Origin of the sequence: Pseudomonas sp. PS01297, assembly GCF_029959305.1 — a bacterium.
GTDB classification, from domain to species: domain Bacteria; phylum Pseudomonadota; class Gammaproteobacteria; order Pseudomonadales; family Pseudomonadaceae; genus Aquipseudomonas; species Aquipseudomonas helleri.
In genome coordinates this window covers 1-53,505 of record NZ_JASCPQ010000029.1, presented here as the reverse complement: position 1 = coordinate 53,505, position 53,505 = coordinate 1, and the positions used below count along the sequence as shown (strand labels likewise).

Genomic DNA, 53,505 nt, shown 5'->3' with positions numbered 1-53,505 from the left:
GTTTAAGAGATCGCGAGGCAAGCTCGCTCCTACAGTCTTTGCAGCTTTTACAACGCCAACGGCGCCCTTTCACAAATGGTATTCAGCGCCGCCGCCCACTCCGGGTTGTCATTGAGACACGACACCAGCACCAACTCCTCGCCCCCCGCCTCAATAAACTGCTCGCGTCCGCGATCGCCGATCTCTTCCAGGGTCTCGATGCAATCGGCGACAAACGCCGGGCACATCACCAGAATTTTCTTCACGCCGTCTTTGGCCAGCGCATCCAGACGCGCTTCGGTGTAGGGTTCGATCCACTTGGCCCGGCCCAGTCGCGACTGAAAGGCCACCGACCATTTGCCCTCCGGCAAGCCCATGCGCTCGGCAAACGATTGTGCGGTGCGCAAGCATTGCGCCCGGTAGCAGGTCGCCAGCACTTCGGTCGATGCATTCTGGCAGCAATCGGCATTTTTGAAGCAGTGATTGCCGGTCGGGTCCAGCTTGTGCAAATGCCGCTCAGGCAAGCCGTGAAAGCTCAGCAACAAGTGATCGTAGTCTTGCTCCAGGTGCGGCCGGGCGCTGGCCACCAAGGCGTCAAGGTATTCAGCCTGATCGTAAAACGGCTGCACGATCGAGAACTGCATCGACAGTTTTTTGGCCTTGACCACCCGCTTGGCTTCTTCAATCACCGTGGTCACGGTGCTGTCGGCGAACTGTGGATACAGTGGCGCCAGCGTCACCTGCTTGATGCCTTGCGCAGCCAGACGCGTGAGCACGGTTTCAATCGACGGCTCGCCATAGCGCATGGCCAGCTCGACCGGGCCTTTGGTCCATTCGCGGGTCATGGCCTGCTGCAAGCGGCGGCTCAACACCACCAGCGGTGAGCCCTCGTCCCACCAGATCGAGGCGTAGGCATGCGCCGACTGCTCGGGCCGCTTGATCAAAATCAAAGACACCAACAGTCGACGCACAGGCCACGGCAAGTCGATGACGTAAGGGTCCATCAAAAACTGGTTCAAGTAGCTGCGTACATCCGCTACCGAAGTAGACGCCGGCGAACCCAGGTTAACCAGCAACAGCGCGTGGTCGGTCATGCAACATCCTATTTCAGAGGCGGGCGGAAAGATCGTCTAGCGCCGCACGCAAATCGGTGAACTGAAAAGTGAAACCGGCAGCCAGCAAGCGGGCGGGCATTGCCCGCTGGCCACCCAACAATAACGTTGCCATCTCGCCCAATCCCACCTGCAAAACAAACGCCGGTGCTGGCATGAACGCCGGGCGGTGCAACACGCTGCCCAAGGTTTTGGCGAACTCAGCGTTGCGTACCGGGTGCGGGGCGCAGGCATTATAAGGACCCGAGGCGGCATTCTCATGCACAAGAAAATCAATCAGGGCAATTTGGTCTTTGATGTGAATCCACGACATCCATTGCCGACCGTTGCCCACCGGGCCGCCCAAGCCCATCTTGAACGGCAGCAACAGGCGCGACAAAAAGCCGCCCTCAGCCGCCAACACCAACCCCGTGCGCACCAGCACCACACGAATGCCCAAGGCTTGGGCACGCTGGGCAGTTTCTTCCCAGGCAATGCACAAGTGGGACGCGAAATCGTCGTTGACCGGCGGCGATTCTTCGGTCAGTTCACGCTCACCGCCGTCGCCATACCAGCCAACGGCCGACCCGGAGATCAGCACCGAAGGTTTGTGTTCGAGGCTTTCGAGCCAGACTAAAAGCGTTTCGGTGAGCGTGACCCGGCTGCTCCACAACTGCGCCTTGCGCTTGCGTGTCCAGCGGCCGCCGGCAATCGGCGCCCCGGCCAGATTGACCACGACGTCTACTGGCTCGTGGCTTAACTCAACCAGGTGCTCGATGCCCCGAACGCCCGCCCCGCACAGTGCTTGCACGCGTTCAGGCTGGCGGCTCCACACACTCAGGCGATGACCTTGCGCCAGCCAGTGACGACACAGTTGGCGGCCTATCAAGCCTGTACCGCCGGTCAGCAATATGTGCATGGGGTGAACCTCCCGAGGAGTTTTATGCAGAGCACTGGTCTATTTTTAAAATAAGGCCCATTAATGGGCCATTAGCCTTATAAAGAATAGGTCAGTCTGACTCGGCAGGCGCACTAAAACCTATACCAAAAAATAAATTTGTACAGGTATTATAGAAAACGAAGTCTGTGCAAACAGGGGAACGAGACCAATATGACTGTACCCATTGCGATCATCGGAGCCGGCATTGCCGGACTCTCAGCCGCCAACGCGCTGCACAAGGCCGGTTATGCGGTTCATCTTTTTGATAAAAGTCGAGGCAGCGGCGGGCGCATGTCGAGCAAGCGCAGCGATGCCGGCGCGCTGGATCTGGGTGCACAGTATTTCACTGCCCGTGACCGTCGATTTGTCGATGAAGTCCAGCAGTGGCAAGCCCATGGCTGGGCTGCCGAATGGTCCCCGCATTTGTACAACCACAAAAACGGCCAACTGACCCCCTCGCCCGACGAGCAAACCCGCTGGGTCGGCGCACCGCGCATGAGCGCAATCACACGCGGGATGCTTGGGCGCCTGACGGTGAACTTTTCGTGCCGAATTACCGATTTGATCCACGGCGAAAAACACTGGCATTTGCTCGACTCGGACGAATGCACCCATGGCCCTTTTAGCCATGTGATTGTTGCCACCCCTGCCCCGCAGGCAATCGCTCTGCTGGCCGCAGCACCTAAACTGGCCACCACCGTTGCCGGGGTCAAGATGGACCCTACCTGGGCCGTCGCTTTGGCTTTCGAAACACCGCTCGAGACCCCGATGGAGGGCTGCTTTGTACAAGACAGCCCGCTGGACTGGCTGGCCCGCAACCGCAGCAAGCCCGGCCGCGAAGACACCCCGGACACTTGGGTTTTGCACGCGACCAGCGCCTGGAGCAAACAGAACCTCGACCTGCCCAAAGATGCCGTGATCGAGCACTTGCACGGTGCCTTTGCCGAGCTGATCCACTGCACCATGCCGGCGCCGGTCTTCACCCTGGCCCACCGCTGGCTCTACGCCCGGCCGTCTTCTGCCCATGAATGGGGCGCCCTGGCCGATGCTGACCTGGGACTCTATGCCTGCGGCGACTGGTGCTTGTCTGGACGGGTCGAAGGGGCCTGGCTCAGCGGCCAGGAAGCCGCCCGCCGATTGATCGAGCACTTGTCATGAATCGCATTAATCCGCGCAAACTGCTGCTGTCCAAATGGACGGCAGCCCAGCCCAAACACCGCGAAAAACACTTTCTGGTCACCCAATTGTTCTGCGACGAAGAAGGCACCGTGCTGGAAGTCGAGCTTCAGGCCGTGCTCACCCAGCGCAACCAGCGCCTGCCATGGCAACACTTGCAAGCGGCGGATGAGTGGAAGCTGGGCTGGCTGTAACTGACCCGCCTGAACCTCAAATACCTGTACAAGATATTTGACTTGTACAAGCCTGCGCTTATGATGAAACCAAGTTGTACATCAATTAAAAGATGTACAAGTATTTCTTGGAGGTTCGTAACATGGGCAGCACTGCTTCTTGCCAGCACAAACCAAAAATTGCCATCAGTGCCTGCTTGCTGGGCGCCGAGGTTCGCTTCAATGGTGGGCACAAAGAATCGCGGCTGTGCAGTCAGACCCTGAGCGAGCATTTTGAATTTGTACCGCTATGCCCCGAGGTTGCCATTGGCCTGGGCACTCCCCGCCAGGCCATACGGCTGGTCGGCGACCCGGCGCAGCCTCAGGCTGTCGGCAGTGTCGATAACCAACTGAACGTTACCCGGCCGCTGCACGATTACGGCGTAGAAATGGCCGCGGCGCATACCGACATCTGTGGCTACATCTTTATGCAAAAGTCGCCATCGTGCGGGCTTGAACGGGTCAAGGTGTACCAGGACGGCGGTCGCCCTGCCGAATTGAGCGGCCGTGGCATTTATGCCCAGGCGTTTTGCGCGGCGCACCCGGATTTACCCGTGGAAGAAGACGGCCGCCTGAATGACCCGGTGCTGCGTGAAAACTTCCTGACCCGTGTGTACGCCTACAGCGACTGGCAAGCCTTGCTCAAGCAAGGCATCACGCGCCGCACTCTCACCGAATACCACGCCCGTTACAAATATCAGCTCATGGCCAACAGCCCGGTGCAATACAAGGCGCTGGGCAACCTGCTGGGCAACCTCGGCAAGCAAGACCCGCGAGACATCGCTCCGCACTATTTCAGCGAATTGATGAAAGCGCTGAAAAAATGCGCCACGCGTCGTACTCACACCAACGTGCTGCAACACCTGAGCGGCTACCTCAAGCGCTCCATCAGCGCCGAAGACAAGCAGGAAATGCAGCAACTGATCAGCCAGTACCTCAAGGGCATTGTGCCGCTGGTGGTGCCACTGACCCTGCTCAAGCATCACTTCCGCCAGCACCCGGACCTTTACATCTCGCGGCAGGTCTACCTGCAACCGCACCCTGAAAACCTCAGCCTGCGTAATGCTATCTGACAATGAATGATGACCTGATCATGTCCAACACACCCGACTCGGACTACAGCAAAGCCCTGGCTGAAGGCTGGATACCGATCCGCGAAGTCGCCCGCATGACCGGTGTCAACGCCGTCACGCTGCGTGCCTGGGAGCGCCGGTACGGCCTGATCGTGCCCTTTCGTACCGCCAAAGGGCACCGTCTGTTCTCCACCGACCATGTGCTGCGTATTCGGCGCATTCTGACCTGGCTCAACCGCGGGGTTTCGGTCAGCCAGATCAAACCGCTGCTCGATTCTGCCCCCTCTTACCATGAGCCTGCCGACAATGATTGGCACGCATGGCGCCAAGCGCTGACCCTGGCGATCCGCGAACTGGCGGAACGCCGCCTTGATGACAACTTCAATCAGGTCATGTCGCTGTACCCGGCCCAACCCTTGTGCGAGCACCTGTTGATGCCGCTGATCAGCGAGCTGGAACAACACTGGCACGGCCAATTTGGCGCGCAACTGGAACGCGTATTTTTTGAGTCCTGGCTGCGCAGCAAACTGGGCGCGCGGATTTACCACAACAACCGCTCCCTCAGCGGCCCGCCAGTGCTGCTGATCAACCAGTCAGACAGGCCATTCGAGCCCCATCTATGGCTTACCGCCCTGATGGTCAGCAGCAGCCATTGCCCGGTTGAAGTGTTTGACGCCCAGATACCCGGCAGTGAGCTGGCGGTGGCTGTCGAGCGGCTCAACGCCCGCGCGGTGGTGCTGTATTCGAGCAAACCGTTGAACCTGCAACACCTGCCAAAACTGTTAAGTGCGATCACTTGCCCGGTGTTGATTGCCGGGCCCTCGGTGTCCATCCACAACGACGAATTAGCGGTATCCAGCGCTGAAAGCGCGGCTTTGTCTTTGGCAAAGGACCCCATCGAAGCCCATCAACGCCTGAGCCAACTTCGCCTCTTTTAGTGCTTTCAAGGAACAGACATGCAACTTTTGTGGTTACGCAGCGATTTGCGCCAACATGACAACACCGCTCTGAGCGCCAGTGCCGAGCGCGGCCCGACCGTGGCCGTGTACCTGATCAGCCCTGAGCAATGGCTGGCGCACGACGACGCGCCCTGCAAAGTCGATTTCTGGTTGCGCAACTTGAGCATCTTGAGCGACAGCCTGAAACGGTTGAACATCCCGCTGCTTATCCGCACCGCCACCACCTGGGATCAGGCGCCCGCTGTGCTGCTTGAGTTATGCCAGCAACTGGGCATTGATGACGTGCACGTCAACGAGGAATACGGGATCCATGAAACCCGTCGCGACCACGCTGTTGCCGACGCACTTAAGGCCCAAGGCATCGGCTTTCACAGCTATCTGGACCAGTTGCTGTTTGCGCCCGGCAGCCTCCTGACGCAGTCCGGCTCGTATTTTAAGGTGTTCACCCAATTTCGCCGGCTCTGCTACAACCGCTTGCACATGGCCCTGCCGAAAACCATCACGGCGCCCAAAGCGCAAGCGGCCCTCCTGATCAAACGCGATAGCGTGCCGCAAGCCATCCCCGGCTTTGAAACACCGCCCCAGGCTCTGCGTGATCTCTGGCCCGCCGGTGAAGATGAAGCCCATGAGCGTTTGGCGCGCTTTACCAGTGAACAAATTCACTACTACCAGGACGAGCGCGATTTACCCGCCAAGCCGGGTACCAGCCAGCTGTCCACCTATCTGGCCGCAGGCGTTCTTTCGCCTCGCCAGTGCTTGCATGCGGCGCTGGGCAGCAACAACGGCGAGTTCGAAAGCGGCAGCCCTGGCGTCTTTACCTGGGTCAACGAGCTGCTCTGGCGCGAGTTCTACAAACATGTGCTGGTGGGCTTCCCGCGTGTCTCACGGCACCGCGCCTTCAAACCAGAAACCGAATATTTGCCTTGGCGTAACGCCCCGGCCGAACTGGCCGCCTGGCAAGAAGGCCGTACCGGCGTGCCGATTGTCGACGCGGCGATCCGCCAACTGCTGGCCACCGGCTGGATGCACAACCGCCTGCGCATGGTGGTGGCGATGTTCCTGACCAAAAACCTGTTGATCGACTGGCGCGAAGGCGAGCGTTTTTTCATGCGCCATTTGATTGATGGCGACCTCGCGGCCAACAACGGCGGCTGGCAGTGGAGCGCATCAACCGGTACAGACTCCGTTCCGTATTTCAGAATTTTCAACCCGTTAAGCCAGTCCGAGCGCTTCGATTCTGAAGGGCTATTCATCAAGCACTGGTTGCCCGAGCTCGCTGCACTGAATAAAAAAGAAGTGCACAACCCGGCCTCTGCTGGCGGCCTGTTTGGTGTAGCCAATTACCCTGCGCCTATTGTCGATCTGAAGAAAAGCCGCGAACGCGCCCTCAGCGCCTTCAAAAGCCTGCCTTCACGACAACTTCTCGAGGTGGAACATGATTGAAGGTCGTCGCATCTGGTTAACCGGCGCCAGCAGCGGTATTGGCGCGCACATGGCAAAAGAGCTGCTGCAACGTGGCGCCCACCTTGCCTTGACCGCCCGCACTCTGGGCCCGCTGGTGGCGTTGTCTGAACGCTTCCCCGGCCAGGTGTTGCTGGTGCCCGGCGACCTGACTGACCATCTGCAAGTGCGTGAAATCGGCATGACCATCGCGCAAAGCTGGGGTGCCCTGGACACGGTCATCCTGAGCGCTGGAACCTGTGAATATGTCGATGTCAGACAATTTGATGCCAGGGTGATCGAGCGCTCGGTGTGCACCAACTTGCTGGCCAGCAGTTATTGCATTGAAAGCGCGCTGCCCTTGCTGCGCGCCGGACGCACACCGCATTTGGTGGGCGTAGTCAGTGCGGTCACGACCTCGCCGCAGCGCCGGGCACAAGCTTTTGGTGCGGCAAAGTCGGGGCTGCGTTACTTACTTGAATCACTGCGGGTTGATCTGGCTGACGAAGGGATTGATGTGACCTTGGTCAGCCCAGGCTTTGTCGATACGTCGCGGGCAGAAAACCCTGAGCTGTCAATACAGGGCCGCTGGCCTGCCTCTAAAGCCGCTGCCTACATCTGCCAGCAGCTACAAAAACGCCCGCGGGAAGTCGTATTCCCGACACGCTTGCTAAAACTGCTCAACCTGCTGGCCACCCTGCCAAAACGCATGCAGGTTGCACTGGCCAAGCGCCTGTCACGCAGCCATGGCGAGACCTCGCTCTAAGCCTGTGAGGCTGCGGGTGATTGGTCAGCGGGTTTACACCTGAGCGCGGCTCTGCCTTACACTGCGCGCCTATGACCAACATCGCCCTGACCGACATTACTGAACCTGCCGTTACGTGTTCGACGTGCGCGGCCTGTTGCTGCCAACTGGAAGTGATGCTGATCACCCACACCGGTGTACCCGAGCGTTTTATCGACAACGATGACTGGGGCGGTGAGGTGATGCTCAGGCTGGACGATGGCTGGTGTGCTGCGCTGGATCGCAACACCATGATGTGCACGATTTATGAACAGCGCCCGCTGATTTGTCGAGAGTTCGAGATGGGCGACGTTGAATGCCTGAATGAACGTCAGGGGATTTCGACGGCGTACGTGTAGGAGCGAGCGTCTTTTAAGATCAAAAGATCGCGAGGCGAGCTCGCTCCTACAGGGGTTGTTACAGCGGGAAGGTGTAGTGCAGCGAGTAGCTTTCTACGCCGTCGTTGGTGCTGGACAACCCGGCATTGGAGTAGTGAGTCGCGCGAATGCCGACTTCATGCCCGCCCGCAAAGCGCAGGCCAAAGCCTAGGCGGTCTTCAAACTGGAATGCCGTGCCCAATTTGTTGCGCTCGACCTCGGTGTGGCCAAACACCGCCACGCCGATCCCGGCTTCCAGGTAAGGCTTGACCGTTTCGCCGGCAAATTCGTACACAAAGACAGGCGAGAACGACAGGCTGTTGTTCGCCGAAGACTTGTCGCCTTCCCAATAGGTGTAAGCGCCGCTCCAGTAACCGGTCAAACGACCGACGTCACTTTGCAGCCAGCTTTTGTCCCAATTTGAATTCAAGCCCAGACGATAGGTCATCGTTGACTCACTGGTGTGCCCCACACCGAATTCAATGCCGGCCGCTTGTGCCGTATAGCTATACCCCAGAGCGGCCGTTGCCAGCGCCACCAAGCCAATCAAACGTTTCATATGAAAATCCTATTTTCGTATGCCGATCTTAATTTTTATGTACCTCATCAAACCGATGAGTATGAATCTCCAGCCCCTGAGAAAGTTCAACGACTCAAATGCTCTTCATGTTTTCTTACAGATCGAAGCTTCGCACAAGACCAGATTTATTCCACAACACATGAAGGATATTTCTTAGAGATTCGGGGGACGCGCTGGTCCATAGCTGCGTTTCCCGCGCAGGGCCGGTCGCCAACAGGTCGCGCTCGTCCAATAAGCGTTGCAGTTGGCGGGCCACGGCGGCGCCGGTGTCGATCAAGACGATCGACGGTGGGAGCATTTGGCTGAGCAAAGGCTTGAGGAAGGGGTAATGCGTGCAGCCCAGAATAATGGTGTCGCAGCCGGCGGCCAGCAGCGGCTCGACATAGCCGCGCAGCATCGTGCGCAAGGCCTCGCTGCTCAGATCGCCGGTTTCGATCAATTCCACCAGGCCGGGGCACGGCTGGGTGATGACCTTTACGGAACTGGCGAAGCGGTCGAGCAAGGCGGCGAACTTGGCACTCTGCAAGGTGCCGGTGGTGGCGAGCACGCCGACCACGCCACTGCGGGTCGCTGCCGCAGCGGGTTTTACCGCAGGCTCCATACCGACCATGGGCCAGTCGGGGTAGCGCTGACGCAAATCTGCCACGGCCGCCACGGTCGCTGTGTTGCACGCCAGCACCAAGGCCTTGGCCCCTTCACGCTGGAAAAACTCAGCCATGATCGCGCAGCGCTCACGAATGAACTCGGGGCTTTTTTCGCCGTAGGGAATATGCCCGCAGTCGCCGACATAGAGCAGCGATTCGTTGGGCAACAATTGGTTGATCTCGCGTAACACCGACAAACCGCCGACGCCGGAATCGAACACACCAATCGGCGCTTCACTCATGGACAGCCCCGCACACGCTACAGGCCGGATCGCGCTTGACCCGCAACTCGCGAAAGCGCGTGGTCACGGCGTCAATCAATAACAGGCGCCCCACCAGTGGCTCGCCAAAACCGGCCAGCAACTTGAGTGCCTCCAGCGCTTGCAGGCTGCCGACCAGCCCCACCAGCGGACCGATGACGCCGGCTTCGCTGCACGTCAGCTCTTCGTCGCTGCCGTGCCCATATAGACAGTGGTAACACGGGCTCGCGGGCTGGCGCGGGTCAAAAACCGACAACTGCCCCTCAAGGCGAATCGCTGCACCGCTGACCAATGGCTTGCGCGCCGCGACACAGGCGCGGTTGACGGCCTCGCGGGTGCCAAAGTTGTCACAGCAATCGAGCACCACGTCCACCGCGGACACGGCCTCGGCCAGCGAGTCGGCATCCAGCGCCGAGCGATGGGCAACCAGTTTGATGTGCGGGTTCAGCAGACGAAGACGGCGCATGGCCGAGTCGACCTTGCTTTCGCCGACATTGGCGCTGTCGTGGATGATCTGGCGTTGCAGGTTGGTCACGTCGACGCTGTCGAAATCAGCCACGTGCAGCTCACCCACACCCGCTGCCGCCAGGTACAGCGCCACCGGCGAGCCCAGCCCGCCCAGACCGACAATCAGCGCACGGCTGTTTTTCAGCTTGAGCTGGCCGTCGATGTCGACCTGTTGCAACAGGATCTGTCGGCTATAGCGCAACAGCTCCTCATCGGTCAGCACGGCAGGCGGCCCAGGGTAATGCGTTCGTGGGCGCCCAGGTCTTTACGGCTTTCTACCTGTTCAAAGCCCGCGTCTTGCAGCAGCTCACGAACCGCAGCGGCCTGGTCGTAGCCGTGTTCAAGCATTAACCAGCCACCGGCATTTAGATGCAGCGGGGCTTGGGCAATGATGTGGCGAATGTCATCCAGACCGTCAGCACCGGCCACCAGCGCACTTTCAGGCTCGAAGCGCACGTCGCCTTCGGCCAGGTGCGAGTCACCTGCGGCGATGTAGGGCGGGTTGCTGATGATCAGGTCAAAGCGTTGATCTGCCAGAGCGCTGAACCAGTGGCTGTGCAGTACGCTGACGTTGGCCAGTTGCAAACGCTGGCGGTTGCGTTCGGCCAGCGCCACGGCTTCAGGCACGCGGTCGACCGCCGTCACCTGCCAGGCGCCACGCTCACTGGCCAACGCGAGGGCAATCGCCCCGCTGCCGGTGCCCAGGTCCAGCACTTTGGCCGGGGTCTGGGGCAGCAACGCCAATGCCGTTTCGACCAGCAGCTCGGTGTCCGGGCGCGGGATCAAGGTGTGCGGCGCGACTTCCAGGTCGAGCTTCCAAAACCCTTGCTGGCCCAAAATATAGGCCACCGGTTCACCTTGGCGACGGCGCTGCAAGAAGTCTGAAAAGGTCGACGCGGCTTCGCTGCTGACGATTTTTTCTGGCCACGTGTGCAGGTAACTGCGCGGTTTGCCCAGCGCGGCCGCCAGCAACAGCTCCGCATCAAGACGGGCGGTGGGCGAGTCGGGCAATTCAGCGGCACGTAACAAACTGGCAATAATGGTCATTTATTCACCCAGGGCTGTCAGTTGGTCAGCCTGATATTCCGCTAACAATGGCTCAATAACGGCATCAACACCGCCGGCCAATACTTCATCCAGTGAATACAAGGTCAAGTTGACGCGATGGTCTGTCACACGGCCTTGCGCGAAGTTGTAGGTGCGAATGCGCTCGGAACGGTCGCCCGAGCCCACCAGCAATTTACGCTCGCTGGCGATCGCGTTGGCCGCGGCGCTGGTTTGCTGGTCATTCAATTTAGCTGAAAGCCAGGACATCGCCCGTGCCCGGTTTTTATGCTGGGAACGCTCTTCCTGACACTCGACCACAATGCCGGTCGGCAAGTGCGTGATACGAATGGCCGAGTCGGTTTTGTTGACGTGCTGACCACCCGCCCCCGAAGAACGGTAGGTGTCGACGCGCAAGTCGGCCGGGTTGATCTCGATTGCTTCTTGCTCGTCAGGCTCAGGCAAAACGGCAACGGTACAGGCCGAGGTGTGGATACGGCCCTGAGATTCGGTGGCCGGTACACGCTGCACGCGGTGGGCGCCGGACTCGAACTTCAGCTTGCCGTACACATTCTCGCCTTCGACCCGGGCGATGACTTCTTTATAGCCGCCATGTTCGCCGATGCTTTCTGACAGGATCTCGACCCGCCAGCCACGACGCTCGGCGTAACGCGAGTACATGCGAAACAGGTCGCCGGCAAAAATAGCCGCTTCATCACCGCCGGTGCCCGCGCGAATTTCGAGGAAGACGTTGCGCCCGTCGTTCGGGTCTTTGGGCAAGAGCATGCGTTGCAGGTCTTTTTCCAGCCCGATGAGCTGCTCTTTGGCTTCGCGGACTTCTTCAACCGCCATTTCGCGCATGTCAGGGTCGTTGTCCTTGAGCAGCGCCTGGGCACCTTCGAGGTCTTCCTGCACCTTGAGCCACTTAACGTAGGCGGCAACAATGGGCTCAACCTCCGCGTACTCCTTGGAGTAGGCGCGGAACTTGGTTTGATCAGAAATGACCTCGCCATCGCCAAGCAAGGCGGTCAATTCTTCAAATCGATCCCGGAGGATGTCCAGCTTATTAAGCAGTGACGCTTTCATTACAGTTTTTTATCCGCAGAGCTATCCGATGAGCCCTCACCGAGGGCAAAAAGTTCTTGGGCCATGGCCAGCGCATCGAGGCGGCCTTCGGCGGAAAGCTTTTTAAGCTGCACGCTGGGGGCGTGAAGCAATTTATTGGTTAAACCACGTGCCAGTTGCACCAGCACGTCTTGCGGATTGCTGCCATTGGCCATCATCCGCAGGGCTTTTTGCAATTCTTCATCGCGCAGGCGCTCGCCTTGTTGGCGATAGGCTTTAAGCACATCAACCGCCGCCAGCTCACGCAAACGCACCATGAAGTCGTCGGCGCCGATGCTCACCAGCTCTTCAGCGGCCTGGGCAGCGCCCTGACGGCTCTTGAGGTTTTCTGCGACCACTTCGTGCAAGTCGTCGACGGTATAGAGGTAAACGTCGTCCAACTCGCCGACTTCTGGCTCGATATCCCGTGGAACGGCAATGTCGACCATGAAAATAGGCTTGTGCTTGCGCAGCTTCAAGGCACTTTCGACAGCGCCCTTGCCCAAAATCGGCAACTGGCTGGCGGTCGAGCTGATCACGATGTCGCTGTGCACCAGCTCTTGTGGAATGTCTGACAACAACACGGCATGAGCGCCGAACTGCTCGGCCAGGGTACTGGCCCGCTCTAAGGTACGGTTAGCCACCACGATGCGTTTAACCCCCAGATCATGCAGGTGCCGGGCGACCAGGGTGATGGTCTCGCCCGCCCCGATCAGCAGTGCCTGACTGCGCTGCAAGTCGCTGAAAATCTGCTTGGCCAGGCTCACTGCAGCAAACGCCACCGACACCGGGTTTTCACCAATCGCCGTGTCGGTGCGCACTTGCTTGGCCGAGTTGAACGTAGCCTGGAACAGACGCCCCAATAGCGGCCCGACAGTACCCGCCTCACGCGCCACGGCGTAGGCAGATTTCATCTGGCCGAGAATTTGCGGCTCGCCCAACACCAGCGAATCGAGCCCCGATGCCACGCGCATCATGTGACGAACGGCCGCATCATCTTCATGGATGTAGGCACACGCCCGCAGCTCTTCGTAGTTCAGATCGTGATATTCGGCCAGCCATTTCAGCACAGCTTCGGCGCCGAGTTGGTCTTGTTCGAGATAAAGCTCACTGCGATTGCAGGTCGAGAGGATCGCAGCTTCGCGACTGTCGGTGAGGCGGCAGAGTTGCTGCAAGGCTTCAACCAACTGCTCTGGAGTAAATGCCACGCGCTCGCGGACGTCTACTGAAGCAGTCTTGTGGTTAATACCGAGTGCGAGGAAGGCCATTCAATATCGCTGATGGTGACGAGAAGCCGACAATTGTCCTACTTCGTCTGATTCAGAACAACCATTGCTGACTATTGTCTCTATAGTTAACGTCTGTTGAACTCATCTTCCCTCGCATCATCAGAGCCTTATATCGCTTCTATCGATAGTCGCACCTGTTATGGTTTGCACCATCGCATGTGTCATGATGCCCAGACCGCAGGTAAGTCGCCTTTCTCTTATATGAATAGATCCTCCGCGTTGCTCCTTGCTCTCGTCGTTCTCAGTGGCTGCCAGTCTCTGGCCCCCACGTCCCCGGACGCTTCGTCCGCGGCAGAAGACGTTACCACCGTCCCGGAAAAGCCCACGGTCTATAGCTCGTTCAGTGAAGACACGCTGTACAGCTTGCTGAGCGCGGAGTTGGCCGGCCAACGCAATCGCCTGGATATCGCCCTCGATAACTACGTGACGCAGGCCATCAACACCCAGGATCCGGGCGTTGCCGAGCGCGCGTTTCGTATCGCTGAATACCTGGGCGCCGATCAGGCAGCCCTCGACACGGTGCTGATCTGGGCCAGAAACGCACCAGACGACCTGGACGCACAACGAGCGGCGGCCATTCAACTGGCACGCAGCGGGCGCTACGACGATTCCATGGCCTACATGGAAAAAGTCCTGCAGGCCAAAGGCGACACGCATTTCGACTTTTTAGCCTTGTCGGCCCTCGAAACAGACCCCGACACCCGTGCCGGCCTGCAAAAAAACTTTGATCGCCTGCTGGTCAGACACCCGGACAACGATCAACTGATCTTCGGCAAAGCCTTGTTGATGCAACAGGACGATGACGCAGCCGGCGCCTTGAAACTGCTGGAGCAGCACCCGCCGCAGGACGGTGAAATAGCCCCGATTCTGCTGCGCGCCCGCCTGCTGCAAAGCCTTGACCGTGGCGACGAAGCCTTGCCGCTGCTGCAAAAAGCGATGCGCGACAACCCGGACGACAAACGGTTGGGCCTGACCTATGCACGTACGCTGGTCGAACAAAACCGCATCGATCAGGCAAAAGTGCAATTCGCCAGCCTGGTTCAGCAGTACCCGGAAGACGATGAACTGCGTTTCTCTCTGGCGCTGGTGTGCCTTGAGCTTAAGTCCTGGGACGAAGCCGAAGGCTATTTGCAGGAACTGATCGACCGCGACAGCCATGTCGATTCGGCACACTTGAACCTGGGGCGCATTGCGGAAGAACGTAATGACCCGCAAGGCGCGCTGATTCAATACGCTCTGGTAGAGCCAGGTAATGATTATTTGCCTGCACAATTGCGCCAGGCAGACATTTTGATTAACCACGGCCGCGGCGCCGAAGCCTCGCAAAAACTGGCGGCTGCCCGTGACGCCCAGCCGGACTACGCGATTCAGCTGTACCTGATCGAAGCCGAAACCCTGTCGGCGAACAATCAGACCGATCGCGCCTGGGCCGTCTTGCAACAAGCCGTCAAGCAATACCCTGACGACCTGAACCTGCTGTACTCACGCGCCATGCTGGCCGAAAAACGCAACGATCTCCCGCAAATGGAAGCCGATTTGCGCGCCATTATCCAGCGTGAACCTGACAACGCCATGGCCTTGAACGCGCTGGGTTACACCCTTGCCGACCGCACCACCCGCTACGCCGAAGCCAAAACATACATTCAGCAAGCCTACGATTTGAACCCGGAAGACCCGGCCGTGCTAGACAGCCTGGGCTGGGTGAACTTCCGCCTGGGTAATTTGCCTGAAGCAGAGCGTTTGCTGCGCCAGGCGCTGGAGCGCTTCCCCGATCAAGAAGTGGCCGCGCATTTAGGCGAAGTGTTGTGGGTGAGTGGCCAGCAGCGTGAAGCCAAAAAACTCTGGGGGCAGTTCCTCAAAGACAACCCAGACAGCCCTATTCTGCGCAAAACCGTCTTGCGCCTGACCGGATCCGAGACTCCTTAAATCATGTTTTTTCGTCATGTACGCCATCTCATTGCCTTTGGCCTGATCGCCCTGCTCGCCGGTTGCGCGGGCTTCGGCGCTCGTGAATCGGTCGAAGGTCACGGCAGCCCTGCCCTGTGGTCGCAGCATAAACAGCAGTTGAGCGCACTCGACGGCTGGCAAATCAACGGCAAGGTCGGCATTCGTGCCCCTAAAGATTCGGGCAGCGCGACCTTGTTTTGGCTGCAACGCCAGGACTACTACGACATTCGCCTGTCGGGCCCGCTGGGCCGAGGCGCCGCCCGCCTGACCGGCCGCCCGGGCAATGTCAGCCTGGAAGTCGCCAACCAGGGCCGCTATGAAGCCACCACCCCGGAACAATTGCTCGGCGAGCAACTGGGATGGAGCTTGCCGGTGTCGCATTTGGTCTGGTGGGTTCGCGGGCTGCCCGCGCCCGACAGCAAAAGCCGCGTAACCTTGAATGCCGACAGCCGCCTTGCCAGCCTGGAACAGGACGGCTGGCAGATCGAATACCTGAGCTACATCGAACAAAACGGTTTTTGGTTGCCGGAGCGGGTCAAACTGCACGGCACGGATCTGGACGTCACGCTGGTTGTGAAAGATTGGCAACCGCGCCAGTTGGGACAATAAGATGCAAAAAGAGGCACTGGTTTTGCCCTCCCCGGCAAAACTGAACTTGATGCTGCACATTTTGGGTCGTCGCGCAAACGGCTATCACGAACTGCAAACCCTGTTTCAATTCCTCGATTACGGCGATGAAATGACCTTCGCCGTACGCGACGACGGGGTTATTTGCCTGCACACCGAGTTTGCCGGTGTGGCGCACGACGACAACCTGATCGTCAAAGCGGCGAAAAAACTGCAACAACAGTCCAACAGCCCGCTGGGCATCGATATCTGGATCAAAAAGATATTGCCCATGGGCGGCGGCATTGGCGGCGGCAGTTCAAATGCGGCCACCACCTTGCTGGGCCTTAATCATCTCTGGCAATTGAACTGGACTAAAGACCAGTTGGCAGCGCTGGGTCTGAGCCTGGGGGCCGATGTTCCGGTTTTCGTCCGTGGGCACGCTGCTTTCGCAGAAGGCGTGGGCGAAATTCTTACCCCCGAAGAGCCAGAAGAGCCTTGGTACGTTGTACTTGTGCCGCAAGTCTCTGTCAGCACAGCAGAAATATTTTCAGATCCTTTGTTGACACGTGACTCTTTGCCCATTAAAGTGCGCCCCGTTCCCAAGGGAAACAGCCGAAACGACTGCGAAGCAGTGGTGAAGGAGCGTTATCCAGAAGTACGTAACGCTTTGAATTTGTTAGGTAAATATACCGAAGCAAAATTAACTGGAACTGGAAGTTGTATATTTGGGGCCTTCCCAGATGAAGCAAGTGCTGTTAAAGTGCTGCACCTTCTTACAGAGACCCTTACAGGGTTTGTAGCAAAAGGAAGCAACGTTTCGATGTTGCATCGAACGCTACAAGATCTGTAAACGGAAACGGGTACACGGTACTCGTAGCAACAGATACAGGGGCGTCGCCAAGCGGTAAGGCAGCAGGTTTTGATCCTGCCATGCGTTGGTTCGAATCCAGCCGCCCCTGCCATTTCTTATACTCATCCAGGTTACCCTCAGCCTTCAGGTACTGCGCGTGTCCAAGATGATGGTCTTTACGGGGAACGCTAACCCCGATCTGGCTCGGCGTGTCGTACGTCAGCTGCATATCCCTCTCGGTGACATTTCTGTCGGTAAGTTTTCCGACGGCGAGATTACCGCTGAGATCAATGAAAATGTTCGCGGTAAAGACGTTTTCATTATTCAGCCGACGTGTGCTCCGACCAACGATAACCTGATGGAACTCGTCGTGATGGCTGATGCCTTCCGCCGTTCCTCAGCAACTCGTATTACTGCTGTTATTCCTTACTTTGGTTATGCCCGTCAGGATCGCCGTCCGCGTTCCGCACGTGTGGCTATCAGCGCAAAAGTTGTTGCTGACATGCTTACCGTAGTCGGCATCGACCGTGTTCTCACGGTTGATTTGCATGCTGACCAAATTCAGGGTTTCTTCGATATTCCTGTAGATAACATCTACGGCTCCCCAGTATTGGTGGATGACATCGAAGATCAGCGCTTTGATAACCTCATGATTGTGTCCCCGGATATCGGCGGCGTCGTGCGTGCACGTGCTGTTGCAAAATCCTTGGGCGTGGATCTTGGGATCATCGACAAACGCCGTGAGAAAGCCAATCACTCGGAAGTGATGCATATCATTGGTGATGTCGAAGGGCGTACCTGTATTTTGGTTGACGACATGGTCGATACCGCCGGCACTCTGTGCCACGCGGCTAAAGCCTTGAAAGAGCATGGTGCTGCCAAAGTGTTCGCCTACTGCACACACCCTGTGCTGTCGGGTCGAGCAATCGAGAATATCGAAAATTCCATGCTGGATGAGCTGGTGGTGACTAACACCATTCCGCTGTCCGCAGCCGCACAAGCCTGTACGCGTATCCGTCAACTGGATATCGCACCGGTTGTGGCTGAAGCGATGCGTCGCATCAGCAACGAAGAATCGATCAGCGCGATGTTCCGATAAGGGCCCTGCCCTGCTCTGACATCCGTTGACGAAAAGCGCCTCGCCCCAACAGCCTGTTGGGGCGGGGCTTTTTTGCCCATACCGTCCATAGCGCTGGTCGCAAACGCTAGGGCGGATGTGGATATTTTGGAGATACAACATGAACGATTTTACTCTGAATGCTGAAGTGCGTTCCGACCTGGGGAAAGGTGCGAGCCGCCGCCTGCGTCGTCTCGCAAGCCTGGTTCCAGCTGTAGTTTACGGTGGCGACAAAGCCCCTGAATCCATCAGCATGCTGGCTAAAGAAGTTGCCAAACTGCTCGAAAACGAAGCTGCTTACAGCCACGTTATCGAACTGACCGTTGGCGGCGTTAAGCAAAACGTGATCATCAAAGCTCTGCAACGTCACCCGGCTAAAGGCCACGTGATGCACGCTGACTTCGTACGCGTTGTTGCTGGTCAAAAGCTGACTGCAATCGTTCCAGTTCACTTTGTTGGTGAAGCTGCTCCGGTTAAGAAAGGCGGCGAGATCTCGCACGTTGTTGCGGAAATCGAAGTTTCCTGCCTGCCAAAAGACCTGCCTGAATTCATCGAAGTTGACCTGGCTAACGCCGAGATCGGCTCGATCATTCACCTGTCGGACATCACCGCTCCTAAAGGCGTTGAGTTCGTAGCTCTGGCACACGGTAACGACCTGGCAGTAGCCAACGTTCACGCTCCACGTGTTGCACCAGAAGCAGACGCTGAGTAATTCATTACTCTGTCGTTGGAGTTTTGAGAAACATCGCGAGCTAACACGCAGCGAGTAAAGCGGACAAGATCGCGAAGTTTACTCAGGTAAACCCGTTTTCTTGTCTGTTTTCGCCGCTACCGTTAGCGGCGATGTGATCCATAACTCTATAGAAGGGCCCTTGTCGTGACCGCCATAAAACTGATCGTTGGCCTGGGAAATCCAGGCACCGAATACGAACAGACCCGGCATAACGCAGGGGCCCTTTTTGTTGAGCGCCTCGCGGCGGCAAACGGAGTTAATCTCGTTGCCGATCGTAAATATTTTGGCCTGACCGGACGTTTTAGCCATCAGGGTCAGGATGTTCGTCTGTTGATTCCCACCACCTATATGAACCGAAGCGGCCAGGCCGTTGCGGCGCTTGCCGGTTTCTACCGCATTGCGCCAGAAGCCATATTGGTGGCCCACGACGAACTCGATCTCCCACCGGGTGTTGCCAAGCTCAAGCTGGGCGGCGGCCATGGAGGTCATAACGGCTTGCGTGACATCATTGCGCAACTGGGAAACAACAATAATTTCTACCGTCTGCGGCTCGGCATTGGCCACCCAGGCGTCGCGAGCATGGTGTCCAACTTTGTTCTGGGTCGTGCGCCACGCGCCGAGCAGGAAAAACTGGACGCCAGCATCGATTTTGCCCTCGGCGTGCTGCCGGATATCCTCGCCGGTGAATGGAACCGCGCGATGAAAAACCTGCACAGCCAGAAGGCCTGACTCTTTTTCCGAGGGGAAACACCATGGGATTCAACTGCGGCATCGTCGGCCTGCCTAACGTCGGCAAGTCCACCCTGTTCAACGCCCTGACCAAATCCGGCATTGCAGCGGAGAACTTCCCCTTCTGCACGATCGAGCCGAACACCGGTATCGTGCCGATGCCCGACCCGCGTCTGGCAGCACTGGCCGAGATCGTTAAACCGAATCGCATCCTGCCGACCACCATGGAGTTCGTTGACATCGCGGGCCTTGTAGCCGGTGCATCCAAAGGCGAAGGCCTGGGCAACAAGTTCCTGGCCAACATCCGCGAGACCGATGCTATCGCTCACGTGGTGCGCTGCTTTGAAGACGAAAACGTGATCCACGTTTCCAACACCGTCGACCCTAAGCGTGACATCGAGATCATCGACCTTGAGCTGATCTTCGCCGACCTCGACAGCTGCGAAAAGCAACTGCAAAAAGTCGCACGTAACGCCAAAGGCGGCGACAAAGAAGCCGTTGCCCAAAAAGCCCTGCTGGAACAACTGATTGCCCACTTCACCCTGGGCAAGCCAGCACGCAGCCTGATCAAGAACATGGACGCCGATGAGAAGCAAATCATCAAGGGCTTCCACCTGCTGACCACCAAGCCGGTGATGTACATCGCCAACGTGGCCGAAGACGGTTTTGAAAACAACCCGCTGCTCGACGTGGTGAAAGCCATTGCCGAAGAAGAAGGCGCGACCGTTGTGCCGGTGTGCAACAAGATCGAAGCTGAAATTGCCGAACTCGACGACGGCGAAGAAAAGGACATGTTCCTTGAGGCCTTGGGCCTTGAAGAGCCAGGCCTGAACCGTGTGATCCGTGCCGGTTACGAAATGCTCAACCTGCAAACCTACTTCACCGCCGGCGTTCAAGAAGTACGCGCCTGGACTGTAAAAGTAGGCGCGACCGCCCCACAAGCGGCAGGCGTGATCCACACCGACTTCGAGAAAGGCTTTATCCGTGCCGAAGTGGTCGCCTACGAAGACTTCATCCAGTACAAGGGTGAAGCGGGCGCAAAAGAAGCCGGTAAATGGCGTCTGGAAGGCAAGGACTACATCGTTAAAGACGGCGACGTCCTGCACTTCCGTTTCAACGTGTAAACCAACACACGTCTAAAAAACCGCGCCCAGGCGCGGTTTTTTTTGGCCCGGGGGTTTGTCATTACCAATAACGCGTAAGACATATCTTAAATTACCCGAGAAAGGTCTTTTTGCTATGGGCTCATCTTGAACGCTTAAGTGCTGGACTGCACCTTGTCCAAGGGCACCCTGCCCCCCCTTGTAGGACGGACTAGCCATGAGCCCTCGCAAAACGATCCATTCGCTTTTTCTGGGCTTTTTATTAAGCCTCACATCTACAGCCAATGCCGAGTCTTGCCAAAACTCTATTGTGTGCGTCCTGTACTCCGACAATCCGTTTGAGGTGACGGCAGGAACACTCCTGATGACAGGGACCGGCCTTTTTTTGTCAATTCCCGCTACTTCCGACTCAACTTCTGAGACCTTCAACTACTACTTCAAAAAGTCAGCTCAACATGACGCCGCTGCCTTTATTGCCAGTAACGGAGAGATTCGTGGCGCGTTTTTTGAATCCGCGTTAAAGACCTTCAACACCCAACGTCCCGATTCAAACCTCAAGGACATGGACGTAGCGCTGTGGCTACTCAGCGCCAATCTCCTTTTGTAGCCACGTGAAACCAAACACCGTGACAAGCAAACAGTCTATGGTTAGTCCCAAGACCTAAAGGCTGACTGTGTAGGGAGTCGCAATGCTGTCCAAGGTGTTCTTCAACCGTTTCACCACTCCTCTTATTGAGCGAATCCAGTTTCGCTGGACCACGGCCTGGCGCGATGCCCTGGCCTCAGCCATCGCCGCTGCACTGGCGTGGATCCTCGCCAAGCACTTATTCGGCCACGAGCACCCGGTGTTTGCCGCCATCAGCGCGATTGTTTGCCTGGCGCCCGGCCTGCCCAGCCATGGCAAGCAAGCGGTCGGTTTAATGGTCGGCGTTGCCACCGGGATTATCATCGGGGAAGCTGCGCTGTGGTTACCGGACGGCTACCCGTTGCTGCGTATCGGCTTCGCCACGTTCTCAGCCATTGCCATTGCCGCGCTGTACGGCTTGGGCGCTGTTGTACCGATTCAGGCAGGCGTGTCAGCCGTTTTGATGTTGGCGGTCGGCCCGGAGAGCGCAGGTGTTGTGCGCATGCTCGATGTGGTGGTGGGCGCCGGGGTGGGCCTGATGTTCAGCCAGATCTTGCTGACGCCCAATCCCATCGGGATCATTGATGACTCGGCCAAGGACTTGCTGGAAAAACTCGCCAAAGGCTTCGGCCAAAGCCTGACAGCCCTTGAAAAGAACGATGCAAAAAGCGCACAGCACGCCGTGTTTATTTTCTCGGGTGCTCATGACAGCCTCATCACCCTGGAAAACGGCATTGCCAGCGCACGCAATACTGCACGCTGGACGTTGCGCGGCCGGTTTGCCTCGCGGGAAGTCAAAGACATAGCCAGTCGTTACGAGCGACATGCCGTGCGCTTGTACGCCAGCGCCCTGCTGTTCTCTGAGGCCTTTGCTGACGCCATGCGCAAAGAACAGGGCTCGCCACCCGCCGCGCTGCATGAACGACTGGCCAGCGTTGCCTCAGGCTGCGCAGCGATTGCCGGTGATACGCAAAAGCCGGTGTTGGCCACCTACGACGACCAACAGGTCGAAGCTGTGTCAGCACCGTGGCAAATCTGCCTGCAGCATTTGAGCACCGTCGAAAGCGCGTTGCAGAGTTTTAGTGCCAGCGCGCAAAACACGTAGTCGCTGCCGAAGGATGAGGCTGCGATGGGGTGCGCAGCGCCCCTGAATGGCGGTCCTTCGGCCCGCATCGCAGCCTTCGTACCTCGACAGCGACTACAGCAATCAGCCCTTTTTGGTGCGCGGCAAAAAGATCGCCAGCACGCCAAACAGCGGCAGGTACGAGCAGAGCTTATAGACGTATTCGATACCGTGAATGTCGGCCAGATGCCCCAGCAACGCCGCACCAATCCCGCCAAAGCCGAACATCAAGCCAAAGAAGATACCGGCAATCATGCCCACGTTGCCCGGCACCAATTCCTGGGCATACACCACAATCGCCGAGAACGCCGACGCCAGAATAAAACCGATGACCACACTGAGGACGCTGGTCCAGAACAGATCCGCATACGGCAGCAGCAACGTGAACGGCGCGACACCCAGGATCGAGAACCAGATCACCGCCTTACGCCCGATACGGTCGCCAATCGGGCCGCCAAAGAACGTGCCCGCCGCCACCGCCCCAAGGAACAGAAACAGGTACATCTGCGAGTTGGCGATGGAGACGTCGAATTTCTGAATCAGGAAGAAGGTGTAATAGCTGGTGAGGCTGGCCATGTAGAAATACTTGGAGAACACCAGCAGCCCCAACACCACCAGCGCGCTCAGCACACGCCGACTGGACAAACCGTGCGTGGCCTTCTGCCCGGCCTTGAGCTTGAACAGGCTCAAGTGCGTGCGGTACCAGCGGCTGATCACATACAGCAGCCCTACCGCAAACAGCGCAAACAACCCGAACCAGGCCACGTTGCCTTGGCCATAGGGAATGATGATGGCAGCGGCCAGCAACGGCCCGAACGCCGACCCTGCGTTGCCGCCCACCTGAAACGTCGACTGAGCAAACCCGTAACGCCCGCCCGACGCCAGCCGCGCCACCCGCGAGGCCTCGGGGTGAAACGTCGAAGAACCGATGCCGACCAACGCAGCGGCCAGCAAAATCAGTGGAAAACTGCCGACCTGAGACAGCATCAAAATCCCGACCAGCGTACACACCATGCCGCACGGCAATAACAGCGGATTGGGGTGACGGTCGGTGTAGTAACCCACCCACGGCTGCAACAGCGATGCGGTGAGTTGAAAGGTCAGGGTAATCAGACCGATCTGCGTGAAGGTCAGATCGTATTTGTCCTTGAGCAACGGATAGATCGACGGCAACACCGCCTGGATCAAGTCATTGATCAAATGCGCCAGCGCCACGGCCCCGATAATGCGCAGGACTAACGGGCTGGCTTGAGGCATTTGAAGGTCTGGCGTTGTTTTTATTGGAGTGTCGCTAATAGCCATAAGGGTTTCCAGGCAACAGATGAATGCACGTGCAAGTGAGCCAATGTGCCACTTTTTAACAAGATATTGCCATCCGAACCCCGAGAAACCTTAAGCGTTTGATAGCGCAGAGAAAATTTTCAGATATTTGCTTGACACACCCCCCTTACGAGGGAATAATGCGCGCCATCGGCTACATAGCTCAGTTGGTTAGAGCATAGCATTCATAATGCTGGGGTCCGGGGTTCAAGTCCCTGTGTAGCCACCAAACACTGGTTTCACCACATCGCAAGATGAAATGAAACCAACGAGAAAGCCCGCCTAGTGCGGGCTTTTTTGTGCTTGTCGATAAATAGCCTGTAGTCGCTGACGAGGAACGAAGGCTGCGATGGGTTGCACAGCGACCCCGCTTTTGAAGGTCCTGCGGCCCTTATCGCAGCCTGCGGCAGCGACTACAGAAGGTTGCGAAAGCCCTCAAAATCAGCCATTTCGTACGACGCTTCCCTTTCAATCCGCTGAAACATCCTAGAAACTTCCGTTCGCTTGTGCCTGATCATTTCGGGGAATAGTCTCGGCCCATCGCTGCAAAACAGCGGTCGGGTTTAGTCGCCCGTGTTCCCTAGGCGCAAGGCGCCACCTCCGCGAGGCGCTTTTTTTCGGCCTCACGCTTTATGGTGGCCGTGCGCAGGGCGCCCATGGGCGCGCCGGGTTCCTAGGTGACCGGTCGACTAACCTGCGCATGGCTGCCACCCATTCGTTTAGTCGCGACAAGTGACAGCTCCTTAAACACCCTAGGAGTTGTAACAATGAAAAAGCTGGTTCCTGATCCACCCGCCCTACCCCTGCAAACTGCTGCTCAGTGCGAGGCACTGTCGTTAGACCGTGCGGCCACCGAACGCGCCCTCGATTACTACCTGCACGACCATAAGCCTCCACGGCACGTGGATCAGGCCACGTATGCCATCCCGGACAGCGTCAATTTAGAAGCGGCTTTGGCCCAAGCGTCAGACTTGTTGCGCTGCGCGGGCGCTTCGGCGAGTGAGGCGGGGAATGGCTTGAGCGGGCATTCGCGCAGTTTAGTGTTGTCCTGCATGCACCTGGTGGAGCTGGCCAGGGCGTATGTGGATAAATCGCTGGATGGTGTGACGACGCACTAAAGCAGCACGCGCCTGAGTGCAAGCAGGCGCGTCACCGCTGAAGGCTGTTGCGATACCGGGCTTAAGCGGGGCGAAGTGCGCTCAGGTCCAGGCGGCCGTCTTTAAGCGGCGGGCACCAGTAGTAACCACCGTTCAACGGGCGGCTGAAGCTGTAGAGGGCGTCTACAATGCCGTCTTCCATGCCGCTCATGCGGCGCAGTTGAACTTCAAACGCGTTCAAGGTACGGCTGAACGAAACGAACATCAGCCCCGATTTGCCGTTTTCAATCCAGGGCATGGAGCGGCGTACGGTGAAGGCCTCAGGCGAGAAGCTTTCTTGCGCAGTGCGTTTGACGTGGGCCGATTCCGGCGCGTCGTCCAGTTCTTCGTTGTCGCTTTTACGGCGGCCAATCATGTTGTCCTGTTCGGCCTGCGGGCGGGCGGCAAAGCCATTGAGGTCGTGTTGCCACTGTTGCACGGCAACAAACACGCCGCCGTCCAGGCCCGGTCCTGCGTTGGTGACGATGGCCGCGTCTACGGCCGCTTGGTCCACCGGGTTCTCGGTGCCGTCTTCATAGCCGGTCAGGTCGCGGTCGGTGTTGTAGAGGAAGCCTTCGGTCACTTGCAGCAGGTTGAGCGCAGGCGCCAGCGCCGTTTCAATGGCCTGGCTGCGGTGCAACAACTCGCCACGATCATCCCCCCACAACCACAGCCACAGGGCGTGTTGGGTCGACGGGTTTTCCACCACGGCATTGAGTGCGGGGAAGACGCGCAGCCCCGGCACTTTTGCGCCCAAGGCCAGTACCAGCGGTGAACCCAAGCCTGCTACCACGCTTTTGCCGTCTACCCACTGCGACAAGGTGTCGAGTGCAGCCGGCAGTGCTTCTACAGACTTGAGGGCGAAAAACATATAGCGCGCCTGCGGCGGCACGGGTTTGGCGAGGATGCCGGGCTGGTAAAGACTCATAGAAACTCCTTCAGGAAAGCCTGGAGTTTACGCCTCACCAGCGACTTTTCGGACACCAAAGGGTTATTTTTGTTGGCCCACGCCCTACGTAGATCAAGTCTTAGGCTGATAGCTGATTAGCAAATCGCCCTACGACATCTACTACCTTTTTCGCGCCATCCTGAATTTCGACAATCACCGTGCCGGCTTCCGCGGCCAGAGACAGGCCCTCTTCGGCTTGCCGTTTGCCGTCGGCAATCAACGCCACGGCATGGCTTGCCATGTCTTGGTTCTTACGCACCACAGAGATGATTTCTTCGGTGGCCTTGCTGGTGCGCGAAGCCAGTTGGCGCACTTCATCGGCCACCACGGCAAAGCCGCGCCCTTGCTCACCCGCGCGGGCGGCTTCAATCGCGGCGTTAAGCGCCAGCAAGTTGGTTTGCTCGGCAATCGCGCTGATGGTTTTGACGATGCTGCCAATGACCTGCGACTGATCGTTCAGTGCTTCGATGCCATCGCCTGCTTGCTGCATGTGCTTGGCCAGCTCACGCATCACATCGACCGCTTGTGTCACGACGATGGTCCCGCGTTGAGCGCTGTTGTCGGTGTGCAACGAGGTGCTGTAGGCAATCCCCGCCGCCTCGGACACGGCTTGTTCCTGCTGCACTTGGTCGGTGATGACGGTGGCAAATTTCACCACTTTATAAAGGTTGTCATTGGCGTCGCGCACCGGGTTGTAGGAAGCCTCAAGCCAGACTTCACGCCCCTGGCTATCAATACGCTTAAAACGATCGGCAACAAACTCCCCCGCGTTCAAGCGCTTCCAGAAGACTTCATATTCAGCGCTGCTCTGCTCTTGGGAGGTACAGAACATACGATGATGCCGACCCTGAATCTGCGCCAGCGAGTAACCCATGCCCCGCAGGAAACGATCGTTGGCCGTGAGCACTTCACCCTTGAGATTGAACTCGATAACGGCGGTTGAACGCATCAGCGCGTCCATCAGGTTTTCGTGGTCACGCGAGGCTTCTATGGTGCGAGTCAGGTCGCTGGAAAAAATCGAGATGCGCATAATCTGACCGCTGGAGTTGCGCACCGGCTGCATGATTGAGCGCAGCCAGGCTTCCTGCCCATTGCCCCGGAGCAAACGCACGGTACCGCTGTAATGCTCACCACGGTTCATGGCATTTTTAAAACGCAGATGATGCTCGTCATGCTTTAAATGAGCCGGCACCAACTCATCAATATGCCGCCCCAGGAGCTGGCTGCCCGAGTAGTTCATGTCGTGAGTGAAGTTGCCATTGACCGACTCGACCCGCCCATCCGGGTCCAGGCTCATGCAGAGCATTTCGCTCTCCAGGCTGTCTTTGATTTGCTGAATTGAGGACAGTTCTTCGCGAAGAGCTGACAGCTCCTGTTTCAAGCGTTTGTTAAACATGGGGGATACCAAGGGATAGGAAGCGCGTGATAGAGGCATCGGCTTTCGCCTGCGTTTCTAAAGGCTTCCTGACGAGCGGTCATGTGCTGAAAAAGCTGAACAAACCGGCTGCTTGCCATGGGTACTGTAACGCGATTGTGGGAGCTGGTTTACCAGCGATTCAGGCGACTCGATCGCTCAGAAAAACCGAGTGGATACTATCGCTGGCAAGCCGGCTCCCACTTGCATGTGTAACGGTTTAAACAGGTTTTACCGGGAGCAGGCGGTATTGCGGTGGCAGTTGGTCCAGACCACTGATGGTGGTATCGAGGCTTTTCCAGCGGCCGTCTTTAATGCCGTAGATGCAACCGTGAACCGAGAGCTTTTGCCCGCGATGCCAGGCGTTTTGCACAATGTTGGTGTGCCCGACGTTGGCCACTTGCTGGATGACGTTCAGCTCGCACAGCGAGCACTTTTCTTACGCGCACTTACTCCGCCATAGGATGGCAAGCGCTTGTCATAAGAGCGCGCAGCGCGTAGCTGCGCGCGCAGGCTTTACACGTTACTTGGCTTTATCGCCGCAGTGGCAGCCGCTGGAGGTGCTGCACGCCTGGCCCTTGGGGTGATGGTCGGCACACGCCTGGCAGCAGTAGTGCTTGCCATCGCGCTCGATGCCGTGGCTACCGACTTTGCAGTTACAACTCGGACAATCACACGTGTGTTCTTTCATTTTCAACTCCATGTTGTCAGGTCGTTATCAAGCGACAGGCGTGCCGCTTACAAGCAATGACTGTAGACGCTGGGGCAGAGTTCAAAGGTCAGCCTATCGGAAAGCCGCCGAAATTCATTTACTGTACCCACCAGCCCAGCTGTAAACCGCGAGCCTGAGGGCTCGCAGTGAGATTGGGCATCCAATAATCATAAGAAAGACGAGGTATCCCCCATGGCCGCTGAGATGACCGACAGTCGCTCTGCCCGCTTTGCCCTGCGCTGCTCCAACTTTGCCGAACGCTGGTTCCCCGATTCCTGGGTGTTTGCCGCCGTTGCGGTGATCGTCGTGGCGCTCGCCACCCTGATAATGGGCGCCAAACCCACCGATGCCGCGATGGCGTTTGGTGACGGGTTCTGGAGCCTGATCCCCTTCACCATGCAAATGGCCTTCGTGGTCATTGGTGGTTACGTGGTCGCCAGTTCGCCCCCTGCGGTGAAGTTGATCGACAAACTCGCCAAGGTGCCGAAAAACGGTCGCCAAGCGGTGTGCTGGGTGGCATTGATTTCAATGGTTGCCTCGTTGCTCAACTGGGGCTTGTCGCTGGTGTTTGGCGGGCTGCTGGTGCGCGCCCTGGCCCGGCGCACCAACTTGCGTATGGACTATCGCGCAGCCGGTGCTGCTGCTTACTTGGGGCTGGGCGCGGTGTGGGCGCTGGGCTTGTCGTCGTCGGCGGCGCAGTTGCAGGCCAATCCGGCCAGCTTGCCGCCGTCAATTCTGGCGATCACCGGGGTGATCCCGTTCACGGAGACCATCTTTTTGTGGCAGTCCGGCGTGTTGCTGGCAGCACTGGTGGTGGTGTCGTTGATCGTGGCCTACGCCACGGCGCCCGGCCCGGACTCGGCCCGCGATGCCGCGGCGTGTGGGGTTGACCCAAGTTTCAACACGCCAAAACTGCCGCCGCGTACGCGGCCTGGCGAATGGCTGGAATACAGCCCGCTGCTGACGATCTTGCTGGTGCTGTTGGCCGCTGGCTGGTTGTATCACGAGTTTTCGACCAAACCTGCGATCAACGCCATTTCGGGCCTGAACACCTACAACTTTTTATTCCTGATGCTCGGCGCCCTGCTGCACTGGCGCCCGCGCAGCTTTCTGAATGCCGTAGCCAGCGCCGTGCCGACCACCACCGGGGTGATGATCCAGTTCCCGCTGTACGGCTCGATTGCAGCGCTGATGACCGTGGTCAAAGGCGTGGACGGGCAAACCCTGGCGCATCACATCTCGACCTTCTTCGTACAAATTGCCTCCCATGACACCTATGCAGTGCTGATGGGCGTGTACTCGGCGATCTTGGGCTTCTTTATTCCATCGGGCGGCGGCAAATGGATTATTGAGGCGCCCTACGTGATGCAAGTCGCCAATGACCTGCAATACCACCTGGGCTGGGCTGTGCAGATCTACAACGCGGCCGAAGCCTTGCCGAACCTGATCAACCCGTTCTACATGCTGCCGCTGCTGGGCGTGCTGGGGTTGAAGGCGCGAGACTTGATCGGTTTTTCGTTTGTGCAGTTGCTGGTGCACACGCCGCTGGTGCTGTTTCTGCTGTGGGCGCTGGGCACGACGTTGGTGTATGTCGCGCCCGTGATGCCTTAGCGGTAGACGCGAGCTTGTCTTGCGGTCTTTTGAAGGTCAAAAGATCGCGAGGCAAGCTCGCTCCTACAGGGGAGCGGTGTTATGTCGGGGTTAGCGGGCGCAGGCGGTATTGCGGTGGCAGTTGGTCCAGACCGCTGATGGTGGTGTCGAGGCTTTTCCAGCGGCCGTCTTTAATGCCGTAGATGCAACCATGGACCGAGAGCTTTTGCCCGCGATGCCAGGCGTTTTGCACAATGTTGGTGTGCCCGACGTTAGCCACTTGCTGGATGACGTTCAGCTCGCACAGACGGTCAACGCGCTCTTCTTCAGTGGACAGTTTTGCCAGCACTTCGCGGTTTTCGTAGTACAGGTCGCGAATCGAGCGCAACCAGCCGTCAATCAGGCCATATTGCTGGTTCTGCATCGATGCACGCACCCCGCCACAGCCGTAGTGGCCGGTGACCAGAATGTGTTTGACCTTCAATACATCCACCGCGTACTGGATCACGGACAGGCAATTGAGGTCGGTGTGCAGCACGACGTTGGCCACGTTACGGTGCACAAACAGGTCACCGGGCAGCATGCCGACGATCTCGTTGGCCGGTACGCGGGCATCCGAACAACCAATCCACAGGTATTCCGGCGTTTGCTGGCGGGCCAACTTGGCGAAGAAATCAGGATCTTCCTGCTTGATCGCATCGGCCCAGCGCTCGTTGTTATCAATCAGATCTTGTAGTTCGTTCATGCGGTAAACCCTCGAGAGTTGATGCGCAAACTATGACTGCGGACCGCTGGTCGGGGTCACGTTAATCTGCGCTTTTATCCGCCGGTCCGTTGGGTGGAATCTTAAACCGTGGCTACAGTCCATCGTATTAAGCAGCCACAGTATGAGGAATGACCATGTCTGATTCACGTCGCCCGTATGGAGCAGAAGAACCCGCAGAGATTGATGACCTCGAAGACCGTTCGGGCTCGGTTGAGCCGTTGAACTTTGAGGATGATGAGGATCACGAGAGTATCAGTGATCTGTTTACCGACGAAGAGCGCGCCCTGCACGTGGCCGGGCAACCTGCGCGCAAGGCCCGGCTGAGCGGCGGCGCATTGCCCGATGAAGACCTGGACGCCGGGTTTGACGACGATGACCTGGAGCAGGAGATGCTTATCCGCGAAGACGGCGCCCGCGATGCCAAAGAAGCCGCTGAAGGCAACGATGACGCGGCGGATTGGGAGCTAAGCGTGGTCGACGAAGACGACATCGGCGCTGGCAGAGGGCTGGATGAAGCGGAGCTGGCGGATATTGATCCGGTGGGGCGTAAACGCTAAGTCCTCAGTAGGAGCTGCCGCAGGCTGCGATCTTTTGATCTTTAACATCAAAGGATCGCAGCCTGCGGCAGCTCCGGGTTAACTCAGTCCACCAACGTACAAGCCATGACCACCGCGTCTTCACGCCCGCCCACGGCCGGGTAGTAGTCGCGGCGGCGGCCGATTTCGTTGAAGCCGTAGCGCTCGTACAGCTTGAAGGCGGCCGTGTTGCTGTCACGCAGTTCGAGGAAGCATTCGCGGGCTTCATGCTGGTAGGCAATAGACATCAGGTGCTCAAGCAATTTGAGCCCCAGGCCACGGCCCTGGTTTTCTGGCTTGACGGTGATGTTGAGCAGGTGTGCTTCATCCAGAATGATTTGCACCACGCCGTGCCCCACTTGTTGCTCGCCTTCGAACATCAACCAGATGTGGTATTTGCCCAAACCGTCGAGAAAGATCCCACGGGTCCACGGGTGGGTGAACGCCGCGTATTCAACTTTTAAAACCGCATCAAGGTCCGCTTCGATCATCGGGCGGAAGGTTACTGCGTCACTCATCGTTTTGTTTCCAGCGCGACATCAGCCTGCGCATGGCTTGCCACACATCCGCTTTGCGGTGCGGCTCTTCCATTAAGAGTTCCAGGCCCGGCAGCGCCCATGCGCTACCCAGCCCTTCGATTTCAAGTTCGGTGTTGAAGGCTTCAGCGTTCGCTTCGCTGGCAAAACGCACAGCCGGCAGGCCGATCAGCCATAAGCAAGCGCATTCGGCTTCTTCAAGGCGGGCCATGACAAAACCCTGCACAAACTGACGCGCCGCCTCTGGGCCCTGGTCGACATTGCCGCGCCTGAGCAGCGGCCAACGGACTGGCTCGCCAACGATTTGCGGGCTGTCAGGCAAACCGGCAGCTCGCAACATATCTTTTAACAATAAATAAGCCGGGTCGCGGCTCTGGAATGCGCCGCCTGTGGGTAACTCCACCAGCACCAGGCAACGCCCCGCCCGGAGCAACTGCAAGGCAAAACGCGGCGGCGCCACCGCGGCGGCTTTTACCGGCGCCGGGGCCGCTTCGGCTTCCACCACCGGTTTGCTGGCAGGTCGCGGGGTGACCGATGGCCGTGGCACTTCGATTTTAGGCCGTTCAGCGGGCTTGCTCGGCGCAGCCGCAGGCTTGACCACAGGCCGGATGACTTCAGGTGCGGCAGGCGGTTCGGGGAGCACCAGCAGTTCGGGCCGCGAAGGGGCGGCAAACGGCAGCTCTGTGCGCGGTACCCAACTGACCACTTGCATGGCAGTCAAATAAGCGCGGCGGCGGGACTCGTTCAACAAGGGTCGGCCATCTGTGGATAACTAAAGAGCAGCGATTCTACCGCCCTTCTGCCCTTCTCGCCCGCCTCTGATCGCCAAGTAATGACTCAAACCCGTGTTGCAGTACAATCGCGACCTTTCATTGGCAATCGACCGGCCCTCCCATGATCGAACCCAAGCGCGTTTTACGTGCCCTCGCCGAACACTGGGCACTCCTTGAGCCTTTGTGTGAACACTTCGACCAAGGCACTTTGAGCCTGAGCGAGTTGCGCCTGCAATTGGCCGCCCAGCAACTGGACAGCACACCGCAAGACATCACCAACGTGCTCGACAGCTGGATCCGCCTGGACATTCTGGTGCCGGTGGCCAAGAGCCCGAATCGCTTTGAGCTGAACGCCCAAATCCACGACTTCCTCGCCTATCTGCGCCGCGAACACCGCCTCGGGCTGTGCCTGGAAATCGAAGCCTACCTGCGCCATCTGGAGCGCCTGGCCGGTTACATCCAAGACGCGTTCGACATTCGTGATGGCAACGATCTGGCGCGCCAGCTGCGTTTACTCGACATGCGTGTGCGCGATGTCTTGAAGAAGCTCGCCAATGACGAACAGGCACTGGTGGCAGTGGCCGAACGGGCCAAGACCAGCGACCGGCAGATCCCGCTGCGCCAGCGGTACGCCGAGGTGCTGGCGACATGGGACGAATACGTCGAACCGATGATCCAGCTGGTGAACGCTGACGGCGCCTTCGAACAAGGCGTACGTAAGGTCGAGAATGTACTGCTGCGCATGCTCAGCGAGCAGCAACGTCTTGGCCACCTGGTGGACGACGACATGCTGCTGCGCACCCACGCGCGGATCCTTGAGATGCAAACCAGCGCCCAGCTCACCTTGCGCCATGCCCGCGAGCTGCTGTTGCCGCTGCGAGAAGAGGCACGACGCCACAACGCAGTTACTCGTGGCGCCGCGCTGGCGCTGGCGGCCATACGCCGTAAAGGGCTGGACGCGGTGCCACAAGCGGCAATGCCAATGTTCACCCGCCCGCAAAGCACCTTTTTGGGCAGCGCCAGCCAGGTTGAAGCCTATGTGTACGCGCTGGCCCGCTTTGAGCCCAAGCCGGCACGCTTCCCGAAAGCCCACAAAGCCCATCGCGGTGAAACGCCCAAAGCCCCGCGCACGGTCAAGGAAATGCTCGACCGCTGCAGCGACGCGCTGCCGATGCCGGATTTGATGAGCTGGCTGCTGGCCCAAGAGCCCAACGGCGACACCGACGAATTGCTGTACTGGTTCTCGCGCCTGTCGCGCGAAAAACGATTCGTGCGCGAACGCCTTGAGCGCCGCGATTACCACACCCACGAACATCTGGTCAGCCTGCGCTCCTTCGCCCTGCTTTCACGCAGCGATGACGCGAGCGAGACTTCTGCGAGCCCTCTCCATGCATCTTGATCTGTCTGAACTGTCCCATCTGGCGCCGATCTTTCGTGAGCTGTTCAAGGGTTATCACGTGAGCCGTCGCGACCCTGAACTATACGCGCAACTGTCGAATTTTCAGGACTCGTACCGCGCGCTGTTCAAGGCTCTTGGCTTTGAACTGGTGTGTGACACCCGTGGTTTTTATTATTTCGTGCCCGACACCGCCATTGCCTCGGCGCAGGTCAACAAGACCGCGCAACGCCTGGCGCTGTTCACGTTTATCCTCGTCGAGCATTTGGCCGATCAGGGCCGTGACCCGATTGCCGTGCTCGACGGCGGCAGCCTGGGCCGTGATGAACTGCCCGGGCTGCTGGAAAAATACCGCGACCTGTTTGTGCAGGCCGAAGTCACCACCCAGGACGAGCTGGAAGAGAAGATCATGCGCCGCATGACCCAGCTCGGCTTTGCCAGCGAAGACAACGGCGTTTACCGTTTTCTGCCGCCGATGCATCGCTTTCTTGACGTGTGTTTGTCGGTGCAGCAAGACCGCGATCTGGCCGCCAGCCTGCACAGCATCTTGCCGCTGCCGACCCCGGTGCTGGTTGATGATGAAACCGAGGTTGAGGAAGAAGACGAAGACGCGGCTCTGGCCCGCGCCATTGCCGATGAGCAACAGGAGTTGGACGCATGAGCCAGGAACGCTACGGAATACGCCGCTTCGCCCTGCTGAATACCGCCGGTTACAGCCTGGGATTGTTCCCGCTGGAGCATCCGCTGTCGGTGTACGGGGCCAACAACCTCGGTAAATCGGCCTCGATCAACGCCTTGCAGTTCCCGATTCTGGCACGCATGTCAGACATGAGCTTCGGCAAGTACAGCCTCGAACAATCGCGGCGCTTTTACTTCGCTTCCGACACCAGCTACATCCTCGTCGAAGTGTCGCTGCCCCACGGCCCCCATGTGATTGGCGTGGTCGGACGCGGCCCCGGTGGCGGTTTCGGTCACCAGTTTTTCGCCTATGCCGGCAAGCTCGACCTGGCCCATTACCAGAAAGAAGACACCTGCCTGCGGCAAAAAGAGTTGTTCAGCAACCTTGAGCGCAATGGCCTCAAAGCCTACGAACTCAAACCTGATGAACTGCGCCGTTTGTTGGTCGGCGGGCATACGTCGATCCCGCTGGACCTGACGCTGATCCCGCTGCGCTCCACCAGTGAGCAAAGCCTGAAAACGTTCCGCGCGCTGTTTATCAACCTGCTGCACATGCGCGAAATTACCGCGGCCAAACTCAAGCAATTGTTTCTCGATGCGTTTGAGCACAGCCTGCGCTCCGGTAGCGTGGACTACATCGCTGCGTGCGAAGAAGCCTTCCGCGATGTGCGCCGCATGGAGCAGGATTACAACGCGCTGGTCGGTGCCGGGCCATTGGTCGAATCGTTGGCCGCCGGTGTCCGCCAGCGCGACCTGCTGCGCGGCAAGCTGCATCGCCTGTCGCCGCTGCTCGACTCGCTGCTCGGCACGTGGCAGGACTACGCCGGGGCGCGCAAGGAAGAGTTGCTGATCCAGTCCGAGCACTACCGCAACGAACAAGATGCCCTGCAAAACGATCAGCGCAGCAGCACCCAGGAGCTGATGCGTCTGGAGCGCGAGATCACCGGCATTCAGCGCTGGCTGGGCGAGTTGTCGGTACTCAAGCACCGCTTTGCGCTGGTGGACGATGTGAAGGTGCTGGAGCAGCAACTGCTGGCCGCCAAAGACGCCCACGACGAGTTGGCCGGTGCCTTGGCGCAGTCGCGCCAGTTCAGTGCCGAAGACCTGGACGAACGTCTGCGCGATCTGGAAAAACGCCTCAAATCGGTCAAGCAGCAGCTCGACCACGCCGACAACAACAGCTACGCCCGCCTGCGCGAAGAATTCTCGCAACAGGATGTTGAGCGCCTGATGCGCCTGTTCAACAGTGCCCTGTTCAGCCTGCCGCTGGGCGAGCAAGGGATTGCGCTGGATGACGGCGACGCCTGGGTCAAATCCCTGGAGGCGATCCTCGATGGCTTTAAAGGTGAACGCTTTGAAGCGCCGGGTTTGTCCATCGACCTCAGCCATATCGAGCCACCCGCCCTGCAAGCGCTGGCGGATCGCGCCGCCTTGCGCGACCAGAAAGAGCGTCTGGAAAAGGAACTCAAGCAACTGAAAACCCAGCAGGCGGTTACCTCGGACCGGGCGGCGAGCAAGTCCGAAGCCGAGTCGTTGTACCAGCAGGTGCTGGACGCGCAGAAGGCGCTGGAAGACTTCCGCCGTGCGCAAACCCTGGGCGCCGAAGAAGGCGAAAAACTCGAGCAGTTAGCCCAGGCCGAAGCCGCGCAAGATGAATTGAAGCGCTCCAGCGATGCCTTCACCGAGCGCGTGCAGCACCTGTCGGCCAAGCTGCAATTGGTCGGTCGGCAAATCGGTGACATGGAAGCCAAGCAGCGCACCCTCGATGACAGCCTGCGTCGGCGCCAGCTATTGCCGGCCGACTTGCCGTTCGGTACGCCGTTCATGGACCCGGTCGACGACTCCATGGACAACCTGTTGCCGTTGCTCAACGACTACCAGGACACGTGGCAAGGTCTGCTGCGCTGCGACGGCCAGATCGAAGCGCTATACGCGCAGGTACGCTTGAAAGGCGTGGCCAAGTTCGACAGCGAAGACGACATGGAGCGCCGCCTGCAACTGTTGATCAACGCCTATGCGCACCGCAGCGAAGAAGCCCTGACCTTGGGCAAGGCGCGACGTGCTGCCGTGACGGACATCGCCCGGACCCTGCGCAACATTCGCAGTGACTACGACAGCCTTGAGCACCAACTGGCGCTGTTCAACCGTGAGATCAACAAGCGCCAGGTGTCGAACCTGCAAAGCTTCCGGATTGTGCTGGCACCTAATAAAGAAGCGCTCAGGCATATCGACCAGATTATCCACAGCGCCGGGCAGTACGAAGAAGGCGAAACCTTGTCGGTGTTTGACCTCAGCCAAAGCGCCGAGCAAGACAACAAGAACGAAGAAGCCAAGGAATACCTGGCGCGTCTGGTGGCGGCCAACCACAACCAGTTGGGCCTCAAGGATCTGTTTGAGCTGGCGTTCGAGATCACCAAGGTCAACGGCCAGCCGGTGATTCACACCGACATCGACGGCGCCGCGTCCAACGGTACGACCATGACCATCAAAGCGCTGACCAACATGTATTTGTTGCTGCACTTGATGGATCGCGACCTGGCCGGGCGTATCCGTTTGCCGTATTACCTCGATGAAGCGGCAGACATTGACGAAAGAAACCAGACCGCGCTGCTGGAAACCAGTTTGCAGTTGGGCTTTGTGCCGATTCTGGCGAGTGTGAAGCCGCAGGTCTGCGCCCATGTGGCCATCGACCTGGAAGGTGGCAGCGGGCCTAACGGGATCTATATCGACGAGGATGACTGGAAGTACATCCGCCGCCATGACGACGTGGCCAGCCCTGCGGCTGCCGAGCCGCAACTGGAGGACGTCACGGCAATCTGATGCAGGGGGTACAGGCTCGCGAGGCTCGCTTGACGTGCTTCGCGAGCCCTCTCGTTACTGCCCACTTCGCACACGCCTGCCGAAAAGAAATTTCAACTTTTCAGAAAATTCCTACCTTCATTTTGCATCGTGAGAAGCACACTCCCTTGTACCCCTGTCAGGCCCCAAACAGGAAGACACCGTAGAGGAGCACACGATGAACTCAGTCACACGTGGGCATGACCGTGCAAAGACGCCCGACGACCGGTCACTCATTGACGTGAATCTTTTAGCCACCCTGCCGATAACTTTTTTGCCACTGAAAAAGAGGCAATAAGCCATTAGTCACGGCATGGGCCATCCTTTCTAAAAAGTATTAAACCACTATTGCTTAGGATATATCGCACATCGCTTCTGACAGACAACCCGTTGGATAACTAACGGTTTGACGCCATTGAAAATAGAGTTGTTCATGGGTGTTCCTGACCCGCATTTAATTCAACTCGAACATTGAGCGCTTGACTCCCAAGTTGTGACGACTGCCCCCACCGCCGCGACGACAAAAGCGCCCTCTTAACGTTGTAGGAATTATCATGCGTAAGGCTTTGATAGTAGACGATCATCCTTTTATTCGAAGGATCGTCAGGCTGGTACTGGAAAACGCCAACTTCCAGATTGCGGCTGAAACCGATAACGGCGCCACGGCGCTGGATCTGGCACGCGAACACTTGCCCCATCTGATCGTGCTGGACCTGTCGATGCCTAAACTTGACGGGCTGGAGGTGCTCAAAAGGCTGCACATACTGGGGCTACCGATCAAAGTGTTAGTGCTGACGTCCAAAGGCTCAGCTTTTTTCGCAGACCGTTGTATCAGGGCCGGCGCTATTGGTTTTATTGAAAAGACCGAAGATGTAGACGCCTTGACCAAGGCGATTAACGTGGTGATGAGCGGCCGGGTTTATTTAAATGATTGTGATGTCGAGTTGTCTCCCAAACACACAGACCAACAATTAATCAAAACATTGTCTGATCGCGAATTACGCACCCTTCAATATTTAGTGTCTGGCTTCTCCAACAAAAAGATTTCACAAATTATGTTACTGAGTGAGAAAACAGTCAGTACTTATAAGACACGCGTCTTACACAAACTCAATATCAAGTCAGTGGTGTATCTGGCTGAATTTGCCAAGCGCAATAACTTAATCGAATGAAGCAGGCCGTCTGGTTATTGACGTTATGCCTGACAACGGTGAGTCATGCCTCACCAAGCCCCTTGTACTTGCTTGCGCGATCACAGGCGGACGTGCCTGCGCTCAAGCTCAGCGAGGGCGACACACAATGGCTGAGAACCAAACAATCGCTAATTCTGGGTACGTCGGCACCGGACAATGCCCCCTTCGATATATCCTCAGGCAGTGATTACTTTGAAGGCCTGACCGCCGATTATGCCGGGCTGCTCGCCCAGGCACTGAACCTTGAGATCAAGGTGCGGCGCTATGACTCCAGGGCGCAGGCTATCGAGGCGTTGAAAAATGACCAGATCGATCTGCTCGGCACCGCCAATGCCTTTGAAAGTGCCGATGATCAATTGGCACTCTCGTCCGCCTATGCTCTCGATACCCCTGTGCTGGTCTCCCGTACCGGCGACAGCAAGAGCAGCATCCCGCTGCCGCCCGGTCTGCGCCTGGCCATGTTTTATCACTACCAGCCCGTCGCCGCGGTAAAGGCCCAGTATCCGGACGTGCAGCTAGAACTGTATGCCTCCCCCCTTGCAGCCCTCGGCGCCGTGGCGTTTGGCCAGGCCGACCTGTATTTGGGGGACGCCATCAGCGCCCACTACCTGATTAGCAAAAACTATCCCAATAACGTGTACATCCGCGACTTGGCCCTCCTTGAAGAGCAGTCGTTTTCGTTTGCAGTGCATCACCCCAACCCGCGCCTGCTGCGCCTGATCAATTCGGCGCTGGCAGCCATTCCTCCCGCCCACAACAATGCCATCCAGCATCGCTGGGGCGTTGGCACAATGAGTATCGAGCGGCGTGGACCGTTGCAGCTCACCCCGTCCGAACAACGCTGGATCGAGGCCCATCCGCGCCTGAAAGTAGCGGTTTCCGAAGACTTTTTGCCGTTTACCTTTTTTAACGACCAAGGGGTGTTCAGTGGCCTTGCGGCCGACTTGCTGGCCAAGATCAGCCTGCGCACGGGGATTAAATTTGAATGGGTACGCAGCCAGTCCGTGCCGGACCTGATCGAGGATGTAAAGCTGGGGCGTGCCGATCTGATGCCGGCGTTCACCGCCAGCGCCAGCCGCGAACACGTACTGCGTTTTACCAAGCCGTATATTTCAACGCCCTTTGTGCTGGTGACACCCCTGCTCACGGGCAGCCCGCAAACGCTGGACAAACTGAACGGCCAACGCATCGCGCTGGTGATCGACAATAACGTCAGTACGTACCTGGCGCAGCACTATCCGGGCGTGCAATTGATCGCCGCGCGCAACTCGGCACTTGCCCTGGAAATGGCCAGCACAGGCGAGGTACAAGGAGCCGTGATCAATCTGGTCAGTGCGCGTTATCTGCTCCAGCAACACTACGCCAGGCAGTTAAAAATCAGCAGCACAGTGGGCATTGTCCCCGCCCAGTTTTCATTGGCCGTGAATACGCAAGCAACCACACTGCACTCGATTCTGGGCAAGGCGCTGGCCAGTATTTCGCCCGAAGAAATGGACACCCTTACCGCTCGCTGGCACAGCGCCGTGATGCTCGACAACCGCTTTTGGGCACGTCACCGCTCGGCGATCATGCGTATCTCGGCGGTGGTGGTCGGGGTGTTGCTGCTTGGCATCGTGTGGATCTCTTACCTGCGCCGGGTGCTGAGCAAACGCGACCAGGCCGAGCGTGCCCTGAGCGATCAACTGGCGTTCATGCGTACGCTGATTGATGGCACGCCCCACCCTATTTACGTGCGCGACCGTCAGGGGCGGTTGCTGATTTGCAATGAAGGTTACCTGGAGACGTTTGGCGCCGAACGCGAATCCATTGTCGGCAAAACCTTGCTGGAGCATTCGCTGACGTCGATGCGCCAACACAAGGCCTACCACAGCGACTATATGCGAGTGATGCAGGAAGGTCGCCCCTTGGTTCGCGATCACCAACTGGAACTGCCCAACACTCAGGTACTGACTATCTACCACTGGATCCTGCCCTATCGCGGCAGCGACGATGAGGTGGTCGGCATCATTGGTGGCTGGATTGATATCAGTGAGCGCCAGCAGTTGGTCGAGCAGTTGCAGGAAGCAAAACAGCAGGCCGAACAGGCCAATGTAGCCAAGAGTGATTTTCTGACCACCATGAGCCATGAGATCCGTACGCCCATGAACGCGGTGATCGGCATGCTCGAACTGGCGATGAAAAAGGCCGAGCAAGGGCTTGCCGACAACGACAGCCTGGAAGTTGCTTCACAAGCCGCCCAAGGCTTGCTGGAGTTGATTGGCGACATTCTGGATATCACCCAAATCGAATCAGGGCGCATGTCGCTCAATCAGCAGCGCACTCACCTGATGAAGCTGGTGGAGTCCACTGCCCGGGTGTTTGAAGCCCTGGCGGAGAAAAAAGGCTTGCTGATGAGTTTTGAGCTCGACCCCAGGATCAACACAGAGGTGCTGATTGACCCTCTGCGCTTTCGTCAGGTGCTGTCGAACTTGCTGAGCAATGCGATCAAGTTCACTGACAGCGGCCATGTTGGCCTGAGCGTACGCGCCAAGGGCTCGCGGGACAGCGAACGGCTGAACGTGTGCGTACTGATCGAAGACACCGGCATCGGCATATCGGAGCAAGACCAGCAGCGCCTGTTTAGCCCCTTCTCCCAGGCCCGCTCGAAAAACAAGCTGCCGGGCGGCTCCGGTCTGGGGCTGATGATCAGCCGACAGTTGTGCGAAATGATGGGCGGTACGCTGCAGTTGTGCAGCGCGCTGGGCAAAGGCACGCGCATTACTCTGGAGTTCGACATGGTGACCCTGCTTGCGGTCTCGCCTGTGGTGGTGCCAAACGAACCACCCGCCCCCCCGCAACGCGCCTTGAACGTGCTGGTGGTCGATGATTACCCGCCCAATCGAAGGCTGTTGACGCAACAACTCGGCTATTTGGGGCACATGGCACAGGAAGCCTGCGAAGGTGCGCAGGCCTTGAAGGCCTGGAGAACCCAGCGTTTTGACTTGATCATGACCGACTGCGCCATGCCGGTGATGGACGGTTATGAACTGGCCCGCACCATCCGCGCTGAAGAGGCCGCCAACGGCATGCCAGCGGTATTGATCGTCGGGTTTACCGCCAATGCCCAAACGGGCGAAGTAGAACGCTGCATGGCCGCCGGAATGAATGATTGCCTGTTCAAACCCATCAGCTTGCAACACCTTGAAGCACGCTTGGCGTCAGCCGATCTGGAGCCACTCAAGCTGCAAAACACGCCCGAACCTGCGCAGTCGGAACGTGAGATTGATCTCGACGCGCTGGAACGTTTGACCCAGGGTGATGCTAACGCCCTTAAACACTTGATCGAACCGCTGATCAGCAGCATGGAAGAGGACATGGCGGCACTGCTGCAGGCGTTCACCAAGCATGACTTGCCGGGCATGAGTGCGGTGGCGCACAAGGTCAAAAGCGGTGCCCGGATGATCAAGGCCCGGCACTTGTTGCAGTGCTGTGAGGACCTGGAAAAAGCCTGCCTGCTCGCCAACTGGTCGCAGGTGGCTGAGCGGGTCGATGATCAGTACGAAGCCATGGCCCAGATTCTGGAACTGATTGAGGTGTATCGGGTATGAGCCCCGCCGCTCTTGCGAAGCAGCAGGGTCTTGGTCATGCCCGTTCGCCAGACAAGGCGCTTAGAGGAGGTTCTGGATCAATACAATCGTTTTAGAGAAAGGCCCGGCCACTGCGCCTTGGTCGGTCAAGGTTGAGGCAATTTTCAAGTTGGAGGTACCGCCCGGCAGCCTGAGGACCTGACCTGCATTGAAGCCGTTGACCGTGATGATGCTCAAGATGCCATTGCCCAGGTTCACCGGGTTGCCGCTTGCGACGGTATAGGTGACCGAGGCGTCACGGGTGCATGTCACCTGACGGCTGACCTCCACTTTTTTTCCAGTAATTTCGCCGACCTTCAACGTGCCGTGATCAAGCGTCACCGTGCCACCGCTGACGTTGCATTGGTTGGGCGGAATCGGTGGCGGGCCGCAGGAGTCCGCGCCGGGGAGGAAATAGCTGTTGCTGGCTCTGTTGCCTGCATAGGTCGCCCAAGAAGTACACATACGCTGGGTCACACCGCCCCCCCCATAGGTGTAGGCGTTATAACGACTCACGGAGTTACCGTAACGCGCCCGCCAAGCACTGATGGCCTGATCCCAGGTCATATTGGTATTGACGGTAACCGACGTATCGTTGTGGCTTGCACAATAGAAACTGACAAAACTGGTGCAATTCATCGCGCTGACGAAGCGGTACCCGCCCGAGTTAATGACGATGGGGCTGGCCACCGGCCCAAATTGGCAGGGAACTGTTGCCCCTGGACATAACACTTTGCCGGGGTACTGGTTTGGAACGCCGTTGTCCGTGGCCGTGGCCGTGCCAGAAACCACCAGCAGATTGCCCGGAGAGGTGATGGGTGAAGGGCGTGGGTCGTTGTTGGCGTGGGTCGACAACAGATACGCGTTGGCCGCGGGCATAACTATCCACAGGGCGATTGCCAGTAACGCTCGACAAAAAGAATGGTTCAAGGTCATGAATGCCTCTGGTGCTGGGTGAAAATCAGGTTCTATATGAACGTCACGGGTACGCCAGCGTGAACGTCGAGTTCGCCACGAAGCGGCCTTTGCGGATTGACTCATTGGCAATGGCGGTAGGCTCGCCCCGCACATAGGCCTTGAGCGAAATAACGTTGTCACCCTCGTTCAAGGCCTGTTCGGGGCTGGGTGCGTTAAGGGGTAATAGCTGGTCGGTGGCCGTTTCAAGACCGATGGCAATGCCTCGGGCAACACTGCCAGTGCCCAACGCCAGCAAGCCCGGCAATTCGGCATTTTCAGCGCCGCTGAAGGTGACCGTCACCGAGTCGGCAATATGGGTGTCGCAGTCTTGCAGGTGAATATAAAAAGGCTCTCCGGGCGTTCGGGTGTTTTGGTAAAGACTGAACGTGGAGATATCACTGAACTTCACCGGGATCAGTTCGTCACCCGGGCGAATGGTGCAGGCCTGCGCAACCAACACGCCCTTGAAGCTCAAGTTGTCGGCTGCCTGCACCTGACTGGCCAGCAGGCACGCCGCAAGGGGGGTGAACGCGAGGGTTTCAATGACTGATCGCATGCTGCGGCGCCTCATTGGTAGTTCGCCAATAACGTGGCTGATGCGGTGAAGCCACCGGGGGCTAACGTCGAACCAGGGCGTTTGACCGGCACGGCCTCAAGCACAGGCGGTGAGCTGGGGGTAATCACCAGTGGTGTGTTGAGTTCCAGAGGGAGACCGTTTTGCAGCAATTTAATGCCGAGATCGACCACACTCGATTGCACGGCTGAGGGCTCGAAAGTGGTGGCCGTGCCCCGCACGGTGAGGATCATTTCCCAGGGCAAGGTGTCGGTTGAACAGGTGATGGTGTAATTCACCGGCTGGCGGTAATGCTCGCCATCCACTTTGCTGATACCCACTTCCTTGAAGTCCACTTCAATAGTGCTGCCGCCATTGATGGTGCACGGCGGCGGTTCGATCAGCGTTCCGTTGAACGCCACGTTAGCCGTGGCAGTGCTGCACAGGCCCAAGGAGAGCACAGTCAGCACCACGGACGATGGCCAGAATGTCATCAGGCGTTCCTTCTTCATTGCAGTACCACCACCAAGGTTGCCGCGGCGGTGAATCCGCCGCCGGTCAAGGTGCTGCCAGGGCGTTTAACGGGCACCGCTTGCACGCCGGGCAAGGTCGGGTAGGTGAATTTCACGGCCGTATTGAGCGGCCAGTCGGCACCGTCGACGAACAGCTTGACACCCAGATCAGCCTTGCTGGTGGCCAGCGATTTAGCATCAAACGCGGCCCCTGCCCCTTTGAGCTCCAGGGTCATGGCATTGGAGGACGGGTTGCTGCACGACACTTCATAGTCCACCCCGCGCTGATAATTGATGCCGTCAATGCGGGTGGTTTGCAGTGCATCGCCAAACGGGACGTTAAGCGTTGTCCCGCGGTTGATCTCACACGGTGGCGGTGCTTGCACCACACCGCTGATGGTCACGTTGACGTCTGCCTGTGCGCCTTGGCTGAGTGCCCACAACAGGCAGCCGCCGATCAGGACGATAGGTAAGCCGGAGCTGAACATCGCTGGTTCCTCAGTCATAGTTGAGCCTGAAATCGACGACAGCCCGAAAGGCGCCGTTAGTCAGGGGGGCAGGCGTGCGAGTGGCCTGAACGTACCAAGTCACGGTGTCGCGACCGTGCACCAAAAACAGGGGCTGGCCCCATGACCCCAGGCGCACATCACGGCCGTGGGTATCGGTCAGCCGCAGCCCCATCCCGGTAACGCCCTGCACTTTCACCAAACGCGGATCATCGGGGTCTGCCGGGGCCACAAAGGCCACCGACACAACTGGCTCATAAGGGCTCCAGACCAGACGGCCGGTGCGCTCGTTGGGCAGGCCACCGGCAATGCGCCGACAGTCCAGAAACCGCAACTGGAAGGCCACGGGCTCGGCCATGTCGCCGGGCTTGAGCAAGTCGGCCCGCGAGACATTGTTGAGTGCGACGGTCTGGTAGGCCGAGGACATTTCCAACAGGCACGGCGCATGGTTGAGTGAGCCGCTGATGTCCAGCAAGCCATCGGTATCGATGATGGGCTCGTCTTCGGCCCGGCACAGGTTGGCTGACAACGCCAGTATCAGACCGGTCAGCGCCAGCCCACGGGCCAGGGGCATGACGCTATTCATTGCGCGAAGAAGCCTTAACGTCGACGCTGCATTCATTGCCCGCGCAGGTGAAGGCCAGGGTCGGGCGACCGCCGTAGTCATTGATGTAGGTCAGGTACGGCGTGTTGCCCAGCGCTGCAGCGGTCGGTCCCAGTTTAAGGGCACCTCTGGGCGGGACCATCAGCGGCTCGAAGCCGTCTGCGGTTTTGCCGTCTTTGCTGTTGCGCGCATCCACCAGCGTCACGTAGTACGGGGTTGGATTATTGACCTGGTAATGATCGCCCTGACGGGTCAGGGTCAGTTTCTCCTGCCAGGGGTTAGCCTGTTGCTGCTGGGTCGGGATGATCGACGCCGGGCGGTAGAACAGTTTGATGCGCGTCTGCAACGCAATTTGCAGCGTATTGGTTTTGTCGCTGCGCGGCGGGATTTCACGCAGGTTGAAGTAGTAAACACTTTCGCGGTCCTGGGGCAATAACTTGGCTGCTGGCAGGGCCTGAACCTTGACCTGGCTGTTCTTGCCCGGCTCAAGGCGTTGCACGGGGGGCAATACGGTCAGCGGGGTGCTGATTTTTTTACCGGACTCGTCTTCGATCCAGCCCTGGGCCAGGTATGGCAGTTCGGCGTTGTTATTGGTGATGTTCATGCTGACGGCGTCTTTACTGCCGTCAAAAATCACCCGGGTACGGTCCAGGCCGATGGCGGCCTTGCTGGTGTTGATCAGGCACATCGCCAACAGGGCCAATGCAAAAGGGGCAAAACGGGGGTTGAGGCTCATGAGGCTTTTCTCTCCAAAACATCAGGTATTACTGCCGAGGCGGGTGTGCTGTCAGCCTTGATGGGCTGGCACAGCAGGTTCAGGGTCGAGGCCAGCCCGTCGGCCGGGAGCACCTCGGGCAAGCTCAGGCTGCAGCGCTCGGTGCTGCCCCAACTGACGGTCATCTGCGAACCGGGCTGGATGCCGCTCAGGTACACACTGCCTTCGTCGTTGACGATGCCGGTGTCCTGCTGTTTTTCATTTTTGACGCTGGCGCCGAACGGCGGGACGCTGCCATCAGGCAGGCGCAGAACCGCCATGGCTTTCTCACCAGAGATCACCGCCAGGGTGCGATAGCCGATGGCGCCTTCGGTCAGGGTCAGCTCGGTGACCGACTGGGTGGCCTCGATGTTGCTCGGCAGGCTTTCCAGGTCCACGCTGGCTGAGGTGCGGTAGAAGCTGCTGATGTCCGAGATCACCGCTTTGCCGAAGCCGTTGCTGCGGGTCGGTGCGCCATAACCGCGTATCGGCACATCCGCCACGCCGCTGGTATCGACCATCAGGCGAGTGCCGCCCATGCTGGAACTGCGGTGCAATGCGGCGCCGTCTTTAGTCAGCGTGCCGCCACCACGGGCAGATACGCTGAGGCTTGAACGGCTGTCTTTTTCGATGCCTGCGCTGAGATCAACATCGGCTCGATCACCGGCGTGGCTCAGGAAGCCGCTGACCGAGGTGTCGCTTGCCGCCAACTGATAGTTGTTGCGCTCATTGATGCGGTCGCTGTAGCGGGTCGAGTAATTGTTGGTGTTCTGGATTCTGTTGAAACTGCTGGATAACGAGCCCGAGCGGCCCAAGGGCACGCTGAAGGTGAGGAACATACCTTTGCTGGTTGGCTCTTGGCGCTGCTGGGTCTGGAACAGGTTAAGCGACATGCTGAGGTTTTTGACTGGACCCGCATCGAAGTAGCGCGACACGGAAAGGTTCCAGCGCTCGCTGTCGGGCCGGTCCCAGTAGGACTGATTGCTGTAATCCAGATAGACCGACACACCGGCATCGCGAAACTGTTTGTTGAAGGTGGCCGTGTACAGCGATTTGCTGCCCCCTACTTCACCGCCGTAGTGACGAACATCGAGGTATTCACTCATGCTCAGGTAGTCTTTTTGTGAAAAGCGATACCCCGCGAACGAGACCTGGCTGTCGTATTCTTCAAACCGTTTGGAGTAACTCAAGCGGTACGAGGCCCCCGAGTAGGTGCCGTCGCGCAACGTGGTGCTGGCTCGGGTGGTGTCCAGTGACACCGCACCGAAGGCCATCAGGTCGCGACCAACACCCACTGAAAACGCGCGGTAGTTGTTGTCGGTGATGGCCCCGCCAAACAGTGACCAGCCGTTGCTGACCCCCCAGGAAAACTCGCCGGTACTGAATACGTTGCCGTCATCGCCCTCTTGCAGGTTGGACGGCCTGCCCGCCGCCACTTTGAAACGCACGCTGCCGGGCCGTGTGAGGTAAGGAATGCTGGCGGACTCGACCTTAAAGGTCTGTACCGAGCCGTCTTGCTCCTCCACCCGTACATCCATCGAGCCGCTGACGGCATCGTTGAGGTCCTGGATGCGAAATGGCCCGGCGGCCACCAGCGCTTCGTAGAGCACACGCCCTTGTTGGCTGATGACAACTTTGGCGTTCGTGCGGGCGACACCCACAACTTCCGGGGCGTAGCCGCGCAAGTTGGGCGGCAACTGGTTGTCGTCTGAATTGAGCGACACACCGGTAAACCGGAAGCTGTCGAACAGGTCGGAGTACAAGTAGTTTTCACCCACCGACAAGCGCGCCTGCAGCGATGGCAAGGCGCGGTAGGCGTAGAAACGGTTCCATTCCATACGCTGTGTGCGGCTGGTGTCTTCGGCATCAACGCGCCCTTGCCAGTCTGCACGCACCCGCCATGCCCCTACGTTGGCGCCAAGGGTGCCATTACCGCTGAGGTTGTTTTTGGCACCATCGTTATTGGCTCGAATGGATTGGGCGGTGAGGTTGTAATCAAACAACAGGCCCGGCACGCCGTCATCCCACCGCGACGGTGGATCCCAGTTTTGCGCGGTGTATTGCAGATAGGCTTGCGGCAACGAGATACGCAGGGTCGAGGTGCTTAAATCGCCCGCGACTTCCATACCGGGCAAACTGCGAATGTTCAGGCACTCATTGTTTTTCCACCAGGTCAGTTCGGCGTCTTTGCCCTCTTTGAGCCCCAGTAGCGCAACCAGCTCGGGCGACAGGCAGGCTTCGCTGCCTTTGGGGTCATCCTCGGGAGGGATGAACGCGATGCGCTGCTCGCCCAGGCTTTGGGCATTGATTTGCACGTTCATCGGATAAACACCGGGCAGGATGAAACCACTGCGCGAGAATTGCGACAGGTCGATATTGGAACGGTCGTTAAGGTCCAGAATGTCTGTGTTGAACTGAATATCGCCAGCCGCGATTGCGCTGCCAGCCACGACCATCAGCCCGCCCATGACACACGGTGGCCATGCGGCTTTTATCGTTGACGTTTTAAGCATGGAAAACAGACCAACCATGTCAGTAATACTCCAGCCTGAAGCGCACCGCAGCGCGGTGACTGCCGACCGAAAGAGGCTGGTCATTGCCGACCAATTTGAGGGTGTAATGCAGCACTTGATCTCGGGCGCTCGAGAGCGGAATCATGGCCATGGGCACGCCCGGAAGGCTTTCGTGGCCTTGGGCATCGATGATATGGAAGGCCACACCCTGTGAAGAACCATTGGCCGCGAAGGAACGACCTTGGCGGTCTGGCACGCCGTCAAATGTCACACGTACGTGTTGCCAGTCGGGCAACTTCTCGCCGGGGCGGTCAGGGTTAGTACGGGTGAGTGAGCAATTAGTTAAACGCAAGGTAAACGAATGCGGATCGCCCTCACCGAGCCGAATAAGTCGGCCAACGGGCATGGGGTCCATTTCAATCACTTGATAAGCGCTGCTGGTGTCCATCGTGCAGGCCGAATCAAGAATCTCGCCGCCGAGTGTGACAACGCCATTTTGTTGGCCAGCCGCCACGACATTATTAAAGGGCACCATTAACAGTGCGAACGAAGAAGTAATAGTTAACTGCGTTATTACATTCACGAGCAGGTTCTCATTTTCAAGTTACCCTGCCACCTTGCGGTGGCAGGGCAATGACTTACTGGTAAGCCAATGAGAAGTTGGTAATGGCGGTGAACTCACCTGGTTTGACAGTATCTGCGGCGGTAGCGCCTTTCAGGAATGCACCAAATTGCAGAGTGTTATTGCCGTCCTGAATGGTTTGAGCTGGTGTTGGAACACCCAATTCAATGAGTGTGCCGCTCGCATTGCGCATCATGATACCAGCGCCAGATGCCGTGCCCACAATGCCCAGCGCCCCCGGAACGTCTGCCGAGGCACCACCGGTAAAGGTAGTGGAGACTGATTTAAGGGTTGCGGTATTGCAGCCCACTAGTTTGATGTCGAACGGCTGAGGCGCACTCGAACCGCCCACATCCAATTGCGACTTGGCAACTTGGCCAAGCCCTACAGTTTGGTCAACACTTTCAGGCGCGATAGAGCAGGCCGCTTCAATAATTGCACCTTCGAAAGTGACTGTTCCTTGACCGGCACCTGCTGCTTGAACCATCGAAGCAGAACCCGCCAACATGAACATCGAGACCAAAGCAGCTTTAGTTACACACTTCATTTTTTAACTTCCTTTAGATATTTAAGTTTCGGAGCCATCCTTTAAATTAAACTTGTTTTCAGGCACGGCATTGCACACCTTTAAATCAAGAAGTTCATCCGTGAGTTATTTAAACAATGAAGCCCCAAGGTTTTGCCGCGTTAATGTTGGCCACACCCCTATTATTTAACCCCTTAACAGTGGACGTGACCCGAACGACGAAACTGGGAAGAAGTTAACTTGCTCCAAGCAAATCCAACGTAGGAATTCTCTGAACTTTTTGAAATAGCCGGCGTGGCGCTGAGCGCGGTTGTGGCTGGAGGAGAATACGGAGACGAAAAAAAACCGCGATCAGTGATCGCGGTTTTTAATGGGCGTGTAGCGGGTTATTTGGCCAACGGGATTTTCGGAGCCCATTGCAGCCATTCCTCTTCGAACGTGTCGAAGAGCGGGAAGGTTTGTTGTGGGCGAGCCGGGTTGCCCATTTTGTCCCCATCCGGCGTGGCGAAGGCAATACCGCCTTGAACCAGGGTTTCAAGGGACTCGGTACGAATCGTCGCGCCTTTGAACAAACCAAAGTCGACACCGAAGCCGCTGGTGTTCCAAAAACGGCTGCCGCTGCGTACCAGTGGCGCATAACGCGGCTCGATCAGGATATGCACCAAGACTCGATCAGCGGTGTTGCCCAACTCGTACCCGGTGACCTTGCCGACGGTGACTTCACGGTAGGTGACGGGGACGCCCTCTTTGAGCGAGCCTCGACGTGCAGCACTCAATACCAGGCGCAGCCCTGCTTCAGGGACTACGGCGTCGGGCGCTTGCTCCAGAGCAACGAAGTCACTTTGTGGCCCGCGACCTTTGGGTGCCGGTTGCACTTCGAGATACTGGCCTGTCACCAAGGTTTGGAGGTTGGCGGTTTTCATCAGGCCCAGTTCGGGTTTGACCACCCAAAATTGGCTGCCTGCCCGCGCAATGCGCTCTGGCACTTCGGTGATGCGTGCTTGCAGCAGGACAGATTGCAGGTCGTCACTGAGGTCGACGCTTTCGATCTTACCGACGGTCAAACCTTTGAAGCGGATGGGTGACCCGCTGCTCAAGCCGTCGGCACTCGCCACTTTGATGGTAATCGGCACGCCTTGTTCCATCGCCGCGTCACGATCGCTGAAGAGGCGGAAACGCGGGATACGTTTTTGCAAAGGCGCCGTGACTTTCGGGGTTTCGAACGCGATGCCGCCTGCCATCAAGCTTTGCAGGGACTCACTTTTAACCTGGATGCCGCTGGTCAGGCCGCCGGTGAGGGTTACGCCGCTGGCGTTCCAGAAGCGGGTTGAAGCGTTGACCAGGCCTTCGTATTCCTTCTCGATGTGCACGCCAATGATCAATTGCTTTTTAGTGCGGGAGAACTGGTAGCTCTGAACCGAACCGACTTTGACCTGTTTGTAGAGCACCGGGCTGCCGACATCCAGTGAGCCCAGGTTGTCGGTGAAGAGCACCATGTGCAGGCCGGGTGAGCGCAGGTCCAGAGGTGGCGCTTTGGGGCGGGCCACAAACTCGCGCTCGGGCTTGCCGCCTTTGTCACCCGGACGAATAGCGATGTAGTTGCCTTTCACCAGCGCTTCGAGCCCGGTAATACCGGCCAGTGAGATGGACGGTTTGACCACCCAGAATTGGGTGCCTTCTACCAGATAGTCTTCGGCCAAGGGATCTAGGGCCAATTCGGCGCTGGCGCTGCTCAGATCTGGGTCGACTTTCAAGGCTTTGAGGCTACCGACCTGAATGCCTTTGTACATGACAGGTGTGCGCCCTGCTTGCAGGCCTTCGAAGTCGCTGAGTTTAACTTTGACCTTGATGCCCGCTTGGGCAGCATCGAAGTCTTCATATAAGCGGAACGGCAGGTTGGGATCGGTTGGCGGGCTGTCTTTGCGATTCTCGGGGGTGGCAAAAGCGATACCGCCTGCGACGATACTGGCCAGCGATTCGCTGCGCACTTTTACACCAGACAGGTTAGCGTCGATGCTGATGCCGCTGGCGTTCCAGAAGCGCGTGTGTTTGCGCACCAGATTCGCGTAGGTCGGCTCAATAAAGACTTTGATCTCGACGGTGTTGTGGTCTTCGGACAATACGTAGCTTTTAACCTGGCCAACCTGGATCTGTTTGTAGAACACCGGGCTGCCGCGATTCAGCGACCCCAGTCGTTCGGCCTTGAGTGTCAGGTGCAAGCCTGGCTTGGCGTCAGACAACGGCGGTTCTTGCGACAGTGCTTTGAACTTGCGTGTCGACTCGCCATCACCCGGACTGACGGCAATGTAGTTGCCGGAGACCAGGGTTTCGAGGCCGGTGATACCCGCCAGAGAAACGCTGGGTTTGACCAGCCAGAAGCGGGTGTTGGTTTTGAGGTATTGCTCTACGTCCTTGTTCATCTCGATGGTGGCGATGACCCCTTTGCTCGGGCCACTCTCATCCAGTGCCAAGGTTTTGACCTTGCCTACGGGCATGCCTTTGTAGACCACTTCGGTCTTGTTGGCGACAATGCCTTCACCACTTTCGAAGCGCACCTGAATATCAATGCCCGTCTCGCTGTAGGCTTTCCAGCCCAGCCAGCCACCGATGATCAGGGCAATAAGCGGGAGAATCCAGATGGCCGACCAATTGGACGCCGGACGGGTTTTAGCGGTAGGTAAATCACTCATGGTCGTCATCCGACTCCGTGTTATCCCAAATAAGTCGGGGATCAAAAGTTACAGCTGCAAGCATGGTGAGGATCACGACGCTGGCGAAGGCGACAGCGCCGAGATTAGCCTCAATGCTGGCGATACGTCCAAAGTTCACCACCGCCACCAGAATGGCGATGACGAAAATATCGAGCATCGACCAGCGGCCAATAAACTCGATAAATCGGTACATGATGATACGTTGCCGGGCAGACAAGGGTTGATGGCGCTGTACCGAGAACAACAGCAAGGCAATGCCAACCAGCTTGAAGGTGGGTACCAAAATACTTGCCACAAATACGACCGCGGCAATGGGTATCATCCCGTGCTGCACCAGTTCGATTACCCCGGACATGATCGTACTGGGGCTGCCTTGGCCCAGCGTATTGATGGTCATGATCGGCAACAAATTCGCCGGGATGTACAGAATGGCAGAGGTCAGTAACAGGGCCCAGGTACGCAGCAAGCTGTTCGGGCGACGAGCGTGCACCAAAGCGCCACAGCGGGTGCAAGTTTGCTCATCGACGTCTTTATCTTGCCGATTTAATTCGTGGCATTCGGTGCAAATCAGGATGCCGGCATCAATCGCACGCATGCGTATCCTCCCCTGAAAGCGCCTGCCAGATTTGGTGAGGTGACATGACGACCTCCAGCCAGACCTGAACCAGCAGCAGACTGACGAAGCAGGTAAGGCCTAGCCCCAGACTCAGCTCGGCCAGGTCGACCAACTTCACAATGGCCACCAGCACGCCCATCAGGTACACCTCAAGCATGCCCCAGTCTTTCAAGTGGTGATAAATCCTGTAGATGAGCAAGCCGTAAGAGCGGCCAATGTTCCAGCGGATGCTCAGTAGCACTGCCAGCTGGCACAGCAATTTGAGTAACGGAATCCCCATGCTGCACAAGAACACCACGACGGCGATGCCTTGCATGCCGGTGTCAAAGAGGCCGACAACGCCACTCCAAACGGTATCTTGAGAAGCCTGGCCCAACAGGTTGAGTTCCATGATGGGCAAAAAGTTCGCGGGGACATACAGCAGCAAGGCGGCAATGACGAGAGCGAGGCTACGCTCGACCATATTGTGACGATGGGCATAAAGCTCATAACCGCAACGCGGGCATTGGGCTTTTTCACCAAGCGCGAGATGCGGTTTACGCATCAGAAGATCGCACTCATGGCAGGCCACTAACTCGTCCAGCGGTAAATCTGACACCCTGCTGGCGTCAGCTGGATCTGGCATATAAGGCGTCTCTGTCTTAGAAAATGACTGCGCCTATTCTAATGTGCGGAGTCCTAAAGAAGTTTGCCTATTTGTAGGACTTTAGATGCAAGGGGGCGAAATGAGCTGCAAGCTGCAAGCTGCAAGCTGCAAGCTGCAAGCTGCAAGCTGCAAGCTGCAAGCTGCAAGCTGCAAGCTGCAAGCTGCAAGCTGCAAGAGCGTGGGGGGCTTGGGCGGGGGTGTCCAGTTTT

General features: G+C 58.0%; 51 protein-coding genes, 2 tRNA genes and 1 pseudogene. 26 read left to right on the top strand and 28 right to left on the bottom strand.

Features of this window, described 5'->3' with window-relative positions; all coding sequences use genetic code 11:
* Positions 1-47: 47 nt before the first annotated feature.
* Both hemH and QMX84_RS11235 read right to left on the bottom strand, forming a co-directional pair.
* Positions 48-1,073, bottom strand: coding sequence for a ferrochelatase (hemH, locus tag QMX84_RS11240; protein ID WP_282363830.1), 1,026 nt, complete (start codon positions 1,071-1,073; stop codon positions 48-50).
* A gap of 13 nt (positions 1,074-1,086) precedes the next feature.
* Positions 1,087-1,989, bottom strand: a complete 903-nt coding sequence (locus tag QMX84_RS11235; protein ID WP_123749599.1) for a TIGR01777 family oxidoreductase — start codon at positions 1,987-1,989, stop codon at positions 1,087-1,089.
* A 192-nt stretch (positions 1,990-2,181) separates the two neighbouring features.
* On the opposite strand from QMX84_RS11235, the gene QMX84_RS11230 reads away from it, so the two are divergent.
* The 7 genes from QMX84_RS11230 (at position 2,182) to QMX84_RS11200 (ending at position 8,013) form a co-directional block, all read left to right on the top strand.
* The gene (locus tag QMX84_RS11230) at positions 2,182-3,168 is read left to right on the top strand and encodes an FAD-dependent oxidoreductase (protein ID WP_282363829.1); all 987 of its coding nucleotides are present in this window, start codon (positions 2,182-2,184) and stop codon (positions 3,166-3,168) included.
* On the top strand, positions 3,165-3,380 hold the full coding sequence (locus QMX84_RS11225) for a TIGR02450 family Trp-rich protein (protein WP_048368398.1): 216 nt from the start codon (positions 3,165-3,167) through the stop codon (positions 3,378-3,380). The genes QMX84_RS11230 and QMX84_RS11225 overlap by 4 nt, the downstream gene beginning before the upstream one ends.
* A gap of 122 nt (positions 3,381-3,502) precedes the next feature.
* A complete protein-coding gene (locus tag QMX84_RS11220) occupies positions 3,503-4,471 on the top strand; it encodes a DUF523 and DUF1722 domain-containing protein (protein WP_262125651.1) in 969 nt (322 codons plus the stop codon).
* A 2-nt stretch (positions 4,472-4,473) separates the two neighbouring features.
* Complete coding sequence (locus tag QMX84_RS11215; RefSeq protein WP_262125650.1) at positions 4,474-5,409, top strand: MerR family transcriptional regulator; 936 nt, start codon at positions 4,474-4,476, stop codon at positions 5,407-5,409.
* Positions 5,410-5,427: 18 nt separating this feature from the next.
* Positions 5,428-6,873: a deoxyribodipyrimidine photo-lyase gene (gene phrB / locus QMX84_RS11210; protein WP_282363828.1), complete on the top strand. Its 1,446-nt coding sequence runs from the start codon at positions 5,428-5,430 to the stop codon at positions 6,871-6,873.
* Positions 6,866-7,636, top strand: a complete 771-nt coding sequence (locus tag QMX84_RS11205) for an SDR family NAD(P)-dependent oxidoreductase (protein ID WP_282363827.1) — start codon at positions 6,866-6,868, stop codon at positions 7,634-7,636. The genes phrB and QMX84_RS11205 overlap by 8 nt, the downstream gene beginning before the upstream one ends.
* 71 nt (positions 7,637-7,707) lie before the next feature.
* A complete protein-coding gene (locus QMX84_RS11200) occupies positions 7,708-8,013 on the top strand; it encodes a YkgJ family cysteine cluster protein (RefSeq protein WP_282363826.1) in 306 nt (101 codons plus the stop codon).
* 58 nt (positions 8,014-8,071) lie between these two features.
* Here the strand turns inward: QMX84_RS11200 and QMX84_RS11195 are convergent, their stop codons facing one another.
* The 6 genes from QMX84_RS11195 to hemA form a co-directional block, all read right to left on the bottom strand.
* Positions 8,072-8,590 (bottom strand): acyloxyacyl hydrolase, encoded by a 519-nt coding sequence (locus tag QMX84_RS11195; RefSeq protein ID WP_282363825.1) that lies wholly within the window; start codon positions 8,588-8,590, stop codon positions 8,072-8,074.
* A 115-nt stretch (positions 8,591-8,705) separates the two neighbouring features.
* Entirely contained in the window at positions 8,706-9,497 is a 792-nt protein-coding gene (murI, locus tag QMX84_RS11190; protein WP_282363824.1) for a glutamate racemase, read from the bottom strand.
* On the bottom strand, positions 9,490-10,245 hold the full coding sequence (locus QMX84_RS11185; protein WP_282363823.1) for a molybdopterin-synthase adenylyltransferase MoeB: 756 nt from the start codon (positions 10,243-10,245) through the stop codon (positions 9,490-9,492). The genes murI and QMX84_RS11185 overlap by 8 nt, the downstream gene beginning before the upstream one ends.
* A complete protein-coding gene (gene prmC / locus QMX84_RS11180) occupies positions 10,239-11,069 on the bottom strand; it encodes a peptide chain release factor N(5)-glutamine methyltransferase (RefSeq protein ID WP_282363822.1) in 831 nt (276 codons plus the stop codon). Before prmC ends, QMX84_RS11185 begins: the two co-directional genes overlap by 7 nt.
* Positions 11,070-12,152 (bottom strand): peptide chain release factor 1, encoded by a 1,083-nt coding sequence (prfA, locus tag QMX84_RS11175; protein ID WP_282363821.1) that lies wholly within the window; start codon positions 12,150-12,152, stop codon positions 11,070-11,072.
* Entirely contained in the window at positions 12,152-13,438 is a 1,287-nt protein-coding gene (gene hemA, locus QMX84_RS11170) for a glutamyl-tRNA reductase (RefSeq protein ID WP_153333373.1), read from the bottom strand. Before hemA ends, prfA begins: the two co-directional genes overlap by 1 nt.
* Positions 13,439-13,660: 222 nt before the next feature.
* Between hemA and QMX84_RS11165 the strand changes: the two genes are divergently transcribed.
* The 10 genes from QMX84_RS11165 (at position 13,661) to QMX84_RS11120 (ending at position 22,277) form a co-directional block, all read left to right on the top strand.
* Positions 13,661-15,385 carry a tetratricopeptide repeat protein gene (locus QMX84_RS11165; protein ID WP_282363820.1) on the top strand — a complete coding sequence of 575 codons (1,725 nt, stop codon included), beginning with the start codon at positions 13,661-13,663 and terminating at the stop codon, positions 15,383-15,385.
* 3 nt (positions 15,386-15,388) lie between these two features.
* Complete coding sequence (lolB, locus tag QMX84_RS11160) at positions 15,389-16,015, top strand: lipoprotein insertase outer membrane protein LolB (protein ID WP_048368411.1); 627 nt, start codon at positions 15,389-15,391, stop codon at positions 16,013-16,015.
* A 1-nt stretch (position 16,016) separates the two neighbouring features.
* Positions 16,017-16,865 (top strand): 4-(cytidine 5'-diphospho)-2-C-methyl-D-erythritol kinase, encoded by an 849-nt coding sequence (ispE, locus tag QMX84_RS11155; protein ID WP_282363819.1) that lies wholly within the window; start codon positions 16,017-16,019, stop codon positions 16,863-16,865.
* Between the two features lie 37 nt (positions 16,866-16,902).
* A tRNA-Gln gene (locus tag QMX84_RS11150) sits at positions 16,903-16,977 on the top strand.
* A 45-nt stretch (positions 16,978-17,022) separates the two neighbouring features.
* Positions 17,023-17,964 (top strand): ribose-phosphate pyrophosphokinase, encoded by a 942-nt coding sequence (locus QMX84_RS11145; RefSeq protein WP_262125640.1) that lies wholly within the window; start codon positions 17,023-17,025, stop codon positions 17,962-17,964.
* A 139-nt stretch (positions 17,965-18,103) separates the two neighbouring features.
* Positions 18,104-18,694 (top strand): 50S ribosomal protein L25/general stress protein Ctc, encoded by a 591-nt coding sequence (locus QMX84_RS11140; protein ID WP_262125639.1) that lies wholly within the window; start codon positions 18,104-18,106, stop codon positions 18,692-18,694.
* A 165-nt stretch (positions 18,695-18,859) separates the two neighbouring features.
* Positions 18,860-19,444, top strand: a complete 585-nt coding sequence (gene pth, locus QMX84_RS11135) for an aminoacyl-tRNA hydrolase (RefSeq protein ID WP_048368414.1) — start codon at positions 18,860-18,862, stop codon at positions 19,442-19,444.
* Between the two features lie 23 nt (positions 19,445-19,467).
* The gene (ychF, locus tag QMX84_RS11130; RefSeq protein ID WP_153351410.1) at positions 19,468-20,568 is read left to right on the top strand and encodes a redox-regulated ATPase YchF; all 1,101 of its coding nucleotides are present in this window, start codon (positions 19,468-19,470) and stop codon (positions 20,566-20,568) included.
* A gap of 196 nt (positions 20,569-20,764) precedes the next feature.
* Positions 20,765-21,154, top strand: a complete 390-nt coding sequence (locus QMX84_RS11125) for a DUF2388 domain-containing protein (protein WP_262125620.1) — start codon at positions 20,765-20,767, stop codon at positions 21,152-21,154.
* A gap of 82 nt (positions 21,155-21,236) precedes the next feature.
* Complete coding sequence (locus QMX84_RS11120) at positions 21,237-22,277, top strand: FUSC family protein (protein WP_262125619.1); 1,041 nt, start codon at positions 21,237-21,239, stop codon at positions 22,275-22,277.
* A gap of 102 nt (positions 22,278-22,379) precedes the next feature.
* Here the strand turns inward: QMX84_RS11120 and QMX84_RS11115 are convergent, their stop codons facing one another.
* Positions 22,380-23,597 carry an MFS transporter gene (locus QMX84_RS11115; RefSeq protein WP_282363818.1) on the bottom strand — a complete coding sequence of 406 codons (1,218 nt, stop codon included), beginning with the start codon at positions 23,595-23,597 and terminating at the stop codon, positions 22,380-22,382.
* Between the two features lie 170 nt (positions 23,598-23,767).
* Between QMX84_RS11115 and QMX84_RS11110 the strand changes: the two genes are divergently transcribed.
* Together QMX84_RS11110 and QMX84_RS11105 are read left to right on the top strand one after the other, a co-directional pair.
* A tRNA-Met gene (locus QMX84_RS11110) sits at positions 23,768-23,844 on the top strand.
* 538 nt (positions 23,845-24,382) lie between these two features.
* Positions 24,383-24,733 (top strand): DUF3077 domain-containing protein, encoded by a 351-nt coding sequence (locus tag QMX84_RS11105; RefSeq protein ID WP_282363817.1) that lies wholly within the window; start codon positions 24,383-24,385, stop codon positions 24,731-24,733.
* A 61-nt stretch (positions 24,734-24,794) separates the two neighbouring features.
* Here the strand turns inward: QMX84_RS11105 and QMX84_RS11100 are convergent, their stop codons facing one another.
* From QMX84_RS11100 to QMX84_RS11085, 4 genes and pseudogenes are all read right to left on the bottom strand, one after another.
* Complete coding sequence (locus QMX84_RS11100; protein ID WP_262125616.1) at positions 24,795-25,679, bottom strand: Dyp-type peroxidase; 885 nt, start codon at positions 25,677-25,679, stop codon at positions 24,795-24,797.
* A gap of 100 nt (positions 25,680-25,779) precedes the next feature.
* Positions 25,780-27,096, bottom strand: a complete 1,317-nt coding sequence (locus tag QMX84_RS11095; protein ID WP_048368432.1) for a methyl-accepting chemotaxis protein — start codon at positions 27,094-27,096, stop codon at positions 25,780-25,782.
* A 238-nt stretch (positions 27,097-27,334) separates the two neighbouring features.
* Positions 27,335-27,541, bottom strand: a pseudogene (locus tag QMX84_RS11090) (carbonic anhydrase); the annotation flags it as partial.
* Between the two features lie 96 nt (positions 27,542-27,637).
* The gene (locus tag QMX84_RS11085; RefSeq protein WP_048368434.1) at positions 27,638-27,805 is read right to left on the bottom strand and encodes a metallothionein; all 168 of its coding nucleotides are present in this window, start codon (positions 27,803-27,805) and stop codon (positions 27,638-27,640) included.
* A 213-nt stretch (positions 27,806-28,018) separates the two neighbouring features.
* Between QMX84_RS11085 and QMX84_RS11080 the strand changes: the two genes are divergently transcribed.
* Positions 28,019-29,437 (top strand): TIGR00366 family protein, encoded by a 1,419-nt coding sequence (locus tag QMX84_RS11080; protein ID WP_262125614.1) that lies wholly within the window; start codon positions 28,019-28,021, stop codon positions 29,435-29,437.
* 79 nt (positions 29,438-29,516) lie between these two features.
* Here QMX84_RS11080 and can read toward each other — a convergent pair whose 3' ends face one another.
* Positions 29,517-30,161 (bottom strand): carbonate dehydratase, encoded by a 645-nt coding sequence (gene can, locus QMX84_RS11075; RefSeq protein WP_262125613.1) that lies wholly within the window; start codon positions 30,159-30,161, stop codon positions 29,517-29,519.
* Positions 30,162-30,316: 155 nt separating this feature from the next.
* Here can and QMX84_RS11070 point away from each other — a divergent pair, with 155 nt between their 5' ends.
* Positions 30,317-30,739 carry a serine kinase/phosphatase gene (locus QMX84_RS11070; RefSeq protein ID WP_262125612.1) on the top strand — a complete coding sequence of 141 codons (423 nt, stop codon included), beginning with the start codon at positions 30,317-30,319 and terminating at the stop codon, positions 30,737-30,739.
* 83 nt (positions 30,740-30,822) lie between these two features.
* Here QMX84_RS11070 and rimI read toward each other — a convergent pair whose 3' ends face one another.
* Positions 30,823-31,275, bottom strand: coding sequence for a ribosomal protein S18-alanine N-acetyltransferase (gene rimI / locus QMX84_RS11065; protein WP_153333395.1), 453 nt, complete (start codon positions 31,273-31,275; stop codon positions 30,823-30,825).
* Positions 31,268-32,044 (bottom strand): energy transducer TonB, encoded by a 777-nt coding sequence (locus QMX84_RS11060; RefSeq protein WP_123749573.1) that lies wholly within the window; start codon positions 32,042-32,044, stop codon positions 31,268-31,270. Before QMX84_RS11060 ends, rimI begins: the two co-directional genes overlap by 8 nt.
* Before the next feature lie 143 nt (positions 32,045-32,187).
* Between QMX84_RS11060 and mksB the strand changes: the two genes are divergently transcribed.
* The 5 genes from mksB (at position 32,188) to QMX84_RS11035 (ending at position 41,758) form a co-directional block, all read left to right on the top strand.
* Positions 32,188-33,465, top strand: a complete 1,278-nt coding sequence (gene mksB / locus QMX84_RS11055) for an Mks condensin complex protein MksB (protein WP_048368440.1) — start codon at positions 32,188-32,190, stop codon at positions 33,463-33,465.
* Positions 33,455-34,123 carry an Mks condensin complex protein MksE gene (gene mksE, locus QMX84_RS11050; protein WP_262125610.1) on the top strand — a complete coding sequence of 223 codons (669 nt, stop codon included), beginning with the start codon at positions 33,455-33,457 and terminating at the stop codon, positions 34,121-34,123. The genes mksB and mksE overlap by 11 nt, the downstream gene beginning before the upstream one ends.
* Complete coding sequence (mksF, locus tag QMX84_RS11045) at positions 34,120-36,960, top strand: Mks condensin complex protein MksF (RefSeq protein ID WP_282363816.1); 2,841 nt, start codon at positions 34,120-34,122, stop codon at positions 36,958-36,960. Before mksE ends, mksF begins: the two co-directional genes overlap by 4 nt.
* 572 nt (positions 36,961-37,532) lie before the next feature.
* A complete protein-coding gene (locus tag QMX84_RS11040) occupies positions 37,533-38,150 on the top strand; it encodes a response regulator transcription factor (protein WP_282363815.1) in 618 nt (205 codons plus the stop codon).
* A 68-nt stretch (positions 38,151-38,218) separates the two neighbouring features.
* A complete protein-coding gene (locus tag QMX84_RS11035; protein WP_282363813.1) occupies positions 38,219-41,758 on the top strand; it encodes a transporter substrate-binding domain-containing protein in 3,540 nt (1,179 codons plus the stop codon).
* Between the two features lie 60 nt (positions 41,759-41,818).
* On the opposite strand, the gene QMX84_RS11030 is transcribed toward QMX84_RS11035, so the two are convergent.
* From QMX84_RS11030 to QMX84_RS10975, 12 genes are all read right to left on the bottom strand, one after another.
* Positions 41,819-42,712: a hypothetical protein gene (locus QMX84_RS11030; protein ID WP_282363812.1), complete on the bottom strand. Its 894-nt coding sequence runs from the start codon at positions 42,710-42,712 to the stop codon at positions 41,819-41,821.
* A gap of 43 nt (positions 42,713-42,755) precedes the next feature.
* Positions 42,756-43,289: a fimbrial protein gene (locus tag QMX84_RS11025; RefSeq protein ID WP_282363811.1), complete on the bottom strand. Its 534-nt coding sequence runs from the start codon at positions 43,287-43,289 to the stop codon at positions 42,756-42,758.
* A gap of 11 nt (positions 43,290-43,300) precedes the next feature.
* Positions 43,301-43,780: a fimbrial protein gene (locus QMX84_RS11020; protein WP_282363810.1), complete on the bottom strand. Its 480-nt coding sequence runs from the start codon at positions 43,778-43,780 to the stop codon at positions 43,301-43,303.
* Positions 43,781-43,794: 14 nt separating this feature from the next.
* Positions 43,795-44,304 (bottom strand): fimbrial protein, encoded by a 510-nt coding sequence (locus QMX84_RS11015; protein ID WP_282363809.1) that lies wholly within the window; start codon positions 44,302-44,304, stop codon positions 43,795-43,797.
* Complete coding sequence (locus tag QMX84_RS11010; protein ID WP_282363808.1) at positions 44,297-44,878, bottom strand: fimbrial protein; 582 nt, start codon at positions 44,876-44,878, stop codon at positions 44,297-44,299. The genes QMX84_RS11015 and QMX84_RS11010 overlap by 8 nt, the downstream gene beginning before the upstream one ends.
* A 4-nt stretch (positions 44,879-44,882) precedes the next feature.
* On the bottom strand, positions 44,883-45,644 hold the full coding sequence (locus tag QMX84_RS11005) for a fimbria/pilus periplasmic chaperone (RefSeq protein WP_282363807.1): 762 nt from the start codon (positions 45,642-45,644) through the stop codon (positions 44,883-44,885).
* Entirely contained in the window at positions 45,641-48,193 is a 2,553-nt protein-coding gene (locus QMX84_RS11000; RefSeq protein ID WP_282363806.1) for an outer membrane usher protein, read from the bottom strand. Before QMX84_RS11000 ends, QMX84_RS11005 begins: the two co-directional genes overlap by 4 nt.
* Position 48,194: 1 nt before the next feature.
* Positions 48,195-48,710, bottom strand: a complete 516-nt coding sequence (locus QMX84_RS10995; protein ID WP_262125656.1) for a fimbrial protein — start codon at positions 48,708-48,710, stop codon at positions 48,195-48,197.
* 103 nt (positions 48,711-48,813) lie between these two features.
* Positions 48,814-49,344, bottom strand: coding sequence for a fimbrial protein (locus QMX84_RS10990; RefSeq protein WP_262125594.1), 531 nt, complete (start codon positions 49,342-49,344; stop codon positions 48,814-48,816).
* A 365-nt stretch (positions 49,345-49,709) separates the two neighbouring features.
* Complete coding sequence (locus QMX84_RS10985) at positions 49,710-52,013, bottom strand: MlaD family protein (protein WP_282363805.1); 2,304 nt, start codon at positions 52,011-52,013, stop codon at positions 49,710-49,712.
* On the bottom strand, positions 52,006-52,629 hold the full coding sequence (locus QMX84_RS10980; RefSeq protein ID WP_048391768.1) for a paraquat-inducible protein A: 624 nt from the start codon (positions 52,627-52,629) through the stop codon (positions 52,006-52,008). Before QMX84_RS10980 ends, QMX84_RS10985 begins: the two co-directional genes overlap by 8 nt.
* Positions 52,616-53,275 (bottom strand): paraquat-inducible protein A, encoded by a 660-nt coding sequence (locus QMX84_RS10975; protein ID WP_262125590.1) that lies wholly within the window; start codon positions 53,273-53,275, stop codon positions 52,616-52,618. The genes QMX84_RS10980 and QMX84_RS10975 overlap by 14 nt, the downstream gene beginning before the upstream one ends.
* Positions 53,276-53,505 lie beyond the last annotated feature (230 nt).

Bases quoted from the DNA above. Each gene is read 5' to 3' on its own strand.
- ispE (WP_282363819.1), top strand. From the start codon at position 16,017: ATGCAAAAAGAGGCACTGGTTTTGCCCTCCCCGGCAAAACTGAACTTG.
- QMX84_RS11225 (WP_048368398.1), top strand. From the start codon at position 3,165: ATGAATCGCATTAATCCGCGCAAACTGCTGCTGTCCAAATGGACGGCA.
- QMX84_RS11215 (WP_262125650.1), top strand. From the start codon at position 4,474: ATGAATGATGACCTGATCATGTCCAACACACCCGACTCGGACTACAGC.
- QMX84_RS11230 (WP_282363829.1), top strand. From the start codon at position 2,182: ATGACTGTACCCATTGCGATCATCGGAGCCGGCATTGCCGGACTCTCA.
- hemH (WP_282363830.1), bottom strand. From the start codon at position 1,073: ATGACCGACCACGCGCTGTTGCTGGTTAACCTGGGTTCGCCGGCGTCT.
- ychF (WP_153351410.1), top strand. From the start codon at position 19,468: ATGGGATTCAACTGCGGCATCGTCGGCCTGCCTAACGTCGGCAAGTCC.
- murI (WP_282363824.1), bottom strand. From the start codon at position 9,497: ATGAGTGAAGCGCCGATTGGTGTGTTCGATTCCGGCGTCGGCGGTTTG.
- mksE (WP_262125610.1), top strand. From the start codon at position 33,455: ATGCATCTTGATCTGTCTGAACTGTCCCATCTGGCGCCGATCTTTCGT.
- QMX84_RS11030 (WP_282363812.1), bottom strand. From the start codon at position 42,712: ATGACCTTGAACCATTCTTTTTGTCGAGCGTTACTGGCAATCGCCCTG.
- QMX84_RS11015 (WP_282363809.1), bottom strand. From the start codon at position 44,304: ATGACTGAGGAACCAGCGATGTTCAGCTCCGGCTTACCTATCGTCCTG.
- QMX84_RS10995 (WP_262125656.1), bottom strand. From the start codon at position 48,710: ATGGTGCCCTTTAATAATGTCGTGGCGGCTGGCCAACAAAATGGCGTT.
- QMX84_RS11125 (WP_262125620.1), top strand. From the start codon at position 20,765: ATGAGCCCTCGCAAAACGATCCATTCGCTTTTTCTGGGCTTTTTATTA.
- QMX84_RS11220 (WP_262125651.1), top strand. From the start codon at position 3,503: ATGGGCAGCACTGCTTCTTGCCAGCACAAACCAAAAATTGCCATCAGT.
- QMX84_RS11120 (WP_262125619.1), top strand. From the start codon at position 21,237: ATGCTGTCCAAGGTGTTCTTCAACCGTTTCACCACTCCTCTTATTGAG.
- mksB (WP_048368440.1), top strand. From the start codon at position 32,188: ATGATCGAACCCAAGCGCGTTTTACGTGCCCTCGCCGAACACTGGGCA.
- QMX84_RS11080 (WP_262125614.1), top strand. From the start codon at position 28,019: ATGGCCGCTGAGATGACCGACAGTCGCTCTGCCCGCTTTGCCCTGCGC.
- QMX84_RS11040 (WP_282363815.1), top strand. From the start codon at position 37,533: ATGCGTAAGGCTTTGATAGTAGACGATCATCCTTTTATTCGAAGGATC.
- QMX84_RS11165 (WP_282363820.1), top strand. From the start codon at position 13,661: ATGAATAGATCCTCCGCGTTGCTCCTTGCTCTCGTCGTTCTCAGTGGC.
- QMX84_RS11000 (WP_282363806.1), bottom strand. From the start codon at position 48,193: ATGGTTGGTCTGTTTTCCATGCTTAAAACGTCAACGATAAAAGCCGCA.
- QMX84_RS10980 (WP_048391768.1), bottom strand. From the start codon at position 52,629: ATGCGTGCGATTGATGCCGGCATCCTGATTTGCACCGAATGCCACGAA.
- QMX84_RS11235 (WP_123749599.1), bottom strand. From the start codon at position 1,989: ATGCACATATTGCTGACCGGCGGTACAGGCTTGATAGGCCGCCAACTG.
- mksF (WP_282363816.1), top strand. From the start codon at position 34,120: ATGAGCCAGGAACGCTACGGAATACGCCGCTTCGCCCTGCTGAATACC.
- QMX84_RS11105 (WP_282363817.1), top strand. From the start codon at position 24,383: ATGAAAAAGCTGGTTCCTGATCCACCCGCCCTACCCCTGCAAACTGCT.
- QMX84_RS10990 (WP_262125594.1), bottom strand. From the start codon at position 49,344: ATGAAGTGTGTAACTAAAGCTGCTTTGGTCTCGATGTTCATGTTGGCG.
- QMX84_RS11005 (WP_282363807.1), bottom strand. From the start codon at position 45,644: ATGAGCCTCAACCCCCGTTTTGCCCCTTTTGCATTGGCCCTGTTGGCG.
- QMX84_RS11205 (WP_282363827.1), top strand. From the start codon at position 6,866: ATGATTGAAGGTCGTCGCATCTGGTTAACCGGCGCCAGCAGCGGTATT.
- QMX84_RS11200 (WP_282363826.1), top strand. From the start codon at position 7,708: ATGACCAACATCGCCCTGACCGACATTACTGAACCTGCCGTTACGTGT.
- hemA (WP_153333373.1), bottom strand. From the start codon at position 13,438: ATGGCCTTCCTCGCACTCGGTATTAACCACAAGACTGCTTCAGTAGAC.
- QMX84_RS11070 (WP_262125612.1), top strand. From the start codon at position 30,317: ATGTCTGATTCACGTCGCCCGTATGGAGCAGAAGAACCCGCAGAGATT.
- QMX84_RS11140 (WP_262125639.1), top strand. From the start codon at position 18,104: ATGAACGATTTTACTCTGAATGCTGAAGTGCGTTCCGACCTGGGGAAA.
- QMX84_RS11020 (WP_282363810.1), bottom strand. From the start codon at position 43,780: ATGACATTCTGGCCATCGTCCGTGGTGCTGACTGTGCTCTCCTTGGGC.
- QMX84_RS11010 (WP_282363808.1), bottom strand. From the start codon at position 44,878: ATGCCCCTGGCCCGTGGGCTGGCGCTGACCGGTCTGATACTGGCGTTG.
- QMX84_RS11115 (WP_282363818.1), bottom strand. From the start codon at position 23,597: ATGGCTATTAGCGACACTCCAATAAAAACAACGCCAGACCTTCAAATG.
- prfA (WP_282363821.1), bottom strand. From the start codon at position 12,152: ATGAAAGCGTCACTGCTTAATAAGCTGGACATCCTCCGGGATCGATTT.
- QMX84_RS10985 (WP_282363805.1), bottom strand. From the start codon at position 52,013: ATGAGTGATTTACCTACCGCTAAAACCCGTCCGGCGTCCAATTGGTCG.
- QMX84_RS11025 (WP_282363811.1), bottom strand. From the start codon at position 43,289: ATGCGATCAGTCATTGAAACCCTCGCGTTCACCCCCCTTGCGGCGTGC.
- phrB (WP_282363828.1), top strand. From the start codon at position 5,428: ATGCAACTTTTGTGGTTACGCAGCGATTTGCGCCAACATGACAACACC.
- rimI (WP_153333395.1), bottom strand. From the start codon at position 31,275: ATGAGTGACGCAGTAACCTTCCGCCCGATGATCGAAGCGGACCTTGAT.
- QMX84_RS10975 (WP_262125590.1), bottom strand. From the start codon at position 53,275: ATGCCAGATCCAGCTGACGCCAGCAGGGTGTCAGATTTACCGCTGGAC.
- lolB (WP_048368411.1), top strand. From the start codon at position 15,389: ATGTTTTTTCGTCATGTACGCCATCTCATTGCCTTTGGCCTGATCGCC.
- QMX84_RS11195 (WP_282363825.1), bottom strand. From the start codon at position 8,590: ATGAAACGTTTGATTGGCTTGGTGGCGCTGGCAACGGCCGCTCTGGGG.
- QMX84_RS11085 (WP_048368434.1), bottom strand. From the start codon at position 27,805: ATGAAAGAACACACGTGTGATTGTCCGAGTTGTAACTGCAAAGTCGGT.
- QMX84_RS11100 (WP_262125616.1), bottom strand. From the start codon at position 25,679: ATGAGTCTTTACCAGCCCGGCATCCTCGCCAAACCCGTGCCGCCGCAG.
- QMX84_RS11095 (WP_048368432.1), bottom strand. From the start codon at position 27,096: ATGTTTAACAAACGCTTGAAACAGGAGCTGTCAGCTCTTCGCGAAGAA.
- prmC (WP_282363822.1), bottom strand. From the start codon at position 11,069: ATGACCATTATTGCCAGTTTGTTACGTGCCGCTGAATTGCCCGACTCG.
- can (WP_262125613.1), bottom strand. From the start codon at position 30,161: ATGAACGAACTACAAGATCTGATTGATAACAACGAGCGCTGGGCCGAT.